The organism is Noviherbaspirillum sp., assembly GCF_035944575.1.
Classification (GTDB): domain Bacteria; phylum Pseudomonadota; class Gammaproteobacteria; order Burkholderiales; family Burkholderiaceae_D; genus Noviherbaspirillum.
This window is the reverse complement of sequence record NZ_DASZBA010000197.1, coordinates 1-57671: the sequence shown is the minus strand read 5'-3', so window position 1 is coordinate 57671 and position 57671 is coordinate 1. Positions and strand designations below refer to the sequence as shown.

The 57671-nt window shown below is 59.8% G+C and carries 50 protein-coding genes and 1 tRNA gene (1 of these 51 running past the window's edge); 28 read left to right on the top strand and 23 right to left on the bottom strand.

The annotated features are described in order from the left end of the window. The 3 genes from VGU61_RS15370 to VGU61_RS15360 form a co-directional block, all read left to right on the top strand. Positions 1-1841, top strand: partial view of an alpha/beta hydrolase fold domain-containing protein gene (locus VGU61_RS15370; protein ID WP_326860072.1) — the 3' portion only. The gene continues 532 nt to the left of window position 1, outside the view; only the last 1841 of its 2373 coding nucleotides appear in the window; the start codon falls outside the window, past its left edge; its stop codon occupies positions 1839-1841. Positions 1842-1864: 23 nt separating this feature from the next. Then, a complete protein-coding gene (locus VGU61_RS15365; RefSeq protein ID WP_326860071.1) occupies positions 1865-2170 on the top strand; it encodes a hypothetical protein in 306 nt (101 codons plus the stop codon). A 367-nt stretch (positions 2171-2537) separates the two neighbouring features. Then, positions 2538-2699 (top strand): hypothetical protein, encoded by a 162-nt coding sequence (locus VGU61_RS15360; RefSeq protein WP_326860070.1) that lies wholly within the window; start codon positions 2538-2540, stop codon positions 2697-2699. A gap of 439 nt (positions 2700-3138) precedes the next feature. Here VGU61_RS15360 and VGU61_RS15355 read toward each other — a convergent pair whose 3' ends face one another. From VGU61_RS15355 to VGU61_RS15330, 6 genes are all read right to left on the bottom strand, one after another. Continuing rightward, positions 3139-3642 (bottom strand): site-specific integrase, encoded by a 504-nt coding sequence (locus tag VGU61_RS15355; RefSeq protein ID WP_326860069.1) that lies wholly within the window; start codon positions 3640-3642, stop codon positions 3139-3141. Next, on the bottom strand, positions 3627-4157 hold the full coding sequence (locus tag VGU61_RS15350; protein ID WP_326860068.1) for a hypothetical protein: 531 nt from the start codon (positions 4155-4157) through the stop codon (positions 3627-3629). Before VGU61_RS15350 ends, VGU61_RS15355 begins: the two co-directional genes overlap by 16 nt. 95 nt (positions 4158-4252) lie before the next feature. Beyond that, a tRNA-Val gene (locus VGU61_RS15345) sits at positions 4253-4327 on the bottom strand. A 37-nt stretch (positions 4328-4364) separates the two neighbouring features. Further along, on the bottom strand, positions 4365-5078 hold the full coding sequence (gene dnaQ, locus VGU61_RS15340) for a DNA polymerase III subunit epsilon (protein WP_326860067.1): 714 nt from the start codon (positions 5076-5078) through the stop codon (positions 4365-4367). A gap of 116 nt (positions 5079-5194) precedes the next feature. After that, positions 5195-5629: a ribonuclease HI gene (gene rnhA, locus VGU61_RS15335; RefSeq protein WP_326860065.1), complete on the bottom strand. Its 435-nt coding sequence runs from the start codon at positions 5627-5629 to the stop codon at positions 5195-5197. Beyond that, positions 5630-6415, bottom strand: coding sequence for a class I SAM-dependent methyltransferase (locus tag VGU61_RS15330; protein WP_326860064.1), 786 nt, complete (start codon positions 6413-6415; stop codon positions 5630-5632). 3 nt (positions 6416-6418) lie between these two features. On the opposite strand from VGU61_RS15330, the gene gloB reads away from it, so the two are divergent. Both gloB and VGU61_RS15320 read left to right on the top strand, forming a co-directional pair. Continuing rightward, positions 6419-7192 carry a hydroxyacylglutathione hydrolase gene (gloB, locus tag VGU61_RS15325; RefSeq protein WP_326860062.1) on the top strand — a complete coding sequence of 258 codons (774 nt, stop codon included), beginning with the start codon at positions 6419-6421 and terminating at the stop codon, positions 7190-7192. Positions 7193-7339: 147 nt separating this feature from the next. Beyond that, complete coding sequence (locus VGU61_RS15320) at positions 7340-8872, top strand: transglycosylase SLT domain-containing protein (RefSeq protein WP_326860061.1); 1533 nt, start codon at positions 7340-7342, stop codon at positions 8870-8872. 145 nt (positions 8873-9017) lie between these two features. Here VGU61_RS15320 and VGU61_RS15315 read toward each other — a convergent pair whose 3' ends face one another. From VGU61_RS15315 to VGU61_RS15300, 4 genes are read right to left on the bottom strand one after another with little or no spacing between them, the layout of a single operon-like run. After that, positions 9018-10604, bottom strand: coding sequence for an ABC transporter ATP-binding protein (locus tag VGU61_RS15315; RefSeq protein ID WP_326860060.1), 1587 nt, complete (start codon positions 10602-10604; stop codon positions 9018-9020). Continuing rightward, on the bottom strand, positions 10601-11638 hold the full coding sequence (locus tag VGU61_RS15310; protein ID WP_326860059.1) for an ABC transporter permease: 1038 nt from the start codon (positions 11636-11638) through the stop codon (positions 10601-10603). The genes VGU61_RS15315 and VGU61_RS15310 overlap by 4 nt, the downstream gene beginning before the upstream one ends. Further along, on the bottom strand, positions 11635-12693 hold the full coding sequence (locus VGU61_RS15305; RefSeq protein ID WP_326860058.1) for a microcin C ABC transporter permease YejB: 1059 nt from the start codon (positions 12691-12693) through the stop codon (positions 11635-11637). Before VGU61_RS15305 ends, VGU61_RS15310 begins: the two co-directional genes overlap by 4 nt. Before the next feature lie 10 nt (positions 12694-12703). Further along, a complete protein-coding gene (locus tag VGU61_RS15300) occupies positions 12704-14500 on the bottom strand; it encodes an extracellular solute-binding protein (protein ID WP_326860057.1) in 1797 nt (598 codons plus the stop codon). 374 nt (positions 14501-14874) lie between these two features. On the opposite strand from VGU61_RS15300, the gene fabI reads away from it, so the two are divergent. Further along, complete coding sequence (gene fabI, locus VGU61_RS15295; protein ID WP_326860056.1) at positions 14875-15666, top strand: enoyl-ACP reductase FabI; 792 nt, start codon at positions 14875-14877, stop codon at positions 15664-15666. Positions 15667-16012: 346 nt separating this feature from the next. After that, on the top strand, positions 16013-17410 hold the full coding sequence (locus VGU61_RS15290; RefSeq protein ID WP_326860055.1) for a DEAD/DEAH box helicase: 1398 nt from the start codon (positions 16013-16015) through the stop codon (positions 17408-17410). Between the two features lie 120 nt (positions 17411-17530). On the opposite strand, the gene senA is transcribed toward VGU61_RS15290, so the two are convergent. Then, positions 17531-18718, bottom strand: coding sequence for a selenoneine synthase SenA (senA, locus tag VGU61_RS15285; protein ID WP_326860054.1), 1188 nt, complete (start codon positions 18716-18718; stop codon positions 17531-17533). 116 nt (positions 18719-18834) lie between these two features. Between senA and VGU61_RS15280 the strand changes: the two genes are divergently transcribed. Both VGU61_RS15280 and VGU61_RS15275 read left to right on the top strand, forming a co-directional pair. Continuing rightward, on the top strand, positions 18835-19284 hold the full coding sequence (locus VGU61_RS15280) for a GNAT family N-acetyltransferase (RefSeq protein WP_326860052.1): 450 nt from the start codon (positions 18835-18837) through the stop codon (positions 19282-19284). A 156-nt stretch (positions 19285-19440) separates the two neighbouring features. Beyond that, positions 19441-20160 carry a PEP-CTERM sorting domain-containing protein gene (locus VGU61_RS15275; protein WP_326860051.1) on the top strand — a complete coding sequence of 240 codons (720 nt, stop codon included), beginning with the start codon at positions 19441-19443 and terminating at the stop codon, positions 20158-20160. 65 nt (positions 20161-20225) lie between these two features. On the opposite strand, the gene egtB is transcribed toward VGU61_RS15275, so the two are convergent. After that, positions 20226-21473, bottom strand: coding sequence for an ergothioneine biosynthesis protein EgtB (egtB, locus tag VGU61_RS15270; RefSeq protein WP_326860049.1), 1248 nt, complete (start codon positions 21471-21473; stop codon positions 20226-20228). An 18-nt stretch (positions 21474-21491) separates the two neighbouring features. Further along, entirely contained in the window at positions 21492-22445 is a 954-nt protein-coding gene (egtD, locus tag VGU61_RS15265; RefSeq protein ID WP_326860048.1) for an L-histidine N(alpha)-methyltransferase, read from the bottom strand. A gap of 236 nt (positions 22446-22681) precedes the next feature. Here egtD and VGU61_RS15260 point away from each other — a divergent pair, with 236 nt between their 5' ends. The 9 genes from VGU61_RS15260 to VGU61_RS15220 all read left to right on the top strand — a co-directional run bounded on the left by VGU61_RS15260 (position 22682) and on the right by VGU61_RS15220 (position 33299). Beyond that, positions 22682-23344: an ABC transporter ATP-binding protein gene (locus tag VGU61_RS15260; protein ID WP_326860047.1), complete on the top strand. Its 663-nt coding sequence runs from the start codon at positions 22682-22684 to the stop codon at positions 23342-23344. Beyond that, positions 23341-25884, top strand: a complete 2544-nt coding sequence (locus tag VGU61_RS15255) for an ABC transporter permease (RefSeq protein WP_326860046.1) — start codon at positions 23341-23343, stop codon at positions 25882-25884. Before VGU61_RS15260 ends, VGU61_RS15255 begins: the two co-directional genes overlap by 4 nt. Then, complete coding sequence (locus VGU61_RS15250; RefSeq protein WP_326860045.1) at positions 25884-26963, top strand: carotenoid 1,2-hydratase; 1080 nt, start codon at positions 25884-25886, stop codon at positions 26961-26963. The genes VGU61_RS15255 and VGU61_RS15250 overlap by 1 nt, the downstream gene beginning before the upstream one ends. Beyond that, positions 26960-28759, top strand: coding sequence for an ABC transporter transmembrane domain-containing protein (locus VGU61_RS15245; protein WP_326860043.1), 1800 nt, complete (start codon positions 26960-26962; stop codon positions 28757-28759). Before VGU61_RS15250 ends, VGU61_RS15245 begins: the two co-directional genes overlap by 4 nt. A gap of 40 nt (positions 28760-28799) precedes the next feature. Further along, positions 28800-29594 (top strand): thymidylate synthase, encoded by a 795-nt coding sequence (locus tag VGU61_RS15240; RefSeq protein ID WP_326860042.1) that lies wholly within the window; start codon positions 28800-28802, stop codon positions 29592-29594. 166 nt (positions 29595-29760) lie between these two features. Next, on the top strand, positions 29761-30087 hold the full coding sequence (locus VGU61_RS15235; protein ID WP_326860041.1) for a GIY-YIG nuclease family protein: 327 nt from the start codon (positions 29761-29763) through the stop codon (positions 30085-30087). Positions 30088-30097: 10 nt separating this feature from the next. Further along, a complete protein-coding gene (locus tag VGU61_RS15230) occupies positions 30098-30586 on the top strand; it encodes a dihydrofolate reductase (RefSeq protein ID WP_326860040.1) in 489 nt (162 codons plus the stop codon). 85 nt (positions 30587-30671) lie between these two features. After that, a complete protein-coding gene (locus tag VGU61_RS15225; protein ID WP_326860039.1) occupies positions 30672-30872 on the top strand; it encodes a DUF2905 domain-containing protein in 201 nt (66 codons plus the stop codon). A 177-nt stretch (positions 30873-31049) separates the two neighbouring features. After that, positions 31050-33299 (top strand): arginine/lysine/ornithine decarboxylase, encoded by a 2250-nt coding sequence (locus tag VGU61_RS15220; protein WP_326860037.1) that lies wholly within the window; start codon positions 31050-31052, stop codon positions 33297-33299. 69 nt (positions 33300-33368) lie between these two features. Here the strand turns inward: VGU61_RS15220 and VGU61_RS15215 are convergent, their stop codons facing one another. Further along, the gene (locus VGU61_RS15215; protein WP_326860035.1) at positions 33369-34271 is read right to left on the bottom strand and encodes a LysR family transcriptional regulator; all 903 of its coding nucleotides are present in this window, start codon (positions 34269-34271) and stop codon (positions 33369-33371) included. A 76-nt stretch (positions 34272-34347) separates the two neighbouring features. Between VGU61_RS15215 and VGU61_RS15210 the strand changes: the two genes are divergently transcribed. The 5 genes from VGU61_RS15210 (at position 34348) to VGU61_RS15190 (ending at position 40336) form a co-directional block, all read left to right on the top strand. Further along, positions 34348-35373 (top strand): sodium-dependent bicarbonate transport family permease, encoded by a 1026-nt coding sequence (locus tag VGU61_RS15210; protein ID WP_326860034.1) that lies wholly within the window; start codon positions 34348-34350, stop codon positions 35371-35373. 170 nt (positions 35374-35543) lie between these two features. Beyond that, positions 35544-35918: an HPF/RaiA family ribosome-associated protein gene (locus VGU61_RS15205; protein ID WP_326860033.1), complete on the top strand. Its 375-nt coding sequence runs from the start codon at positions 35544-35546 to the stop codon at positions 35916-35918. Beyond that, a complete protein-coding gene (locus VGU61_RS15200) occupies positions 35911-36897 on the top strand; it encodes a TerC family protein (protein ID WP_326860032.1) in 987 nt (328 codons plus the stop codon). Before VGU61_RS15205 ends, VGU61_RS15200 begins: the two co-directional genes overlap by 8 nt. Positions 36898-37159: 262 nt before the next feature. Continuing rightward, positions 37160-38884: a DUF1800 domain-containing protein gene (locus VGU61_RS15195; protein ID WP_326860031.1), complete on the top strand. Its 1725-nt coding sequence runs from the start codon at positions 37160-37162 to the stop codon at positions 38882-38884. Positions 38885-38893: 9 nt separating this feature from the next. After that, the gene (locus VGU61_RS15190; protein ID WP_326860030.1) at positions 38894-40336 is read left to right on the top strand and encodes a DUF1501 domain-containing protein; all 1443 of its coding nucleotides are present in this window, start codon (positions 38894-38896) and stop codon (positions 40334-40336) included. A 32-nt stretch (positions 40337-40368) separates the two neighbouring features. On the opposite strand, the gene VGU61_RS15185 is transcribed toward VGU61_RS15190, so the two are convergent. From VGU61_RS15185 to hrpA, 4 genes are all read right to left on the bottom strand, one after another. Then, positions 40369-41040 (bottom strand): hypothetical protein, encoded by a 672-nt coding sequence (locus tag VGU61_RS15185; RefSeq protein WP_326860029.1) that lies wholly within the window; start codon positions 41038-41040, stop codon positions 40369-40371. 89 nt (positions 41041-41129) lie between these two features. Further along, positions 41130-41696 carry a dCTP deaminase gene (dcd, locus tag VGU61_RS15180; protein WP_326860028.1) on the bottom strand — a complete coding sequence of 189 codons (567 nt, stop codon included), beginning with the start codon at positions 41694-41696 and terminating at the stop codon, positions 41130-41132. Positions 41697-41792: 96 nt separating this feature from the next. Continuing rightward, complete coding sequence (locus tag VGU61_RS15175) at positions 41793-43058, bottom strand: NAD(P)/FAD-dependent oxidoreductase (protein ID WP_326860026.1); 1266 nt, start codon at positions 43056-43058, stop codon at positions 41793-41795. 294 nt (positions 43059-43352) lie between these two features. Next, positions 43353-47231 carry an ATP-dependent RNA helicase HrpA gene (hrpA, locus tag VGU61_RS15170; RefSeq protein ID WP_326860025.1) on the bottom strand — a complete coding sequence of 1293 codons (3879 nt, stop codon included), beginning with the start codon at positions 47229-47231 and terminating at the stop codon, positions 43353-43355. Positions 47232-47256: 25 nt separating this feature from the next. Here hrpA and argA point away from each other — a divergent pair, with 25 nt between their 5' ends. Together argA and VGU61_RS15160 are read left to right on the top strand one after the other, a co-directional pair. Beyond that, positions 47257-48567, top strand: a complete 1311-nt coding sequence (argA, locus tag VGU61_RS15165; protein ID WP_326860024.1) for an amino-acid N-acetyltransferase — start codon at positions 47257-47259, stop codon at positions 48565-48567. Between the two features lie 24 nt (positions 48568-48591). Then, positions 48592-48864 (top strand): oxidative damage protection protein, encoded by a 273-nt coding sequence (locus VGU61_RS15160; protein ID WP_326860022.1) that lies wholly within the window; start codon positions 48592-48594, stop codon positions 48862-48864. 272 nt (positions 48865-49136) lie between these two features. Here VGU61_RS15160 and rpiA read toward each other — a convergent pair whose 3' ends face one another. From rpiA to edd, 3 genes are all read right to left on the bottom strand, one after another. Next, positions 49137-49811, bottom strand: a complete 675-nt coding sequence (rpiA, locus tag VGU61_RS15155; RefSeq protein WP_326860021.1) for a ribose-5-phosphate isomerase RpiA — start codon at positions 49809-49811, stop codon at positions 49137-49139. 73 nt (positions 49812-49884) lie between these two features. Beyond that, positions 49885-50520 (bottom strand): bifunctional 4-hydroxy-2-oxoglutarate aldolase/2-dehydro-3-deoxy-phosphogluconate aldolase, encoded by a 636-nt coding sequence (gene eda / locus VGU61_RS15150; RefSeq protein ID WP_326860019.1) that lies wholly within the window; start codon positions 50518-50520, stop codon positions 49885-49887. Beyond that, positions 50517-52391 carry a phosphogluconate dehydratase gene (gene edd, locus VGU61_RS15145; protein ID WP_326860018.1) on the bottom strand — a complete coding sequence of 625 codons (1875 nt, stop codon included), beginning with the start codon at positions 52389-52391 and terminating at the stop codon, positions 50517-50519. Before edd ends, eda begins: the two co-directional genes overlap by 4 nt. A 255-nt stretch (positions 52392-52646) precedes the next feature. Between edd and pgi the strand changes: the two genes are divergently transcribed. From pgi to tal, 3 genes are read left to right on the top strand one after another with little or no spacing between them, the layout of a single operon-like run. Then, positions 52647-54317 (top strand): glucose-6-phosphate isomerase, encoded by a 1671-nt coding sequence (gene pgi / locus VGU61_RS15140; protein ID WP_326860015.1) that lies wholly within the window; start codon positions 52647-52649, stop codon positions 54315-54317. A 23-nt stretch (positions 54318-54340) separates the two neighbouring features. After that, on the top strand, positions 54341-55210 hold the full coding sequence (locus VGU61_RS15135) for an SIS domain-containing protein (protein WP_326860014.1): 870 nt from the start codon (positions 54341-54343) through the stop codon (positions 55208-55210). A 58-nt stretch (positions 55211-55268) separates the two neighbouring features. Beyond that, positions 55269-56204, top strand: a complete 936-nt coding sequence (tal, locus tag VGU61_RS15130; RefSeq protein ID WP_326860013.1) for a transaldolase — start codon at positions 55269-55271, stop codon at positions 56202-56204. Between the two features lie 261 nt (positions 56205-56465). Here tal and VGU61_RS15125 read toward each other — a convergent pair whose 3' ends face one another. Next, positions 56466-57104, bottom strand: a complete 639-nt coding sequence (locus VGU61_RS15125) for an FMN-binding negative transcriptional regulator (protein WP_326860012.1) — start codon at positions 57102-57104, stop codon at positions 56466-56468. 3 nt (positions 57105-57107) lie between these two features. After that, complete coding sequence (locus VGU61_RS15120; protein ID WP_326860009.1) at positions 57108-57575, bottom strand: OsmC family protein; 468 nt, start codon at positions 57573-57575, stop codon at positions 57108-57110. Positions 57576-57671 lie beyond the last annotated feature (96 nt).

Sequence of the window (57671 nt, the reverse complement as noted above, 5' to 3'; positions counted from 1 at the left end):
CAGGGACTGGAGAGTCACTGGTACGGAACGACAAGCGCTGCGCCATGTTTTTCGGCAGCAGGATGGGTATTGCGCCATCGCTCTACCTGGGCGACGCCGATCCGCGCAATCCGCTCGCCTCGCCCCTGTATGCCGACCTGGCAGGTTTGCCGCCGCTGCTGATCCACGTCGGCGAAGACGAAGTATTGCTGGACGATTCGACCCGCTTGGCGGCTCTGGCGCGCGACGCCGGCGTGCCGGTGGAACTGCGCACCTGGCCGGCGGTGCCGCATGTGTGGCAGCTGTTCCATGGCGTGATCCCCGAAGGCGTGGAATCGCTCGCATCGGCCGGTGTCTTTCTCAAGCAGCGGATCCTGGATGGAAGCGTGCCCCTGAGCAGCCCAAACTCGGATCAACCGGATTTCGAGACCATCATCGTCGGCAGCGGATTCTCCGGCCTCGGCATGGCGATGCAGCTCAAAAAGGCCGGTAGACACGCTTTCATCCTGCTGGAGAAGGCGGACGACATCGGGGGCACATGGCGCGACAATACCTATCCGGGCTGTGCCTGCGATGTGCCGTCACACATGTACTCCTTTTCCTTCGAGCGCAAGTCCGACTGGAGCCGCATGTATTCCACGCAGCCTGAGATCTTTGCCTACCTCAAGCACTGCGCGCGCAAGAACGGACTCGGGCCCCACATTCGCCTGCGTTCGGAGATGCGCGACGCCGTCTACGACGAAGCGAAAAACAGTTGGAAAGTGACCATGACGGATGGCCGCTCATTGACGGCGCGCTTCCTTGTTTCCGCGCTCGGCGCTTTAAGCCGCCCTGCCTACCCGCAATTGCCCGGCTTAGAGCGGTTCAAAGGCAAGGCATTTCATTCCGCCGAATGGGACCACAGCTACGACCTGAGCGGCAAACGGGTCGCGGTCATTGGCACCGGCGCAAGCGCAGTCCAGTTCATTCCGAAGATCGCGCCGCAGGTGTCGCACCTTGCCGTATTCCAGCGAACGCCGGTATGGGTGCTGCCGAAGATGGATCGGCCGATTAGTTCGCGCGAGCGCGCCATCTATGAACATGTACCGGGCGCAATGGGCGCATTCCGGAATCTTATTTATTGGCGCCAGGAATTCACCGCACTCGGCTTTTTACATCCGAAACTGATGAAGCGAGCGGAAGAACTGGCACTGCGGCATGTACGCCGGCAGATCAGCGACCCGACGCTACGCAAGAAGGTCACGCCGCGTTATACTTTGGGCTGCAAGCGGGTCCTGATTTCAAACGACTATTTTCCGGCACTTGCGCGCCCTAACGTGCACCTCGTGACTGAGGGTGTTGACGAGATCACGGAACGCGGAGTCCTGGATCGCAGCGGTGTGGAGCATCCGGTGGACACGATCATTTATGGGACGGGCTTCCGTGTCACCGATCTTCTCTCGCCGGTGCGCATCATCGGCCGCAACGGCGTCGACCTGAATGAGGCATGGCGAAACGGCCCGGAAGCATTTCTCGGCCTGATGGCCGCAGGCTACCCGAATCTGTTCATGCTGCTCGGCCCCAATACGGGACTTGGCCATAATTCGGTCGTCTTCATGGCCGAACAGCAGATCCGGCATGCGCTGCGTTGCATGAGCATGATGCGCAGGCAGAAAAAGACCTCGATCGAAGTCAATGCCGGTGCCCAGAATCAGTTCAATCTCGACATCCAGCGCAGGCTGCAAACCACTGTCTGGGCATCAGGGTGCAAGAGCTGGTACCTGAATGAAAACGGAAAAAACGTGACCTTATGGCCCGGGTTCACGTTTGAATACTGGCGACGGATGAAGAAGATCGATATGAAGGATTATCGTCTGGCATAAAAAAGAAACGCGAAGAGCCAGCCATGCGCGGGGCGGATTGCCGCCCCGGCGAGGCAGATAACTTCCGGCCTTTCATCAAGGTGCGCCGAAACCTCTCCCGGCTCACGGGACATGAATGCTCCGGCGCCCAGGCCGACGGTAAAATGCTTCAAACATATGAACGCCTATATCCGCATCACGATTCTTCCGTCGATTTTCCCCTCTTTCATCCTGTCGAAGATGTGATTGATATTGTCGAGGCGGTCCGTGGAAAAATGCGACCGTACCTTTCCTTCTCCTGGCAAGCGCTCACCGATTGTTTTCAAAATCGACCCGACGCTAATCCCTGACGAATAAACCTCGGACGCAATACCTGCGCTGCTCGCCGCCGCGCACAGGGCAATGGCGCCTCTCACCGTCGAGGACGCCTACCAAGGGACGTCGAAGAGGAGACAGGAGAACAACAAAATTGCAATTTAAAAAACAGCACCAATGGGAAACCTGCCATGAGCCGTTTTGGCTTATTTACATGCCGGATGCCGCGCAATCGCTTTGCCTTCAAAGCGCTTTCCTTAACATACTATTTATTCAATTGAAGCCATTTTAAAAAACCATTCACAATTCATATATCATGACATCATGACTTGAAATTGGGAAAGTTGGCTGGCGAGGCCTATATTGTTCTCACCAGCAGCAGACACTACCCAAGGAAAAACCATGACTACCATTGCACTTAACGCCGCCAATCGTTCCTTCTCGATTCTGGGCACTTTCATCGACGCATTGGACAAGGCCATCAAGATGGCGAAGGCCATCCGGCATGATCACCCCAGCGCAGACGACGTGAAACGAATTCGCGCCATCGCGGAAACGATCTGAGAAGAATTCCGACGTCGTCGATCGACGAGCCGCCTAGTTGATGCGATCCGCATTCAGCGGGCGAACGGCAACATGAGCATGACCGGTATTCGAGAAGTCGTTAACCGGAAATGCTCTGTGGAGCCCCGGATCGGAAGAACGCCGGTCGAAGCCCCGTATCCTGGCAGCCAATTCGGGAGCAAACAGCATGAGCAGCAAGCCGGCGCCCACGAGGCCATCTTGCGCAGGTCGTAAGGGTGGAGATGCGCGTTGCAGGCCCAGGCGCGGCGACGCATCGTGGTGAGCCCGGCGCCCCCGTGCTACGGTCAAATCTACTCTGACATGTATTGAACTGTGTTGTAACTACATACAGCGAGCAGCAATCACAATAATGATCAATCGTATTTGTTGTATCTAGTAAATAGCACATACTCGGAATTTGACTGCTTTCTCACGCTTGCTATCCAATCTTGAGTGCTAACTCAGATGCGTTCAAGTGTGTGTACCGTTTCAACATTTGCAAAGTTTTGTGCCCGGTAATTGAAGAAACCTCTATAACGCTCAGCCCCCGTTCAAAGAGGCTGCTTGTCGCTTCATGCCGCAGATCATGAAAGTGCAAATTATGAATATTTGCTCTTGCACAGGCACGCGTAAAGACGCGTTTTAAAGCGTCACGAGTAATCGGCAATACTCGTCCGTCAGTTGTCTTTGACAGTCCAGTCAATACAGCAACAGCCTGCGTTGATAGTGGTACGGTACGCTTCTCGCCATTTTTTGTATCTTGAAGAGTGGCTGTACGGTTAACTAAGTCAATGTCAGCCCATTGCAGTGACAATATCTCTCCCATACGCATAGCCGTTTCCAAAGCAAAAATTACAGCCGGCCTGCACCAGGGATTATGAATTCCACCTTCTATATACGTACCATCAGGGCGGCGAGAAGAAAGCTCTAGTTCAGCGAGCAAACACGCCTTTTCATGCGCGGACAATCGCCGTTCTCTTGCCTTATTGTGCTTCGGCCTGCGTATTCGAGAACTGGGTTATCAACGTGAATGCCCCACTCTGTACGCGCAATGTTGAATGCATGGCTAAGGAGATTCAATTCGCGATTGACAGAGCTACCTGATACTGCAGTCAGCCGCTTGTCTCGCCATTCCGATAACAATTTGCCAGTCAAGGCAGTCACTTTGTAGGCGCAGAGCTTTTCATCCCGAATGAATTTATTAATGCGGATTTCTTCGATGGCTGCCGATTTTTTCTTGGGGCTAATTTCCCGTTTGTACCGTTCAAGAATGTCCCTGAGGGTAGTCTTATCGGCTTCGGTTCGATCCAAAAAGCAACCGCGATCCATTTCAGACTCGATAAGGCGCGCCCAAGCCTCGGCGTCTTTCCGGGTATGAAAGACCTTGGAAACAGTCGGAAAACCCCTGCGGCGAACTTCGGCTTGATAGCCGGTTTTGCGTCTTGTGATGGCTGCCATGTGCAACTCCGTAAGAATTGCGTATTTGGCAGATTTGGCTGGACATGGCGAAGCAGGAGACACCTGCTAAACCAATGATTTGACTAGAAATTCCTTGGTGGACGGTACTGGGATTGAACCAGTGACCCCTGCCGTGTGAAGGCAGTGCTCTACCCCTGAGCTAACCGTCCGAAGCGGCGCGAATTATCTCATAAATCATAATGCGAATCAATTTGCCGGGGCGGGACTGCGCCATACCGATGTGCCCTTGCAGTCCTTGTCCAGCTTGTCCAGAAGCGCTTCGTGTTCGGCGAGTTCGTCCTCCATGGCTTGCAGGACGATAATTTCCGCGAGAGGCGCGTCGGCGATGGCGCTGTCATTTTGCGTGCTCGTTTCTTCGGCGGCCAGGTCGATGGTCAGGCTGTTCTGGCCGCGAGTCATCGCCAGGTAGACTTCCGCCAGCAGTTCGGCGTCCAGCAAGGCGCCGTGCAAGGCACGATGCGCATTCGAAATCCCGTAGCGGTCGCAAAGGGCATCGAGGGAATTGCGTTTGCCTGGATGCATTTCCTTTGCCTGCACCAGCGTATCGGTGATGCTGCCGACATGGTCCTTGAAAGGCGGGAATCCCATGCGGTCGAATTCGGCATCGAGGAAGCCAAGGTCGAACGGCGCATTATGGATAATGATTTCCGCGCCCTTCACATAGTCGCGCAATTCATTGGCGATCTCGGCGAACTTCGGCTTGTCGCTCAGGAATTCGGTCGTCAGGCCGTGCACCGCGAGTGCGCCTTCTTCCGAATCGCGCTCGGGATTGATGTAACTGTGGAAGTTGTTGCCGGTCAGTCGCCGGTTGACGAGTTCGACGCAGCCGATTTCAATGATGCGGTCGCCGGAGCGTGGATTGAGGCCGGTGGTTTCGGTATCGAGGACGATCTGTCGCATAGCTTAATTCTTGTTCAGTGCAAAGGTTGACGCCTGCACAGCAAGCGAAACTGGCTGGGCGAGGCATGAATCGGGGTATTCCGGTCGGATGCAAGGCGGCATCGGTATTTGTGGCACTACGGCACGGACGCCACGCCCATGTTGGCAAGCGCATCCGCCCTTTCATTGCCGTCATGGCCGGCATGGCCTTTGACCCATCGCCACTGGATGGTGTGAATCGCCTGCGCCGCATCGAGCGCCTGCCACAGATCGACATTTTTTACGGGCTCTTTTGATGCAGTTTTCCAGCCACGGGCTTTCCAGCCGTGAATCCATTCGCTGATTCCTTTCTGTACATACTGGCTGTCGGTATGGACGATGACTTCGCATGGCCTTTTCAGTACGGACAATGCCTCGATGACCGCCTGCAATTCCATCCGGTTATTGGTCGTATTCCGCTCGCCGCCGAATAACTCCTTTTTGTGCTCGCCCGCAATCAACAACGCACCCCAGCCGCCACGGCCTGGATTTCCCTTGCAGGCCCCGTCGGTATAAATCTCTATCTTGTCCATCTACTCGCTATCTATGTGTTGATTGATTCGATTGGTAACCGGGACGCCTTGCTGCGCCGTGGCGCGTTTGTGCTTCCAGGCCGGGCCGATCAGCCGCATTCCCCTCACCCGCTTGATCGCCTGCACGACGTAGATTGCGCCCAGGTATGGCCACCAGCGGTCTCCCGCTGCTTCCATGAAGGCAAACCGGTTCAGCCATTTTTCGGTGACGCAGGGCGGCGCGTAGCAGCCGAAATGGCCGCGATTGACTTCCATGTTGAGCAGCTTCAACCAGTCCTTCAACCGCGGCAGGCTGATGAATTCGCCGTTTTGCGGCAGAAAGTGCGCGCCCGTCAACCGCCCCGTCGCCTGGCGCACTCCCCAGAGACTGGCGGGATTGAATCCGCATACGATGACCTGGCCTTCCGGAATCAGCACCCGCTCGACCTCGCGCAGGATCTGATGCGGCTCCTCGGCAAATTCGAGTACATGGGGCAGGATCACCAGGTCCAGGCTCTGGGATGCAAACGGCAGTTCGGCGAAATCATGCACCACCACGATCGGCGTCCGGGTGCCGTCCTCCTCCACCTTGGGCAAATGCGTGTCGGTCAGCCACTTGTTCGGCATCCGGCTGGCCTGAAGCGCATTTACTTCCGGCAAGCCGATTTGCATTGCGTTGAACCCGAAGATATCCGTTGTCAGCATGTCCAGCCGCGCCTGCTGCCATGTGCGCACATAGCTGCCGGCCGGCGTTTCGAGCCAGCGGCCGAGCGATATAATGGCTTTTTGTGTAGACGGATTGGACATCGTATGTTGAACGTGCTGGCGGTTCCCGCATTTCAGGACAACTATCTGTGGCTGATCCACGATGGCACGCATGCAGCCGTCGTCGATCCCGGCGACTCTGCGCCAGTCCTTGCCGCGCTGGCCGCACACCGGTTATCCCTGGTTGCTATTCTACTGACACATCATCATGCTGACCATGTCGGCGGCGTGCCGGAACTGCTCAGGCACTTCGAGGTTCCGGTGTTTGGTCCGCACAATGAGTCCATCGCAGGGATCTCGCGTCATGTCGCCGAAGGCGATGAAGTTGTTCTGCCGGAATTTTCGTTGCGCCTCGATGTGTTGGAAGTCCCAGGCCATACGCTTGATCATATCGCCTATTTTTCACCACAACAGCAATGGCTGTTTTGCGGCGACACATTGTTTGCCGGCGGTTGCGGCCGGCTGTTTGAGGGATCGCCGGCACAGATGGTGGCCTCCCTCGCGAAGCTGGCCGCGTTACCCGATTCGACGCAGGTGTACTGCGCGCATGAATATACGCTGTCGAATCTGCGCTTCGCCCAGGCGGTAGAACCCGGCAATGCCGAACTGGCCGCACGGGTTCCCGCCGAACAGTCCAAACGGGACCGGGGCGTTCCCACCCTTCCCTCGACGATAGCGCTCGAGAAGGCGACAAATCCGTTCCTGCGCCATGAGAAGCATGCCATTTTGACGAGGCTTGCCGACAACGGGTTTGTTGATACAAGGGAACCAATCGCGGCTTTTTCTGCCTTAAGGCAATGGAAAAACACCTTCCGTTGAACCATCGCAAACTAGTTACCATTCTTGCATGCTCTACTTGTAACCCCGAGGTAATAAATATTGACTCGGGTAAACACCATTACGTACACTCCCAACACCTTAATGCCGGCACCCCCGGCCCTTAAAATAAAGAGCAAGTGAGGATCCATGCGTACGCTGAAAATAAAAGCACTTCCATTTACAGCACTCCTCCTTCTAGGCGTACAAGTTACCTCCAGCGCCGCCGATCTCTCTCTCCCGCTTCATAACTGGTCGCAAGTCTCTGCAATCGAGGCGCCATACGATCCCAACGATCCGCTTGCGCAAGTTCTCGGCATGGAGGAGATCGATGTATGGGGCCGCATCCGTAAAGGATTCGGCATTCCCGACCTCGATAATCCGCTGGTGGCGAGCCAGACCCAGTGGTACAGCTCGCGCCCCGACTATATCCAACGCACCACGACCCGCGCGTCGCGCTACCTGTTCCATGTGGTCCAGGAGCTGGAAAAGCGCAATATGCCAATGGAGCTGGCGCTGCTGCCGTTCATCGAGTCGGCGTTCAACCCGCAGGCCTACTCCAGCGCCCACGCGGCAGGCATGTGGCAATTCATTCCGTCGACCGGACGCGATTTCAACCTCAAGCAAAACGTGTTCAAGGACGAGCGGCGCGACGTGCTTGCATCAACCGATGCGGCGCTGACTTACCTGCAGAAGCTCTACGGCATGTTCGGCGACTGGCAGCTTGCGCTCGCCGCGTACAACTGGGGCGAAGGCTCGGTTCAGCGCGCGATCAACAAGAATCGCGCCGCAGGATTGCCTACCGACTTCAACGGCCTGTCCAACATCATGCCGCTGGAGACACGCAATTACGTGCCCAAGCTGCAGGCGGTGAAAAACATCATTGCCTCTCCCGCGCAATATGGAATCACCCTGCCGAAGGTCGATAACCAGCCGTATTTCGTCACCATCGGCAAGACCCGCGACATCGATATCAAGGTCGCCGCCCAGCTGGCGGAATTGTCGATCGACGAATTCAAGGCCCTGAATCCGCAATTCAACCGCCCGGTGATCGTCGGCAGCCCGAGCACCCAGATCCTGCTCCCGCAAAGCAATGCCGAGAAATTCAAGTCCAATCTTGCGAAATGGGGGCGCGCGCTCTCTTCATGGACTGCGCACCGCGTCACCAACGCCCGCGAACGCATCGAAACAATCGCATCGAAATTCGGCACGACTCCGGAAGTCATCCGGGAAGTCAACAATATTCCGCCCAAGATGCGCTTGAAAGAGGGTTCCACGGTGCTGGTGCCGAAGACTGAAACGGCTGCCGGATCCGATATCTCGGCCGAACTTGCCGACAAGGCCATCATCGCCGTCGAGCCGGACCTGCCGGATTCCCGCCGCATCTCGGTCAAGGTAGGCAAGCGGGATACGCTTGCGTCGATTGCCCAGCGCCACCAGGTGAGTGTCCAGCAAATCAAGACCTGGAACAATCTCGACAAGGAAAAGGTCGCGACCGGCCAGCGCCTGCAATTGCATGTGCCTTATAAGGCCGCTTCGAAGGCAGGCAAACGGTATGTCGCAAGCCCGGTGCAAACACGCAAGGTCGCGACGGCTTCCAATAAAGCAACAACAACATCGAAGACAGCGCCAAAGAAATCAGTGGCGAAATCGGACAGCGGCAAGGTAAAGAAGCGGAGCTGAATGCATTGACGGAAAATTTGCCGGAGAGACACGCATCGACAACCCCGGCAAACGATTCCCGTCTCTGCTGCGGCTTAATGGGACGTCCATGCCCTTATTCCCCTGGACGACACCATCACCTATATCCATCCGAGGTTCCGGCGTCCTACACTTCTTCGCTGATTGAATATGTCGATGCCGCCAGCAAACGCCTGGTATAGGGATGGGAAGGATTGGACAACACATCCTCGGTCGCCCCACTCTCCACCACCTTGCCATCCTTCATGACCATCACCCTGTGCGCCATGGCGCGAATCACTGCGAGGTCGTGGCTGATGAAAAGGTAGGCAATGCCGTGCTTTCGCTGCAGTTCCGCCAAGAGCATCAGTACCTGCTTTTGAACCGACACGTCGAGTGATGATGTCGGTTCGTCGAGCAGGATGAGTTCCGGCTTGAGCACGAGCGCCCGCGCAATCGCAATCCGCTGCCGCTGTCCCCCGGAGAACTCGTGCGGATAGCGAGACATCATTTCCGGCGCCAGCCCGACCTCCAGCAGTCCTTGGGCAACCGCGTCCCGCAGCCCGGTCTTGCCGAGTTGCGGCCGATGCAATGCCAGCCCTTCTCCTACAATCTGCTCGATGGTGCGACGGGGCGACAGGGAGGCGAACGGATCCTGGAACACGACCTGCATCCGCGCCCGCAACGGTCTGAGCGCGTCCCGGCTCATGTCGCTCGTCGACTGCCCGGCAAACCCGATACGTCCGTCGACCCTGGCGGGCGAAAGCCGCAGCAAGGCCATGCCGAGCGTCGACTTGCCCGAGCCGGATTCGCCGACGATGCCCAGTGTTTCGTGCGGCCGCAGCTGAAGGTCGACGTTGTCCACGGCAACGAATTCCCTCTTCTTGAACCAGCCTTGCGGGATGGAGAAGGTGCACCGCACATGCTCCCCGCTCAGCAGGGGAGGTGCATCCTGCCTTACGGTATCGATGATGCGTTCGGGATGACTGCCAAGCAGCTTGCGCGTGTAGGCTTCGCGCGGATTGGAAAACAGCTCGGCCGTTTCCGCCGCTTCAATGAGCCGCCCCCGCTCCATCACGCCGACCCGGTCCGCAAAATGCCTCACCAGGTTCAGGTCGTGGGTGATCATCAGCACCGCCATGTTTTCTTCGCGCTGCAACTGGTTCAACAGTTCAAGGATCTGGACCTGGATGGTGACATCCAGGGCGGTGGTGGGCTCATCCGCAATAAGAAGCTTGGGCTTGCACGCCAGCGCCATCGCGATCATTGCGCGCTGCCTCTGTCCGCCCGAGAGCTGGTGAGGATAGGCAAGTGCTCGGCGCGCAGGCTCCGGTATTCCGGTCTTTTCCAGCAATCCGACCGCTCGCTGGGCTGCGGCGCGGCCATTCATGCCTTCATGCAGCATCAGCACTTCCGCGATTTGATTGCCGACGGTAAAGAGCGGATTCAGCGCGGTCATGGGTTCCTGGAAAATCATTGCCATATCCTTGCCACGGACGCCACGCATGGCCGCTTCGGATTTCTTCAGGATGTCCTGGCCTTCGAAGAGAATCTGCCCTTCGTATTGCGCATCCTGGCTCAGTCGCATCATCGACAGAGACGTGACCGTCTTGCCGGACCCCGACTCGCCCACCAAAGCGAATTTCTCACCCGGCGCAATGGAGAAACTGACATCATCGACCACTGTCGCCGCGCCGAAGCGCACGCGCAGATGACAAACGTCCAGCAGGCTCATGCTTTCCTCCTGACGTCGAGTGCGTTGCGCAATGCATCGCCGATATTGGTGAGCAAGAGAAGGGTCATGGTCAGCACGACGAAGGTCGAAACGGCAATCCACCAGGCGTCAAGGTTGTTTTTTCCTTGTGCCAGCAACTCGCCAAGGCTGGGCGTGGTCGGCGGGACACCAAGCCCGAGAAAATCGAGGCTGGTCAGGGCAAGGATTGCTCCGCTCATGCGGAACGGCAAGAAGGTCACGACCGGCGTCAGGCTGTTGGGCAGCACATGGCGCCAGATGATCTGGCCGTTCGACAGGCCAAGCGCCCGTGCAGCCTGCACATATTCGAGATTCCGGTTGCGCAGGAAATCGGCGCGCACATAATCGGAAAGCCCCATCCATCCAAACAGCGACAGCAGGATCAGCAGCAGGCCGATGCTCGGCTCGAAAATGGATGCAAAAATGATCAGCAGATACAGCTCCGGCATGGAGCCCCAGATTTCCATGAAGCGCTGGAAAAACAGGTCGGTTCTGCCTGCGAAATATCCCTGGATGGCACCGGTGACCAGGCCGAGTATGACGCCGGTGATGGTCAGCGCCATGCCGAACAGGACCGAAACCCGGAAGCCATACAGCAGCCGTGCGACGACGTCGCGGCCGCGGTCATCGGTGCCCAGCCAATTATCCGCAGACGGCGGCGCCGGGTTCGGTGATTTGGAAAAATAATTCAGCGTGTCATAGCGGTAGGGAATCAGCGGATAGATGGCCCAGTTGCCGTCCTTGCGGAACTGGTCGCGTATGAACGGGTCGAGGTAGTCGGCCTGGGTATCGAAGTCGCCGCCGAACACCTTTTCAGAATAGGTTTTCACGATCGGGAAGACCAGCTGTCCGTTGTAGCGCGCCACCAGCGGCTTGTCGTTCGCCAGCAGCTCCGCGAAGAGACTGATGACGAAGAGCGTCGTGAAGATCAGCAGGCTCCAGTAGCCACGACGGTTCTGCCGGAAACGCAGCCAAATGCGCCGCCCCGGAGAAAGTGAAGGTGCGGTGCCGCTCATCGGGCGAGACTTTCGAATTGGACGCGGGGATCGGCCCAGACATAACACAGGTCGCCCAGCAGCTTGACCACCAGGCCGATCAGGGTGAAGAGATAAAGGGTGCCCATTACCACCGGATAGTCCCGGCGAACGACCGATTCATAGGACAGCAATCCAAGGCCGTCGAGCGAAAACAGCGTCTCGATCAGCAGGCTGCCGGCGAAGAATGCACCGATGAATGCAGCCGGAAACCCGGTCACCAGCGGAATCAGCGCATTGCGAAACACATGCTTGTACAGCACGGTTCTTTCGCTCAGGCCCTTCGCCCGCGCGGTCAGAACATACTGCTTGCGGATCTCTTCCAGAAAGGTATTTTTAGTCAGCATCGTCATCACCGCGAAGGCACTCGCCACCGAGGCCGTTACCGGCAGCGTGATATGCCAGAGATAGTCGACCACCTTCCCGAACAGGGACAGGCTTTCCCAATCGTCGGAGGTGAGTCCGCGCAACGGGAACCACTGGAGGAAACTGCCGCCCCCGAACAGTACCAGGAGGAACACGCCGAGAACGAAGCCTGGAATGGAGTAGCCGATCAATACCAGCATGCTGGTCGTGACATCGAAGCGGCTGCCTTCACGTACCGCCTTCGCGATGCCGAGCGGCACGGAAATGAAATAGGTAAGAAAGAAGGTCCACAATCCGAGACTGATCGAAACCGGCAGCTTGGATACGACCAGTGCCCATACATCCTTGTGGTGATAAAAGCTTTGCCCGAGATCGAAGGTGGCGAAGCCCTTGAGCATCTGCCAGAAGCGCTCGGCGGGCGGCTTGTCGAATCCATAGAGCGCCTGGATTTCCTTGACGCGGTCCGCATCAATGCCCTGCCTGCCGCGGTATTCGGAGGCCAGCCTGCCGGGCCCCTCGCCGGTGCCCGCCTGCCCTTTCAGTTCCAGCAAAGCCAGTTCCACCGGACCGCCCGGCACGAACTGGATGACGACGAAGGTGATCAGTATGACGCCCAGCAGCGTCGGCAGCATCAGCAGAATCCGCTTGCCTATGTAGGCCCAAATGTTCATCCGGCACTCCTCATTTCGGCGCTTTTACCCACCAGGTGGAGATGATGTACGGGACCGCCTGATAATAAGGCGGCGGCTCCTCGGGCATACCGAAACGGGTCCGGTATGCGACACGATGCGTGGTCGAATACCATTGCGGCACCACGATATGCTTGTGCAGCAGCACCCGGTCAAGCGCCCTGGTGGCGTTGACGAGATCCTTGCGGCTTTTCGCCACGACAATCTTTTCTAGCAGATAATCCACCGCAGGATCCTTCAGCCCCCAGTAATTGCTGGTGCCTTTTACATCGGCCGCTTCCGAACCGAAAATGTCGTAGAAATCCTTGCCGGGACTTTCCACGGCCGGAAAACGGATGACCGTCATGTCGAAATCAAATTCCTCCAGCCGCTTCTGCAGCAAGGCGAAATCGGCGACGCGCTCCCTGACCTGGATGCCGAGTTTTTCCAATGCACGGACGTAGACGGCGATAATGCGGCCGGAAGGTCCCGGGTCTTCAAGTATCTCGAACGTGAACGGCTCACCTTTTTGATTTCGCAACGCGCCATCGCGGTAGGTCCACCCTGCCTCGGCAAGCAACGCCTGCGCCTTGCGCAGATTGTCACGCAACGACGCCGGCGCGTCAGTGGTGGGCGGCTCAGGCGCCTCACCGAAAACCGCCGGGTCCAGCTTGTCTCGGATCGGTTCCAGCAGGGCCAGCTCTTCAGGGGAAGGCTTTCCGTCGGCGCCGAGGTCGCTGTTATTGAAGAAGCTCTTGGTACGCGTGTACTGGTTGTAAAACAGCTGCCGCTTCATCCATTCGAAGTCGAATGCCAGGCCGAGCGCCTTGCGCACCCGCGGATCGGTAAACTGCGGCCGCCGCAAATTCATCACGAAGCCTTGCATTCCTTCCGCATTGGAGTGTTTCAGTTCCTGCTTGATGATTTCACCGTTGCGGAACTTCGGGCCGTTGTAGCTGCGTGCCCAGTTCTTCGCGCTGTATTCGACCACGATGTCGAACTCGCCCGACTTGAACGCTTCCAGGCGCGCCACGTCATCCTTGTAGAAGCGATAATTGATGCGCCCGAAATTGAACATGCCGCGCCGGACCGGCAGATCGGCGCCCCAGTAATCGGGATTGCGCTTGTAACTGATGCTGCGGCCTACGTCGTAGCGATCGATGCGGTAAGGGCCGCTCGAAATCGGCTCCACCAGCTGGATATTGTCAAACGATGTGCCGGCCGCCCATTTGCGCGAGAACACCGGCACGCCGCCAACGATCAGGGGCAGTTCCGGATTATCGTTCTTGAACTCGAAGCGGATGGTGCGGTTATCCACCACGACGGCGCGCTTCACGTCGGAATACAGCGACTTGAATCCCGGCGCGCCCTTCGTCACCAGCGAATCAAACGAGTGCTTGACGTCCGCCGCCTCGACCGGGTCGCCGTTGTTGAAGCGGGCTTTCGGGTTCAGCCGGAAGGTCATCGACAGTCCGTCGGGGGCCAGCGTCATGTCTTCCGCCAGCAGGCCGTACATCGATGCGATCTCATCGGCGGCGCCAGTGGTAAGGGTCTCGAACATCAGGTCCAGCCCTGCGGCCGCCACGCCCTTCATCGAGAAGGGATTGAACTTGTCGAAGCTGGTTCGCCGGTCAGGGTTGGCAAGGAATAATTCGCCGCCCTTGGGCGCGTCGGGATTGACATAGCTGAAGTGGGTAAATCCCTGGGGATATTTCGGCTTGTCGTAGCGGGAAAACGCGTAAGCGCCGAATGCGCTGCCGGCATGGGCAAGAAATCCGGCCAGCAGGAGTGAGGAAATGAATTTATGCATCTGCCTGTTAAGTTGATCCGTCGACGGAACATCGGGGCACTGCAGGATACACAGCCAATTGAACCGCGTCATTTTACTAAAGGAATCCTGCAAGATGCATATTCATGCCTGCATGAAGGTCACCAAGCTTCGCCGCGCTTTCGCCTTGTTTCTATCATGAAATATTCGACCCGCTTTTGACTTCCGGCATAGATGCTGAATTCCGGCAAAAGTTGCCCGCAGTTGCCCTAAGTTCGCCGACACCCTACAATCTTGGCCAGTTTGAAAATATCGCTCGCTCCCCACGCCGTCCGGCATAGTGTTTAAAGCACCCTGGAATAGACCACGCGGTTCTAACGCTGCCGACGAGCGCCGACCAATCCTCTGGAGTCATCATGGCATTCCTGCAAGGCAAAAAAATTCTGATTACCGGCTTATTGTCGAACCGTTCCATCGCCTACGGCATTGCACAAGCGTGCAAACGCGAAGGCGCAGAACTGGCCTTTACCTATGTAGGCGAACGGTTCAAGGACCGCATCAGCGAATTCGCCAAGGAGTTTGATAGCGACCTGGTATTCGACTGCGATGTCGGCAGCGACGAACAGATCGCCGCCGTATTTTCCGAGCTGGGCAAATCATGGAGCCAGTTGGATGGGTTGGTCCATGCGATCGGCTTTGCGCCGCGCGAAGCCATTGCCGGCGACTTTCTCGACGGATTGTCCCGCGAAGGATTCAAGGTGGCGCATGATATCTCCGCCTACAGTTTTCCCGCCATGGCGAAGGCCGCATTGCCGTTGCTGCGTCCAAATTCGGCATTGCTGACCTTGACCTATCTCGGCGCCGTGCGCGTCCTGCCCAACTACAACACCATGGGTTTGGCTAAGGCGTCGCTCGAAGCCAGCGTTCGTTATCTTGCCGAATCCCTTGGTCCGAAAGGCGTGCGGGTGAACGGCATTTCCGCCGGTCCGATCAAGACGCTTGCAGCGAGCGGCATCAAGGACTTTGGCAAGATCCTGAATTTCGTCAAGGCAAACGCGCCGCTGCGCCGCAATGTCACGCAGGAGGATGTCGGCAATGCCGCCGCATTCCTGTTATCCGATCTGGCGGGCGGAATCACTGGCGAGATCACTTATGTGGATGGCGGCTTCTCGCACATCGTCGGTGGCATGACAGCCGACACGGAGTAAACCGTTCCGGGTGGTTCTTGCCGCAAGGAACCACCCTTCTCCGCCTATTGAAAGTCTGAATTAATCGTGACACCGTGTTCGATTAGTCTGTATAATCGTGGTCTGTGCTTAAAGCAAAACCTTGACGCAAGACAGCACACTCGCAGCATCGCGAACCCTCAGCAATAACGACAAAGCCTCCCCGCCTTTTGGTGTTGATTTTTTAAAACACCCTCCCGGCGCAAAGCTTTTGTGCCGAAATCTCTCAGATTATTTTCTCAGCTGTTTCGTTGGTTGGCGTTGCATTTTTACGTACGTACGTTTCTCAATGAGAGAACGCGCGTCGTTGATTCTACGGAAGAACACAATGACATTTGAAGCACTAGGCTTACACACGTCCATTCTCAAAGCACTTACCGAAGCTGGCTACACCGCTCCAACCACGGTTCAGTCGCAGGCGATTCCCGCCGCGCTGCAAGGCCGTGATCTGCTGGTTTCATCACAAACCGGCTCAGGCAAAACTGCGGCGTTCATGCTGCCCGCCCTGCACAAATTTGCATCCGCCGAGCAGCAGGCAGGCGGCAGAACATCCAATCAGGAACGCCAGGGTGCACGTGCCCGCGGCGAGCGTCCCCGTTTCCAGCCGGCGCAGCCGAAGATGCTGGTCCTGACGCCGACGCGCGAATTGGCGCTGCAGGTAACTACCGCAACCGACAAATACGGCTCCCAGCTGCGCCGCGTACGCGCAGTCTCGATCCTCGGCGGCATGCCTTACCCGAAACAGATGCAATTGCTGGCGAAAAATCCGGAGATTCTGGTCGCTACGCCAGGCCGCCTGATCGACCACATGGAGTCGGGGAAGATCAACTTTGACCAGCTGGAAACGCTGGTACTGGACGAAGCGGATCGGATGCTCGACATGGGCTTTATCGATGATATTGAGAAGATCGTTGCCGCAACCCCGGAAAACCGCCAAACCATGCTGTTTTCGGCCACACTCGATGGCGTCGTCGGCAACATGGCCAAGCGCATCACCCGCGATCCGCTGGTGATCCAGATCGCCGGCTCGGCGAGCAAGCATGAGAACATCGAACAGCGCGTGCACTTCGTTGACGATCTGTCGCACAAGAACCGTATCCTCGACCACCTGCTGCGCGATGCATCGATGGACCAGGCTGTGGTATTCACCGCCACCAAACGCGACGCCGACACCATCGCCGACCGCCTGAACATCGCCGGTTTTGCTGCGGCGGCACTGCACGGCGATATGCATCAGGGTGCCCGCAACCGCACCTTGGACGCGCTCCGCCGTGGCCAGGTCCGGGTTCTGGTCGCGACGGATGTGGCCGCGCGCGGCATCGATGTGCCAGGCATCACCCACGTATTCAATTACGATCTGCCGAAATTCCCGGAAGATTATGTGCACCGCATTGGTCGTACCGGCCGCGCGGGCCGTAACGGCCTGGCGATTTCGCTGGCAAATCATGCGGAAAACATGAACGTCAAGCGGATTGAGCGCTTTACCAAGCAATTGATCCCGGTAAATATCATCGAAGGTTTCGAACCGAAGAAAACAGCATCGGCGCCGCGCTCGTCGGCCCGCAAGCCGGGCGGCTGGAAACCGGGCGATAACCGCGGCAATGCAGCCAAGCCGGGCCAGCGCACGTTCAGCAAGCCCGGCGCTCCGCGCAAGGAAGGCGGTTATGGAAAGAGCACGCGCTCGGATGACGGTTATGGTGCCCGCCGTTCTTACGGCGATCGCTGATCTCGCGCCATACACGCGCTCTGCGTGAGAAACAAATAAAAAACGACCGCTTCGGCGGTCGTTTTTTATTGGCCTGCAGATTCCGGCACTTTCAATGTTTGCGCTGCTTTTATAAATCTTCTACATCGCACAGGTACGGAAGCCGGCAAACATATCGTCGCGTTCCGGCAGAAGAAAATACCGGAATTTTGACGAGCGCATGCGCAACCTTGTCATGAACGACGCACCGCGCAGCACCTGGTGCGAACCAAAATACGGCGCCGAATACTCGCGCCAGGGTCCCGGCACGAATCCGGGATACGGTTCGAACGGCGAACAGGTCCACTCCCATAGATCACCCCAGCGCAAAGCCGGATGCGCGGAAAGGGCAGCAAATTCCCACTCCGCCTCGGTCGGCAAGCGCCGCCCTGCCCACATGCAGTAAGCCTGTGCCTCGTACAAACTGACATGACGCACCGGCTCGTTCGCCGCCAGGGCGGCCGGCATGCCGAACCGTTCGCAACGCCAGCGCTTCCCGTCACGGACCCAACCCCGCGGGGCGGACCGATCCTGACTCATCAGCCACGACCTTCCGGCCAGTGTCCAGAATTGCGGATTCTCGTAGCCGCTGTCGTCAATGAAATCAGTATATTGCGCGTTCGACACCAAGGTGGAATCCATCTCGAACGCTGGCACATAACAAGCATGCGCCGGCTGTTCATTGTCGAACGAGAACCCGGTTCCTTCCCGGCTTCCCAACTCGATAGTTCCGCCTGGAAAACGAATTTCTCCTTGCGCCCACGAAGGAATCGCGCGCCCGGCGATGTCCGCCGGCAGACCGGCACCCAGTACCTGCAACATCGCTGCCAGTCTCTCGCCGCAATAATCTTCATACGCCAGCGCGAGCCGATACGGATACAGCGCCTCATCGTTATTCAGCGAGCGGCCGAGCTTGTCGAGTACGCGGTCCAGCACTTCATGGCAATAGGTCTTTAATGCGCCGACGCTCGGCAGATCCAAGGTCCAGCGCTCGCGGTGCGGCACGGTATTCGCGTCGAACCAATCGTCGCCCTTGGTTAGCATCGAGCTGCGTGCCGCCGCCATCGGCGCACTGGAGCCGGACTCCCTAAGGACATACCATTCGGCGAACCAGCCTATGCGCCCGAATTCCCACAAGGGCGGATTCAAAATAGGCAGAACAGGAATGCGTGCGGCGACGTCGAGGCCTTCCTGGACAAAGCTGTCCAGCAACGCCAGCGTATGGTGCCGGGCGTCCTGCAAAGCACCTGCCAATTCGCTGGCGGTAGCGGTTCGAAAAGAAAAATTCATTGATGAGGCCGGAACATGGAAAGAAAGAAATCTTGGCTTTATTATCGGCTTCGCATCGCCGAAAGCCAATAACGGAAACCCGCAGCAGGTGCTGCCCTCACCTTAGGAGAATCGCCATGAGCATCCGGATCAGAGCAGCGGAAATTGCCGACACCGCCCGCATCGCTACGTTGTTCAACGACTATCGTCAGTTCTATGGCCAGGCATCGGATCCCGCCCTTGCCACCATTTTCATTGCCGAGCGACTCGCGGGCGGTGAATCCGTCATCCTTCTGGCAGAAGACGATAATGGAGACGCTCTTGGTTTCACCCAGCTTTACCCCTCCTTTTCATCAGTAAGCGCCTGCAGGATATGGATATTGAATGACCTGTTCGTTGCGCCTTCAGCACGCGGACGAGGTATCGGAAACGCCTTGCTCGACGCAGCGAAATTCCATGCCTCCACTTCCGGAGCCAAGCGCCTGGATCTGTCCACGGCTCGTAGCAATCCTGCACGACGCCTGTATGAAGCAAAGGGATATATGAGGGACGATGAGTTTATCCACTACACCCTGATGATTGATTGATGCACTCAGCACCATATTGCGCCGTCGAAAATTTTTACATTTATTGCAAAATCACAAAAGGAGTGCCTGTACATCCTTGATTTAAAAAGTCTTTTTTCTGGGCACATGTCTTGCTAAGAGGAATCGTCGTATGACTAACCAACTCAAAGGAAAATCATGTCCCTGCTCAAAAGACTTTCCATAATGGCTGCTTTTGCGACAGCAAGCATGTGCGCCAGCTTTACTCAAGCCGCTCCAACTGTCTTCTTTGGTGAAAACCTCAATCCGGGCGGCAATGTGTTCGGTGACCCGGTAGCAGCCCGCAATCTGTTCCTGTCGAATTTGTCCGGTGGTGTCGGCAATCAGACATTCGAAACATTCGCTGCCGGTACAGCATCACCGCTTGCCCTCAGCTTCCCAGGCTCGACTGGCAGTATTACCGCGACATTGAACGGAAACGGCCAGGTGATGGATTTTCCTGGCGCTGGCCGCTTCAATACCACTGCCGGCGGATCTAAATACTGGGAGATGTCGGGCAGCTTCAGCATCGATTTCAGTGATCCGATCGCCGCTTTCGGTTTCTACGGCACCGACATCGGCGACTTCAACGGCCAGGTCACCCTGCAACTTGCTGGTGGCGGCACCACCGCCCTGACCGTCAACAATACTATCAACGCAAATAATGGTTCACTCCTGTTTTTCGGCTTCATCGATCCGACACAGACCTATACGAAGATCACCTTCGGTAACAGCGCGGCCGGCACCGATTTCTTCGGCTTCGACGACATGGTGATCGGCGATCTCCAGCAAGTCCGTCAAGTGCCGATCCCAGGCACTGTTGCCCTTCTGGGCTTGGGACTTGCCGGCCTGTTCGCTGCACGCCGCCGCAAGCAGTAATCTTTGCGCCAGTAGGAACCCCGCTGAGGCGGGGTTTTTTATTTTCCCGTCGTGCACACCTGTTGTCAGGATCTGGCCAACCGGATTCCGGTAAATTGCCAGCAGGCGCCAGTCGGAAAAAAGTTGCGGTAGGTAACCCGTGTATGCCGGGCGGGCGTAGCGCATGATGACCCACGCAGTACGTACTGATTCGCCATGAATTTTCCGTTATATTCACCGATAGCACCCTCTGCGGGCGAATACCCCGGATAAGGCGCATAGCTGCTGGATGTCCATTGCCATGCAGCGCCATACAACTGGCATAACCCGTCCACGGCAGGCGCGGCAACAGGATGGAGGCGGTAAGCGTTTATCGATCCGGCTACCTCACCCATCGTCGCTGCGGCACGTTCCCATTCCGCCTCGGTCGGCAGCCGTGCACCAGCCCAGCGGGCATACGCGTCGGCTTCGAAATAAGACAGGTGGACGGCAGGACGCGCAGCGTCCAGTGGCTGCAGTCCATACAAGGTAAATTCCTGCCACTCTGAATCGGTATTCCGCCAATAGAAAGGATGCGCAAGCTGATTGTTGCGTACCCAGTCCCAACCCTCGGACAGCCACAGCGAGGAGTCAGCGTAACCGCCGGCTTCGATGAACGCTAGATATTCCCCGTTACTGACCAGGCGCGACGCCAGCGAGAACGATTCCGTAAACACGCGATGGCGTGGCGTTTCATTGTCGAAGCAAAAGCCGCCGCCGGAATGACCAATCTCCGTAATACCGGCTTCGAAGTCCTGCCACGACAGGGATGATGCCGCGGCGGACGGTGCTTCAAGGGAGGCGTTGCGGTAAGCCGGATAAAGCGGATTTATGGACAGCATGTGCTTGACGTCGGTCAGCATCAATTCCTGGTGCTGCTTTTCATGCTGCAACCCAAGCTCGGTCAACGCCGCCACCTCACCGGCGGGCTTACCCTTGGAGAGAAGCCGGACAATCCGCTCGTCCACGTTGCGCCGATAGGCAAGCACTTCCTGCATGGATGGCCGGGTCACCAGTCCGCGCTGCGGGCGCGGATGTTTCTCTCCAATTCCGTTGTAATAGGAGTTGAAGAGCACGCGAAATGCCGGATGGTGAGGCTGAAAATCCGACTCGAAACGTTCGAGGATGAAGGTTTCGAAGAACCAGGTGGTATGCGCCATATGCCACTTGATGGGACTGGCATCCGGCATCGACTGTACACAGCAGTCCTCGTCCGACAGCGGCTCGGCCAAGGACAGGGTGTGCCGGCGCACTTCACCGAAATCGGCGAGCAGGTTGTCAGGCGTATGATTCATTTTTCCCTTCCCGATGCGTCACACTGCGCGCGCATGGCATACCAGGAACCAGCCGCGTTCATCCGTCCAGGTGCGCGTTGTCCCGAACCCTGCCCTTTCCAGCAGCCGCAGGAAATTGTCAGCGGTGTACTTGTAAGAACACTCGGTATGGATGCGTTCGCCTTCGTTGAATCGGCGCCGGCCCTCAGGCCAGCGGACCTCGACGTCGCGGCATGCCTCAAGATGCATTTCGATGCGGCTTTCGTGTTGATTGAAGAATGCGCGATGGCGCCAGTCGCGCGGATCAAAATCGGCGCCGAGCAGCGTATTCAGATGCAACAACAGATTCAGGTTAAACGCGCTGGTCACGCCGAGCGCGTCGTCATATGCCGCATCGAGCGTGGCCATGTCCTTCACCAGGTCAACGCCGATCAGCAGGCCGCCGTCGCTGCGACATGCTTCTCTGATCCGCGCAAGGAAGGTGGCCGCTTCATCCGGATTGAAGTTGCCGATTGACGACCCGGGATAGAAAAAGAGGCGTTTTTCCTTCCGTACGGCCTGCGGTAAATCCAGCGATAACGAAAAATCCATACCGATACCCGTCATCTTGATATGCGGATAGCGTTGGCGAAGGGTAGTGACGGCATCGCGGAGAAAGTCGACCGAAATGTCCACGGGGACGTATTCAACCGGCTGCAGCGCTGAAAACAAGCGCGCCGCCTTGTCGCAATTCCCGGCGCCAAGATCGATCAACGTGCTGCCGCGGCCGATGGACCGCGCTATGTCGGATAAGCAATTGTCAAAAATCGCCGCTTCGGTACGGGTCGGGTAGTACTCCGGCAGCTTGCAAATCGCCTCGAACAGTGTCGAACCAAGCGCGTCATAGAGATATTTGGGCGACGTATGGGCATGTTGCGCAAGCAAACCTTCGCTCAGTTCGGCACGAATGGCGTCCGCGTCCGGGAAGTAAAGCTGAATAAAGCCGTTATGCAATTTCTGCGTTCCGGTTGTTGTCGCGCTCCAGGCTTGCCTGATCCCTGCGGACGGTGGTTGGAAGGGATTTTCGTTATGATAGCCAGTGATCGATGCATTCAATTGATGCAACACAAGTATTACCACCCAAGGAGTGAATTACTACGGTTTGCCTTGGACAAATTACATTCCTTTTCTATACGCTGCCAATATTACCCCAAACTCCCAACTAAGGCTCCACGCCAAAGGTCAAGCACATGCTGGAATTACGGCACCTGAGCAAGTCGTATGCGAACGGACGACAAGTATTGCACAACCTGTCTTATACATTCCATGCCGGCGAGTACGTCGCAATCATGGGTGATTCCGGTGTCGGCAAATCAACGCTGCTGAACCTGATTGCCGGACTGGATACGCCCGACAGCGGCGATATCGTGGTCGACGGCACGCCGATGGCATCGCTCGATGACGACGCGGCCACCCGGATGCGACGGGAAAAGTTCGGCTTCATTTTCCAGGCGTTCCATGTGCTGCCGCATCTGACGCTGGAACAGAATGTCGCTCTGCCTCTGCTCCTGAACCGCAGCCCCATGAAACGCGCCGTGCAGATGCTTGATGCCGTCGGACTGGGCGGCAGGCGCCGGGACTTTCCCCGCCAGTTGTCCGGCGGAGAGCTGCAACGGGTAGCGATCGCGCGTGCGCTCGTACACCGACCCAGGCTGATTCTCGCCGATGAACCGACCGGCAATCTCGATCCGGATACCGCGCACGAGGTGCTGACGCTGCTGCGCAGCGAGATCAAGGCGAATGGCGCGTCCTGCCTGATCGTGACGCACTCGCATGCCGCCGCCGCTACCGCTGACCGGGTTTTGTCCCTGACCAAGTCCGGACTGCATGCAGCAACCGCAAAGGCTGCATGAACGGCGACATCCTTCCCGGCTGGCGCATCAGCAACTGGCTGCTCGGCGGCGAATGGCGCGCGCACCCAGTCCGCGCCTTGGTGGCGATCGCCGCCATTGCGCTCGGCATCGCCCTGGGATTCGCCATTCATCTGATCAACGCCGCCGCGTTCAACGAGTTCTCCGCGGCCGTGAAGAGCCTGTCCGGGCAGGCGGACCTGCAGGTACGCGGCGCGGCCCCCTATTTCGATGAAGCGCTGTTTCCCCGCCTGGCGCAACGGAAGGAAATAGCGTTGGCGAGTCCGGTGCTTGAAGTGGATGCGGCGGTGCCGGGCCAGAACCAGGCATTGAAGTTGGTCGGGATCGATGTTTTCCGGGCTGCGGCGATCGCCCCCGCTTTGACCGGCGTGCCGGACGAAGACCGGGTATTCGATACGCTTGCCGACGATGCTGTCTTTCTGTCTCCCGCCGCCATGGAGTGGTTGAAGCTGAAAACCGGCGACACACTCAATCTGCAGTCCGGCACGGGCACGGTGTCCCTGCGCGTGGCCGGCGGCATCGTGCGGGCGCAGGCCGGCCAGCGGATTGCAGTCATGGATATCGGCGCATTGCAATGGCGGTTCGACCGCCTCGGCCGTCTTTCCCGTGTCGATCTGCGGCTGACGGAAGGCGTCGACCGCGCCGCATTCAAGAACACGCTGACGCGGGAATTGGGCGGCGGCTTCGCGGTCACGGAAACGAGCGATCAGGAGGCGCGGACCGCCAGCATGTCGCGCGCTTATCGCGTAAATCTCAATGTGCTGGCGCTGGTTGCCTTGTTCACCGGCGCCTTCCTGGTCTTTTCGACGCAGGCGCTGTCGGTGATCCGACGCCGCAGCCAGCTTGCCCTGCTGCGCGTGGTCGGCCTCGGCCGCCGCGCCTTGCTGACCCAGATCCTCCTGGAAGGCGCGGTGCTCGGCGTGATCGGCTCGCTGCTCGGCCTGGCGCTGGGCTATGCGATTGCGGCAACGGCGCTGCATTTTTTCGGCGGCGACCTGGGCGGCGGATACTTCCCCGGCGTGCGGCCGTCGGTACGGTTCACGCCGGTGGCAGCGGGCTTGTTCTTCGTTCTCGGCATCGCAGTCGCATTGCTTGGCTGCGCCAGCCCGGCATGGGAAGCGGCGCGTGCCAAGCCGGCACAGGCACTCAAGTCGGGCAGCGAAGATGTGATGCTGTCGCGTCTTTCCTCGCCCTGGCCTGCAATCACCTGCCTGGCCGCAGGAGCGTTGCTGACCCAAATGCCGCCGGTATTTTCGTTGCCGATATTTGGTTACCTGGCAGTCATGCTGCTGCTGATCGGCGGCATTGCCTTGATGCCCCGGCTGGCCGCCCTCGTCTTCGCAGCGCTATCGGGCGTGGCGCAGCGTGGGTCGAATGTAGTCGCGACCCTGGCGCTGGCCCGGCTGGCGAACGCACCTAATCAGGCATCGATCGCACTGGGCGGGGTGCTGTCGAGTTTCAGCCTGATGGTCGCAATGGCGATCATGGTGGCCAGCTTTCGCGTGTCGGTCGATGACTGGCTTTCGCAGGTGCTGTCGGCGGATTTGTACGTACAGTCCGCGACCAGCGGCAGCACCGGCGCCCTGAATAGCACCGAACAGCAGGCAATAGAACGCACGCCGGGCATTGCCCGCGTGGATTTCCTGCGCATCCAGCAGCTGACGCTCGATCCTGCACGGCCGAGCGTGGCGCTGATCGCGCGCACGATCGATGTGCTGAATCCCGATCGCACCCTGCCGATCATGGGCGAACCCATGACGACATCGCTGGCGCCGTCCGCGATGCCGGTGTGGGTATCGGAGGCCATGGTCGACCTGTACGGTTACACCGTCGGCCGCGAGGTGACGCTTCCGCTGGGAGGCCGGGAGCATACCTTCACCGTGGCCGGCATCTGGCGCGACTATGCACGGCAATCCGGAGCGATACAGATGCGGCTGACGGACTACCAAAAACTCACCGGGGACACCGACATCAACGACGCCGGCTTGTGGCTGCAACCAGGCGTAAGCCCCGAGAAGGCGATCGCCGCGCTGAAGCAACTACCGTTTGCGGGCGCACTGAAATTTTCCGAGCCGGGCGAGATCCGTGCGATCAGCCTGAAAATTTTCGACCGCAGCTTCGCGGTGACTTACCTGCTTGAACTGGTGGCGATCGTCATCGGCCTGTTCGGCGTGGCGGCGACCTTCTCCGCACAGACACTGGCCCGTGCCAAGGAATTCGGCATGCTGCGCCATGTCGGCGTCACCCGGCGGCAGATCCTGGCGGTACTGGCGTCGGAAGGCTGCCTGCTGACTGCGCTGGGAATCATCGTCGGCTTCGTGCTCGGGTGGAGCATCAGCCTGATCCTGGTATTTGTGGTGAATCCGCAATCTTTCCATTGGACCATGCAGCTGCACATGCCATGGGCGGGTCTGATTGCAGTCGCGGCGGTGCTGCTGGCGGCGGCGGGCGCCACGGCGCTGGCGTCCGGACGCTATGCGGTATCCGGAGATGCGGTACGTGCGGTGAGAGAGGATTGGTAATGCATATAGTGAAATCATGCCGGCTGGCGGCGCTGATCATGTTGCTGTCGGCCTGGGCGATTGCCGCCCCGCCGCAGCTGTCGCCGGTCGTTCCCGGCCAACCGCTCTCCTTCCCGCAGGACTTCGGCGCCCATCCCGACTTCCGCACCGAATGGTGGTATGTCACCGGATGGCTGGAAACGCCGGACAGAAAGCCTCTCGGCTTCCAGGTCACGTTCTTCCGCTCCGCGACGGACCACGATGCAGCCAACCCGAGCAGCTTCGCCCCCAAGCAACTCATCATCGCCCATGCGGCGCTGTCCGATCCCGCCGTCGGCAAGCTGCAGCATGACCAGAAAAGCGCCCGCGAAGGATTCGGGCTCGCCTATGCAAAACAAGGTGATACCGATGTCAGGCTCGACGACTGGCGCTTTGTCCGTTCAGCCGACGGAAAGTACCGTGCCGAGATCAGGGCGCGCGAATTCACTTTCGACCTGACTCTGGCGCCGTCACAGCCTGTCATGCTGCAGGGACAGAACGGCTTTTCCCGCAAGGGGCCGCAAGCGCAGCAGGCAAGCTATTACTACAGCGAGCCGCAGTTGCAGGTCGCCGGCACCGTCGTCCGCGAGGGCAAGGCGGTGAACGTCAGCGGAACGGCATGGCTCGATCATGAATGGTCCACCAGCGTGCTCGATCCAGAGGCATCAGGCTGGGACTGGATCGGCGTCAATCTTGACGACGGCTCCGCCCTGATGGCCTTCCAGATACGCAGCAAGACCGGCGAAAAACTCTGGGCGCATGCCGCTATGCGCAGCCGCTCGGGACAGATCACCCACTTTGCCCCGGAACAGGTTACCTTCACGCCGCTGCGCCGCTGGCAGTCGCCGCGTACCAATGCCTCCTACCCTGTCGCCATGAAAATCGATACAGGCGCCCTGACCTGGGAGCTGGCGCCGCTGCAGGACGACCAGGAACTGGATTCGCGCCTGTCCACCGGCGCGGTCTACTGGGAAGGCACGGTGACCGTCTCACGGGACGGCAAACCGGCAGGCCGCGGATATCTCGAACTGACCGGCTATGTGAAGCCGATGAAATTATGACAACGACCTCTTCCCGGCAGACGGAGAAAGGCAGTCTCGCCGTGCTCAGGCGCCTGCTGCCCTTTCTCCTGCCCTACAAGCGCCAGTTTTTACTTGCCGGCATTGCGCTGGTGATGGCTGCCGGCGCGACGCTCGCCATTCCTTATGCATTCAAGCAGATGATCGATCTGGGATTCGGGGGCGCGGGTACCAGCAGCCGGGACCATATCGACCTCTACTTCATTGCCCTGTTCGGTGTGGCCTGCGTGCTGGCGCTGGCAACCGCCGCCCGCTTCTACATGGTCTCCTGGCTGGGCGAACGGGTGACCGCAGACCTGCGCAGCGCGGTGTACCGGCATGTGGTGATGCAGAGCCCGCAATTCTTCGAAACCACGCAAACCGGCGAGGTACTGTCTCGGCTGACCACCGACACGACACTGATCCAATCATTGGTCGGCACGTCGATCTCGATGGCGCTGCGCAATGCGTTGTTGTTCGCCGGTGGCCTGACAATGCTGTTCGTCACCAGCATCAAGCTGTCGTCCATCATCCTGGTGCTGCTCGCCGTCGTGGTGCTGCCGATCGTGTTTTTCGGTCGCCGCGTACGCAGGCTGTCGCGCGATTCGCAGGACCGGGTCGCCGATGCCTCGGCGATGGCCGGCGAAATACTGAATGCGATGCCGACGGTGCAGGCCTTCACCCATGAAGCCGAGGAATCGCGCCGCTTCGGCGCATCGGTGGAGCAAGCGTTCAGAACGGCCATGCAGCGCATCCGGGCGCGATCGCTGCTCACGGTGGTGGCGATCCTGCTTGTCTTCGGCGCCATCGTGTTCGTCCTCTGGCTCGGCGCGCACGCGGTGATCCGGGGCAGCATGACGGGCGGGGAACTGGGACAGTTCATTCTCTATGCCGCGATCGTGGCGGGCGCCATCGGCGCGCTGTCCGAAGTGCTGGGCGAGGCGCAGCGGGCGGCCGGCGCAGCGGAACGGCTGCTGGAACTGCTGTCGGTCGAGTCGCCCATCCAGTCGGCGGCCAATCCGCGTCCTTTGCCTCCACGCGCCGCCAATGGCGCAGCCGTCAGCCTGAAGAATGTGACCTTCCATTACCCTTCCCGACCGCAATATGCCTCGCTGTCCGGCTTGTCGCTGGACATCCAGCCAGGAGAAACGGTCGCTATTGTCGGCCCGTCCGGCGCGGGAAAGACAACGCTCTTTCAGCTGCTGCTGCGTTTCTACGATCCGCAGCAGGGCGCCATCCTGCTCGACGGCGTCGACATCCGGCAGCTCGATCTCGGCACGCTGCGCAACGCCATCGGCGTGGTGCCCCAGGAAACGGTGATCTTCTCCGCCAATGCGATTGACAATATCCGCTATGGCCGCGCGGATGCGAGCGACGAGGAAGTCATTGCCGCGGCGAAGATGGCAGCGGCCCACGAGTTCATCGAACGCCTGCCGGAAGGCTACCGCTCCTTCCTCGGCGAGCGGGGCGTACGCCTCTCCGGCGGCCAGCGGCAGCGCATCGCCATCGCCCGGGCCTTGCTGAAGAATCCGCCCCTGCTGCTGCTCGACGAAGCCACCAGCGCGCTCGACGCGGAATCGGAGCGCCTCGTGCAAGGTGCCCTGGAAGCGGCGATGATGGGACGAACCACGCTGGTCATCGCGCACCGGCTGGCGACGGTGCAAAGCGCCGACCGCATCATCGTGATGGAACATGGCCATATCGTCGAAACCGGCACCCACGCGTCGCTCGTGGCGCGCGGCGGGCTGTATGCGAGCCTCGCCGCCCTGCAATTCTCACCCGGCATGGCCACCGGTTAACACGGGTAAAATACCCGACGACGCGACTACAGGAAAAAACATGCGCCAATACCTCGACTTCATGCGCCATGTCTATGAACATGGCGTCGAAAAAACCGACCGCACTGGCACCGGCACCCGCTCGGTTTTCGGCTACCAGATGCGGTTCGACCTGCAGGAAGGCTTCCCGCTGCTGACGACGAAGAAGCTGCACACCAAGTCCATCATTCATGAACTGATCTGGTTTCTCGCCGGATCGACCAACACCAAATATTTAAAAGATAACGGCGTCTCGATCTGGGACGAATGGGCCGACCCCGACGGCAATCTCGGCCCGATCTATGGCTATCAGTGGCGGTCCTGGCCGACGCCGGACGGCCGCCACGTCGACCAGATCGCGCAGGTGCTGGAGCAGATCCGCACCAATCCCGATTCCCGCCGGATGATCGTCTCCGCATGGAACGTCGCCGACATCCCGCAGATGAAGCTGCCGCCCTGCCATGCGTTTTTCCAGTTCTATGTGGCTGAGGGCAAGCTGTCCTGCCAGTTGTACCAGCGCAGCGCCGACATTTTCCTCGGCGTGCCGTTCAATATTGCGTCATATGCGCTGCTGACGCACATGATGGCCGAGCAGGCCGGGCTGGACGTCGGCGATTTCGTCTGGACCGGCGGCGATTGCCATCTGTATTCCAACCACATGGACCAGGTACGGGAGCAGTTGTCACGAACCACCTTTCCGTTGCCGAAGCTGGTGATCAAGCGCAAGCCTGAGTCGATCTTCGATTACCGGTTCGAGGATTTTGAAATCGAGGGGTATCAGTCGCATCCGCATATCAAGGCGCCGGTGGCGGTTTGATTGCATGGCATGCACCAGGGGAATCGCGTTGAAGTGCAACGTTGCTGTCTCCGTATCACCTCAGCCTGTCGTTCCTGCGAAGGCGGGAACCCAGAGATGCCTCACCGCTGTGAATTGTTGTAGGTGGAGCATCCCTGGATTCCCGCCTTCGCGGGAATGACAAGTATTGAAGGACAGTTGGTTATTCGGCCAGGTGCGCCAAGCAATGCAATACTACGTCTACATCCTCGCCAGCCAGCGAAACGGAACGCTTTACATAGGTGTCACCCGCGATCTTGTCAAGCGGACCTGGCAGCACAAATCAGACATCGTCGAAAGCTTCACATCAAGATACGCCGTTCACCTGCTCGTATGGTATGAGGTTCACGCCTCGATCGGCGCCGCCATCACCCGTGAGAAGCAACTCAAGAAGTGGAACCGTGACTGGAAGCTGCGCCTGATCGAAGAAACCAATCCAACCTGGCAAGACCGCTATTACGAATTCACCGCATAACCAAACCGATATGACCTCCCCCAACCTCACCATCGTCGTCGCCACCGACGCCCAACGCGGCATCGGCATCAACAACACCCTCCCTTGGCGCCTGCCGGAAGACCTCGCGCATTTCAAAAGGGTGACCATCGACCATCCGATCATCATGGGCCGCAAGACCTTCGATTCCATCGGCCGGCCGTTGCCGAATCGCCGTAATATCGTCATCACCCGCAATCCCGGCTGGAAGCATGACGGCGTCGAGGCGGTTGCTTCGCTGCAGGCGGCACTGGACCTGGTGGGCAGCACCCTCACCCATGTGATCGGCGGTGCGCAGATCTACGCGGAGGCGCTGCCCCATACCAGCCGGCTGATCGTCACCGAAATCGACCGGAAGTTTGATTGCGATACCTTCTTCCCCGCCATCGATCCGAATGTATGGAAGGAAGTCGCGCGCGACAAGCACCATTCTGCCGAACAGGGCTTCGACTACGCCTTCGTCACCTACGACCGGATATAGAACCGGTCCGGGAATCTTCGACCGCGCTGACCGTCCAATGGCGGACATATCGATGCAGCACTGCCTCCCACGCGTAGCCTGACCAATGCAACGACTTTTGATCATCGCCGGATTTGCACTGCTGGTCATTGGACTGGCATGGCCATGGGTGTCACGGCTGCCGTTCGGCCGGTTGCCGGGCGACATTCATGTGGTGAGGGAAGGCTTCAGTTTCCATTTCCCGGTCGTGACCTGCATCGTCATCTCGGTCGTCATATCGCTTGTGCTCTGGATATTCCGCCGATAGGGGCAGATTTCGAGTAAATGGCGCCACCAGCGCTCCCGAATGGGAAGTTTCACGCAAAAATCGCCTGTTTTTCCAGCACAGCCGCCGCATATCTGCGAAAATCCGCTTTTCTTTTTTCGACGCCCAAACGGATCGGCGACGATCTGCTCCAGCGCCTCTGCTTCCACAGGAAACCTGATGAAATTTCGCTTCCCTATTGTCATCATCGACGAAGATTTCCGTTCCGAGAACACCTCGGGCCTCGGCATCCGCGCACTCGCGGACGCGATCACCAAGGAAGGCATGGAAGTGCTCGGCGTAACCAGCTACGGCGACCTGTCCCAGTTCGCCCAGCAGCAATCCCGCGCGTCCGCTTTCATCCTGTCGATCGACGACGAGGAATTCGGGGCCGGTTCCTTCGAGGAAACGGACCATGCGCTGAAATCGCTGCGCGCCTTCGTTGAAGAGATCCGCTACAAGAACGCGGACATCCCGATCTACATCTATGGCGAAACCCGCACCTCGCGCCATATCCCGAACGACATCCTTCGCGAACTGCACGGCTTCATCCACATGTTCGAAGACACGCCGGAATTCGTTGCCCGCCACATCATCCGCGAGGCGAAATCCTACCTCGACGGACTGGCGCCGCCGTTCTTCCGCGCCCTGGTGCATTACGCGCAGGATGGCTCCTATTCCTGGCACTGCCCCGGCCATTCCGGCGGCGTGGCATTCCTGAAGTCCCCGGTGGGCCAGATGTTCCACCAGTTCTTCGGCGAAAACATGCTGCGCGCCGACGTCTGCAACGCGGTGGAAGAACTCGGCCAGCTGCTTGACCATACCGGCCCGGTCGCCGCATCGGAACGCAACGCGGCCCGCATCTTCAACGCCGATCATTGCTATTTCGTCACCAACGGCACCTCGACCTCGAACAAGATGGTATGGCATTCGACTGTCGGTCCCGGCGACATCGTGGTCGTCGACCGCAACTGCCACAAGTCGATCCTGCATTCGATCATCATGACTGGCGCGATTCCCGTCTTCCTGATGCCGACGCGCAATCATCTCGGCATCATCGGCCCGATCCCGCTTGAAGAATTCAAGATGGAAAACATCCGGAAGAAGATCGAGGCCAACCCGTTCGCCCGCGAAGCCGTCAACAAGAAGCCGCGCATCCTGACGATCACGCAGTCCACCTACGACGGTGTGCTGTACAACGTCGAAACGCTGAAGGAAATGCTGGACGGCGAGATTGATACCTTGCATTTCGACGAGGCATGGCTGCCGCATGCGACCTTCCACGATTTCTATAAGAATATGCACGCCATTGGCAAGGACAGGCCGCGGGCGAAGCAATCGATGATTTTCTCGACGCAATCGACCCACAAGCTGCTGGCCGGTTTGTCGCAGGCATCGCAGATCCTGGTGCGCGAATCGGAGACAGTGAAGCTCGACCAGGATATGTTCAACGAAGCCTACCTGATGCATACCTCCACGTCGCCCCAGTACGCAATCATGGCCTCGCTCGATGTTGCTGCGGCGATGATGGAACCGCCGGGTGGCACCGCGCTGGTTGAGGAAAGCATCCTCGAAGCCCTCGATTTCCGTCGCGCAATGAAGAAGGTGGACGAGGAATATGGCCAGGACTGGTGGTTTAAGGTCTGGGGGCCGGACGTCGCCTCCGAAAACGGCATCGGCATTCAGGAAGACTGGATGATTCGCGCCGAGGATGACTGGCACGGCTTCGGCAATCTGTCCCCGGGCTTCAACATGCTGGACCCGATCAAGGCTACCGTCGTTACGCCCGGCCTATCGCTTGACGGCAAGTTCGGCGACACCGGCATCCCGGCGTCGATCGTTACACGTTACCTCGCGGAGCACGGCGTCATCGTCGAAAAGGCGGGCCTGTATTCGTTCTTCATCATGTTCACCATCGGCATCACCAAAGGCCGCTGGAATACGCTGCTGACGGCGCTGCAGCAGTTCAAGGACGACTTCGACAAGAACCAGCCGATCTGGCGCATCCTGCCGGAATTCGCGGCGTCCAATCCGCGCTATGAGCGGGTCGGCCTGCGCGATCTGTGCCAGCAGATCCATGACATGTACAAGTCCTACGACGTCGCCCGCCTGACGACGGAAATGTACCTGTCCGACATGCAGCCGGCGATGAAACCGTCGGACGCCTTTGCGAAAATGGCGCATCGGGAGATCGAACGCGTGGCCATCGATGAATTGGAAGGGCGTGTCACCGCCATCCTGCTGACGCCCTACCCGCCGGGCATCCCGCTTTTGATCCCGGGTGAGCGCTTCAACAGGACGATTGTCGATTATCTGAAGTTCGCCCGTGACTTCAACGAGAAATTTCCCGGTTTCCAGACCGACGTGCACGGGCTGGTGACGCAGGAAGTGAATGGCCGGCGCGGGTATTACGTCGACTGCGTGAAGTAACCTGCGTGTTATCAGAGCAGCGCCGCCGCATTGCGGACCGGCGCTGCAGTCCTCTCCGGCGGTCTCTTCCTACGTGACCGCCAGTTTCTTCGCCATCGCCGCGAGATGCTCCAGGAATACATTGGCAATCGGCGACAGGCGCTTGCCTCGCGGGTAGACAACCCACCAATTGGAATGCACCGGGAACTCCGCCACCCGCAGTACGACGAGCGTCCCTCCATCCGTCGTCGGGTTGAGCGCATGCCGTGAAAGAACGGTCAGGCCGAGGCCGACTGCGACCGCCTGCTTGATTGCTTCATTGCTCCCAAGCTCGAGACGGATCTTGGGCTTGAAGCCGAGGCCGGCGAAATGCGCATCTCCCGCCAGCCGCGTGCCTGATCCGGGCTCGCGCAAAATAAACGATTCGCCTTCCAGCTCGGACAGCGCGAGCTTCCGCTTCCTTGCCAGGCGATGCGTCGCCGGCGCAACCACGACCAGCGGATTGGCGACGAAAGCCTGCTTCACCAGGTCAATTTCCTCGGGCGGCATCGACATGATGTACAGATCGTCGGCATTCACGCTCAGGCGCTGGACGATCTGGTCGCGGTTGAGGATTTCGAGGGCGATATCGACTTCGGGGTAGCGCCCGCAAAAGCTGCCGAGGATACGCGGCACAAAGTACTTCGCCGTACTCGCCACCGTGACCCGCAGCTTTCCCTTCGTATGCCCCTTCATCGCGGCGATGCCTTGTTCGAACCGTTCCCACTCCTCCGTCATCGCACGCGCGGTTTCCACCAGCGCCTTGCCCGCAGCGGTGAGATAGAGCCGCTTGCCGATCTGCTCGTAAAGCGGAAGGCCGATGGCATCGGAGAGTTCTCTCATCTGCATCGACACCGTCGGCTGGGTGATGTGACAGGCCTGCGCAGCGGCCGTGATGCTGCCATGCTCCGCAACGGCGAGGAAAACAGTCAATTGGCGGAAAGTTGGATTCATAGATGAATGTCGATGATTTATATCAAGATTATTGATTTTACTTTATGCATGGCCACCGCTACGATGGCGACCGTTCATGAAAGGTGCCAACGATATGTCCAGCTTCTCCAGTTTTCTTGATCCCGCCATCCTGTTTTTCTTCCTCGGCGCCCTGGCCGGCATGTTGAAATCGAATCTCGAAATTCCACCGCAGATTTCCCGCTTCCTGTCCTTGTATCTGCTGATGTCGCTCGGATTGAAAGGCGGCTTCGCGCTGGCGGACTCCGGTCTTGGCGGCGACGTGGCAACCAGTCTGGCGTGCGCCGTCGCACTCGCCATTATCCTGCCTCTTCTCGGCTACCAACTGCTCAAGCGTTTCGCGGGCCCCTTTGACGCGGCAGCCCTCGCCGCTGCTTACGGTTCGGTGAGCGCAGTGACATTCATCGCCGCCACACAATTCCTGGAAACCCGCGGAATCCCGTTCGGCGGCCATATGGCTGCCGCAATGGCTCTGATGGAATCACCGGCGATCATCATGGCGGTCGTGACGGCGAGTTCGCTGCGCCATGCACAAAGCGGAATGGTCAACGGGAACGGCACTGCGGCCCTGACGATCGGCGCACCGTCTCATACCGGGTTTGGCAAAATCCTGCATGAGTCGCTTACCGACGGCGCCCAGATGCTTCTGCTAGGTGCGCTGGCAATCGGCTACCTCACGGGTGACACGGGCAAGGCCGCCATGCAGCCGTTCTCCGGGGACTTGTTCAAGGGCATTCTTGCCTTCTTCCTGCTGGATATGGGATTGGTGGCGGCGCGAAGCATGTCCGGCCTCAAGCAGGCATCGAAATGGCTTCTGTCCTATGCGCTGCTTGCACCCGTGGTTCATGCCGGCGCAGCACTCCTTCTTTGCATGGCATGCGGGATAGGACCCGGTGATGGCGCCCTGCTGATGGCGCTGGCCGCGAGCGCCTCGTATATCGCCGTTCCGGCAGCACTGCGATATGCCATTCCGGAAGCGAACCTCTCGCTGCTGATCGGCATGTCTCTCGGATTGACGTTTCCGTTCAATATCCTGGTCGGCATTCCGGCCTACACCCATATTGCGTCGCTCGTTCTGGGGTGACGAACATGAAATGATGACATCCGGTTTTGCGGCACGGAAAAGGGGAAACGGAATACCAGCAAATATAATCATCAGTTTTTACAGGACTCTCTTTCCAGTTTTATCAGGTTATTCAGGATGGATTTTGGGGCAACAATGCACCTGCTGTTTAACCACGAAAGGAGAATCACATGGAATTGCAATTGGTTGCCCAGGAGTTTTCCCTCAGCCCGTCACTCCGTGAACATCTCGAACGGCGCGTGCGCTTTGCATTTGCCCGGGCCCGCAGCAAGGCAGTCCGTATCGTCGTGCGCCTGCGTGATCTGAACGGCCCGCGAGGCGGACGCGACAAGGTCTGCCAGGTAAGCGTGACCATGCCCGGCCGGCCGGAAGTCGTGATCCGCGAAGTACAGGAGGACATGTACAACGCAATTGACGGCGCGGTAAAGCGCGCTGCCTACCGGGCGATGCGCATGGTCATGCGAAAGCGCCCATCTTCCCGCCCTCAATTCCCGGATAGTCACACCGCTGACTCCGATAGTCTGAAGGATGACGGCCATGGTTGAGAGCATCGGTGCATGGTGGATGTGGGCCGGCTTTTTTGCACTGGTGCTGGCCATGATCGCAGTCGACCTATTGCTTCTGGGCGGAAAAACCGCGCATAAGGTGACCCTCCGTGAAGCGGCGGGATGGTCGGTGGTGTGGGTGGTGATGGCGCTGCTCTTCAATGCCGCCCTCTGGTGGCATCTTGACGGCACCGCCGGCCGGGAGATCGCCAACGAGAAATCGCTGGAATTCCTGACCGGCTACGTGATCGAAAAGTCCCTGGCAGTCGACAACATCTTCGTCTGGCTGGTGATCTTCAGCTACTTCGCGGTGCCCGCCGAATTCCAGCGCCGTGTGCTGCTGTACGGTGTGCTGGGCGCCATCGTGATGCGTACCGTGATGGTGTTCGCGGGTGCATGGCTGATCAGCGAGTTTCACTGGATCCTGTACTTCTTCGGACTGCTGTTGCTGGCTACAGGCGTCAAGATGCTGATCTTCGCGGACAAGCAACCCGACCTCGAAGCCAATCCGGCACTGCGCTGGATGCGCAAACACATGAAAGTGACCGACAACTTTCATGGCGAGCGCTTCTTCATCATCAGCAAGGGAGTGCGCTATGCGACACCGTTGTTCCTGGTGCTGGTGCTGGTGGAAATCACTGACCTGATTTTCGCTGTCGACAGCATTCCGGCGATCTTCGCGATCACCAGCGATCCGTTCATCGTGCTGACATCGAATGTATTTGCAATCCTCGGCCTGCGCGCCATGTACTTCCTGCTGAAGGATGTGGCGGACCGTTTCCATCTGCTGAAGTATGGCCTTGCGTTCGTATTGATGTTCGTCGGCACCAAGATGCTGATCGTCGACTTCTACAAGATCCCGGTGCTGCTGTCGCTCGCGGTGGTGGGCACGATCATCGGGTTGTCCGTCGTCGCCAGCCTGATATGGACAAAGCCCCGGTCGACGCCGTCGCTTCAGTTATCTGCGAACAAGGAGTAAATATGCCGCTATGTCGTTGTAGTTTTGCCATCTGATCTGCCCCACCTGTTGTAAATCAGTCTTGAGCCGGCCGGATTTTTCCCGACCGGCCAAGCTGCCCCACCGCTCGGTTCGCCGCCGATTCGCTTTTCGGGACGCACAAGCCGCTTACATCCTGTTACGGTTTTCGCCTCTCTGAAACATTCCTTCGAAAAATTTCCTTTCATCATCGGTGAGCGCCGAGGCAAGCCATGCTTGCCGTTCCAACAACAAGGAGAATCGCATGCGGCAATCGATATTACGTTCGGGGCTGGCCAGCGCCCTATTTGTGCTGCTCACCGCTTGTGGAGGTGGTGGCAGCGGCGAGAGCGACGCGGCGGGAGGCGGCAGCCCCGGTGGCGGAAATACCAATGGCGGCAGTGGCTCGCAGCCGACCGTCAACGATATTCCGACCCGTACCCAGGCAGCACGCATGCTGGTCCAGGCATCCTTCGGCCCTACGAGCGCCGAGATCGAGCATTTGGCGTCCAGCGGCTACGGCGCGTGGCTGGATGAACAATTCGCCAAGCCCCAGGTTCTGCACCGCGACTATATGAACAACATCGCGGCCAGCACCGGACAGAGCTTCAACCAGAACAACTTCTTCGAATCCTTCTGGCAGCAGGCAGCCACCGGCGAGGACCAGCTGCGCCAGCGGGTCGCTTATGCGTTGTCGCAGATTTTCGTCGTCTCCTTCCAGGACAGTACGGTGGCCAATTACCCGCGCGGCGTGGCGTCGTACTACGACACGTTGGCAACGCATGCTTTCGGCAATTACCGAAGCCTCCTGGAAGCGGTATCGCTGCATCCGATGATGGGCATTTACCTGACCTCGATGCGCAACCAGAAGGAAGCCGGCGCCCGGGTGCCGGATGAAAACTATGCGCGCGAAGTCATGCAGCTGCTCACCATCGGCCTGCATGAGCTCAACCAGGACGGTTCATTGAAAATGTCGGATAACCGGCCAATGGAAACCTATACCAATGCCGATATCACCGGCTTGGCCAAGGTATTTACCGGCTGGAGCTGGGCCGGTCCGGACAAAAGCGACTCGCGCTTTTTCGGCGGCAATGCCGACCCGAACCGCGACTGGCTGCCGATGCAGGCCTATCCGAAGTTTCATTCGGTCTCCGAAAAGCGCTTCCTCGGCGCAGTCGTGCCATCCGGCGCGACGCCGGAAGTCAGTTTGAAGATTGCGCTCGATACCTTGTTCAATCATCCGAACGTCGGTCCGTTCATCGGTCGCCAACTCATCCAGCGGCTGGTGACGAGCAATCCGAGCCCGCAATACGTGGCGCGGGTCGCCGCCGCCTTTGCCAATAACGGCGCCGGTGTGCGCGGCGACATGAAGGCGGTGATACGGGCCATCCTGCTCGACCCGGAGGCGCGCTCGGACAATGTCGCGGCCGGTCCGGGCAGCGGCAAGCTGCGTGAGCCGGTGGTCAGGTTGGCAAACTGGATGCGCGCGTTCAATGCCAAGTCGGCCTCGGGACGTTTCCTGCTCGGCAACCTTGACGACCCGCTCAATTCACTGGGACAGACGCCGATGCGCTCTCCTTCCGTGTTCAACTTTTATCGGCCGGGCTACGTGCCGCCGAACACCGGGATCGCCGGCGCCGGGCTGGTCTCGCCGGAAATGCAGATTACCGGCGAGACATCAGTGGTCGGCTACCTGAATTTCATGCGCAACGTGATCCCCAACGGCACCGGCAACTCGCGCGATATCAAGTCCGACTATACCGAGGAGCTGGCCCTGGCGGATACGCCGGACAAGCTGATCGACCGCGTCAATCTGCTGCTGACGGCGAACCAGATGTCGCCCACCCTGCGCAGTCAGATCCTGGCCGCGGTCAATTCAGTCACGATACCGACGAATAACGCCGCCAACGCCGCCACCGCCCGCAGGAACCGCGTCATGCTCGCCATCTTCCTGACCATGGCATCGCCCGAATACATCGCGCAGAAATAGGAGCCCAAGATGACCCGCACAATCAATGCATCACGCCGCCGGTTCCTGCGCGCCGCATCCGCCATGTCGGTGGTCGGCACCGCCGGCGCACCGTTCGCGCTCAACCTGCTGACGATGGGCGCGGCGGCGGCGCAGACGGCCGACGACTACAAGGCCATCGTCTGCCTGTTTCTTTCCGGCGGCAATGACCACGCGAATACCGTGTTGGCCACCGACCCGACGTCCTGGAACGACTATCTCAGCGTGCGCACCACCACGGAAGCTGGATCGATCGCCTTGCCGGCAGTGGGCACCCCCGGCGGCGTACTGCCGATCAGTCCTGCGGCAGGCCACGCGGGCCGAAGCTTCGCCCTGCATCCCAGCCTCGGTCCGCTGAAAGACCTGTTCGATGCCGGCCGGGCAGCGATCGTTGCCAACGTCGGCCCGCTGATCGCGCCTACCACCAAAGACCAGTACAGGGCGAGAAGCGTGCCCCTGCCTCCGAAGCTGTTTTCTCATAACGACCAGCAGTCGCTCTGGCAGGCATACCAGCCGGAAGGCGCAAAGTTCGGCTGGGGCGGGCGCATGGGCGACCTGCTGGCATCGATGAACGCCAACACTACGTTCACCTCGATTTCCGCTTCCGGCAATGCGGTGTTCCTGGCCGGCCAGACGATCAACCAGTACCAGGTTAATCCGTCCGGCGCTGTGCCGATCGGCGGACTGACCGGGTCCCTGTTCGGTTCAAGCGCCGGCGCCAATCCGCTGCAGGCCATCATCAGCGGAGGCGGCAATCATCTGCTGGAGAAGGATCATGCGGCGATCGTCAGGCGCTCGATCAGTGCGCAGGGCGTCCTCAGCGCGGCCATGCTGCCGGCCGGCGCGACAGGTATCCCAAACCCGTCGCAATACACCAATCCCAACACCGGTGCGCTCGCCAATAACCCGTTGGCGACACAGTTGCAGACAGTGGCGCGGGTCATCGGCGGGCGCAGCGGACTCGGCGCGCGGCGGCAGGTGTTCTTCGTCAGCATGGGCGGCTTCGACACCCATGATTTCCAGCGCACGTCGCAGGCCGACCTGATGGCGAAACTCGCGCATGCGCTGTCCTATTTCGACTCGACGCTATCCGCCCTCGGTGGCAGCGACCTGCGCAATCAGGTTACGCTGTTCACCGCATCCGACTTCGGCCGCACCTTCACCAGCAATGGCGACGGTACCGACCATGGATGGGGATCGCACCATTTCGTGGTGGGCGGCGCGGTCAAGGGAAGGAATATCTACGGCGACTTCCCGGTCACCGGACTCGGGCATGCGCTGGACGTGGGATCGGGAAGCTTATTGCCGTCGATCTCGGTGGACCAGTACGGCGGCACGCTGGCGGGATGGTTCGGGTTGAATCCAACGCAGGTTGCCGAGGTGTTTCCGAATATTGCAAACTTTTCGAACCGGAACCTCGGCTTCATGGCCTGATAACGACGATGTGTGCGGCCCGGATGGGGCTGTCAATCGCCGCCGTCGCCGCCACCGTCGCCGCCATTGCCGTCGCCCTCGACGTCTCCGCCCCCGCCGTCATTACGGCGATCCGGGGATCTGCCGGAAAAACCGCCGCAGCCGATATCGGCTGCGCAATACTGGTTCGATCCTGGCGTGCAGTAAAGCGCATAGTTGTACCCGCCGGGAATGGCGAGCATCGCATCGATTGCAAACAGGAGAGGAAGCCGCTGCGGTGAGGACGGGCTGATATTCTCGCGCAGGCAAGACAACTGCCATGCGCGCTTGATGCCGTCCTGGGCAACGGTAGGCGTCAGCATCGCTTCCGCCGGCGTGTGGTGAAGAAATCTGCCGAGGACCTTGCGGCAGAAGTCCTGATAGCCACGGGTAAATACGATGAACTCATGCCAGGCCGCATCCACCGCTTTGCTGGGCATGGAAACCATCCTGCCGTTCGCCATCAGCGCAACGGCAAAGTATTCACGCAGCCCCATCATGACCACACCGACCTGTTCATCGCTGAGATGCGGGTAGATTTCCTTCAGCCTGCGCGATATCCCGGCCGGGAAAACATACTGTTCGAGCCGCCTGCGGCGGCGCCTCCGTGCGCCGCGCCGCCACACATCCAGCGCAATGACCGACGCAACGGCCAATGCGAAGATGCCAAAAATGAGTTCCGACATTCAGACCTCCCTTTTGCTCATCGCGATTCACGGAAAGGGCAGCAATCGGCGCCATTCCCCGGGTCCTGACCGGAAGCGAAACCGGCGCCTCAGGTCTTTGGCAGTGTCACGCCACGCTGCCCCTGATACTTCCCGCCCCTATCCTTATAGGACGTCTCGCAAACCTCATCGCTCTCGAAGAACAGCACCTGCGCGCACCCCTCCCCGGCATAAATTTTGGCCGGCAGCGGCGTGGTATTGGAGAACTCCAGCGTCACATAGCCTTCCCATTCCGGCTCGAAGGGCGTGACGTTGACGATGATGCCGCAGCGGGCGTAGGTGGATTTGCCGAGGCAGATGGTGAGCACGCTGCGGGGAATGCGGAAATACTCGACCGTGCGGGCCAGCGCGAAGGAGTTCGGCGGGATGATGCAGACGTCGCCCTTGAAATCCACGAAGGATTTTTCATCGAAGTTCTTCGGGTCGACGATGGTGCTGTTGATGTTCGTGAAAATCTTGAATTCATCGGCGCAGCGGATGTCGTAGCCGTAGGACGAGGTGCCGTAGCTGACGATCTTGTGGCCGTTGGCGCTGCGCACCTGGCCCGGCTCGAACGGCTCGATCATGCCGGTTTCCTCTGCCATGCGGCGGATCCACTTGTCGGATTTGATGCTCATTGTTGTCGCGCTTCCCGGGGTTGCTGGTCGCAGGATTTTACGCGAAAACAGGCGTGCGGCCACCATCGGCGGCCATCGAAGTGGTTGCCCGATTGTCTACATGTGCCCGGCGCAGGCGGTGTAGGCCTCCCTCAGGAGCGTCGGGTTCTGCAGCAGCCGGTCCTTCCATTCGCCGAGTTCGATGCGGTGCCGGATCAGGTCGCGCAGCACGCTCGCATGTTCGGTCAGGCCGATGGCATTGGAGCCGACCAGCACATCCTTGTTGAATTCCAGCCGCAGGTAGCGAAAATTGCGGTCGTCGCTCATTTCCACCCACTCGCCGCCGGACACGCCGCGCCATTGGCCGAAGGATGCCGAGACCAGACCGAGCGTATCGATCACATCGATCTGGCGCGCCTCGTGCTGGAAAGCGCGTTGGCCGGTCATGTTGAGTGCCGCGCAATAGGCCTGGTCGGCTGCGTTCGGCTGCACGCCGGAGATCATGGTGCGGCCGGAATCGTTGTCGAACGACTCGGCGCAATCGCCGGCGGCATAAATGCCGTGCAAATTCGTCTGCATCGATGCGTCGACCAGGATACCCTGCGAGCATTTGATGCCGCTGCCGCCGAGGAAGCCGACGTTCGGCTTGACGCCGGTGGCGCAGACGATCAGGTCGGCATGCAGCTGGCGACCGTCGGACAGGCGCGCCACCAGCGGCGTGCCGGCCAGCGAGCCGTCCTGACGGCGGACGGTGTCGATCGCCTCCACCCGCGTCGACGTATGCACGCGGATGCCCTTCTTCTCGCACCATTGCTTGATCATGCGGCCGGCGCCCTCGCCCATCATGTTGGGCACCATGCGGTCGCGTTTTTCCACCACTGTCAGTCGCACACTGCGGGCTGCCAGGGCTTCCATTACGATGCAGCCGATGAAGCCCGCGCCGATCAGCACCACGCGGGCGCCTGGCCGGGCAAGCTGGATGATCTTGCGGGCATCGTGCATCGTCCAGCAGGAATGCACCCCGGGCGCGTCGATGCCGGGAATGAGCGGCATGACGGGACTGGCGCCGGTGGCAATCAGCAGCCGGTCGAAATCGAATACAGAGCCATCCTCGGTCGCGACCTTATGCAGCTGCGGGTCAATGCGGCGCACCCTGCCGAATCGCTGCTCGATGCGCATTTCCTTGAAATGCTCGGGATTTTTGCGCAGATGCGTACCCTGCTCCTTGATGTCGCCCATCAGCAGGTAGGGAAGTGCCATCCGGGAATACGGTGGCTCCGGCTCGTTGCCGATAAGGAGAATTTCGTCGTCCGGAGCATTCTTGCGAATGGTTTCGGCGGCGATCACGCCCGCAGGGCCATTGCCGATGATGAGATGCTTCATGCCGGCCTCCCGCATGCCGGATTGACATGTAACGGATACCGGTGATTCGCTGGATGTTTTTGCACGACCTCCTCCTTATGGATCAGGTGTTCCAAAAACAACTATATCGGCGAAATGCTCATGGGAATTGCATTTTGTCAAGAACTGCCGACAAATAGCGCATTGCTTGCGCAATATCAATATTTACGCTGTAGCAATGGCTCAATTTCTCCGCCGCCACCTCGACGAACCAGCCCCTTCCGCCGGCGGGGAGAGGGGACGCCAGAGAGAAAGGCGAGGATGCAGCATTCGTCCCTACCGCTGCATCGATTCCCATACCTTCTGCAACCGCTTCACCGACACCGGCATCGGCGTGCGCAATTCCTGCGCAAACAGCGACACCCGCAGCTCCTCCAGCAGCCACCGGTACTCCGTCATCTTCGGATCGGCGCTTTTCGGCCCCTGCTTTTGGGCGCGCTGCCAGTGTGCGGCCGCCTGCGCCCATTCCGCCATCAGCCGCGTGTCGCGCGCCGGATCGGCACGCAGTTTTTCCAGGCGCACGTTGATCGCCTTGAGATAGCGAGGAAAATGGGCCAACTGCCCATAGTCGTTGTCGGCGATGAACCGCTTGCCGATCAGCGCCTGCAACTGCGCCTGCATGTCGGCCACGTTCTGTGGATACGCCTTGGCGGCTGCCTGCAGTTTCTTTGGCAGCGACGCATACTCGGCGAGGATGCTGGCGGCCAGGCGCGCGATCTCGTTTACCAGCAGGTTGAGTCGTGCCTTGCCCTCCTCCTTGCGCCGATTGAACTCCTCCGCATCGGCCGGCAGCGGCTCCTGCATGCACGCCCGCTCCAGTCCGGCCTGGATGATCTGTTCGCGCAGCTCCTCCTGCGAACCGAGCGACAGGAATTGCATGCCCATCTGCTGCAGGCCGGGGACGTTCTTTTCCAGGTACTTCAGCTGCTCCTTCAACTGCAGCGCAAACAGCCGCCGAAGGCCGAGCCGGTGGACTCTTGCCGCTTCGGCCGGATCGTCGAAGACTTCGATATCGCAATGCGTCGTCCGGTCCACCAGCGCCGGAAAGCCGATCAGCGTCTGCTTGCCCTGCTGGATTTCCAGCAGTTCCGGCAGTACGCCGAAGGACCAGCCGGTCAGGTTCTGGTGTTCGCTGACGGCGCCGGAAGAGCTCTTTTTCTGCTGCGGTTTCTGCTGACCGCCGTCGCCATCGACCGGTACCACCGCCGTGTTCTCGGCCAGCTTCTGGAACCGTTCGCGCGCCTGTCCGCCGAGCTCCGCCTGCAGCGCCGCGAGGTTGCGACCCATGTCCAGCTGGCGGCCATGCTCGTCGATCACCTTGAAATTCATGAAGTGGTGCGCCGGCAGGGTTTCCAGCTTGAAGTCGGCAGTCTTGATGGCGATGCCGGTCTGCTCCCGCACATCGGCGATCAGCGCATCCAGCAGGCTGCCCTTGCCGAAGGTTACGCGCTCGACGAACCCGGCCGCATAGTCGGGAAGCGGCACGCAATGCCTGCGCAGCTTCTGCGGGAGCGACTTCAGCAGCAAGTGCGTCTTTTCCTTCAGCATTCCGGGCACCAGCCATTCGCTGCGCTCGGCGGACACCTGGTTCAGCGCGTAGAGCGGAACGGTCAGCGTCACGCCGTCGCGCGCACTGCCGGGCTCGAAATGATAGGACAGCGTCATCGCGATGCCGGCTACTAACATCGACTTCGGGAACAGGTCCGTGGTCACGCCCGCCGCTTCGTGCCGCATCAGGTCGTCGCGGTTCAGGTAGAGCAGCTTCGGGTTCTTGGCCGTCGCATCCTTGTGCCACTTCTCGAAGGCCGCGCCGTTCCAGATGTTATGCGGAACGTGCTTGTCATAGAACGCGGCAATCAATTCCTCGTCCACCAGCACATCGAGGCGGCGTGACTTATGTTCCAGGTTTTCGATTTCCCGGATCAGCTTCTGGTTATGTGCGAGGAATGGCGCACGGGTGTCGAACTCACCGGCGACAAGCGCCTCGCGAATGAAGATGTCGCGCGCCTCCTTCGGATGAATCAGACCGTAATTGATGCGCCGCTGGCTGTAGACCACCAGCCCGTAGAGCGTCGCACGTTCGGACGCCACCACCTGCGCCGCCCGTTTCTCCCAACGCGGTTCCCCGTAGGATTTTTTCAGCAGGTGGCCGCCCACCCGCTCCAGCCATTCGGGCTGCAACTGCGCCACGGTGCGCGCATAGAGACGCGTGGTATCGACCAGCTCCGCCGCCATCATCCATCGTCCGGCCTTCTTGCCGAGGTAGGAGCCGGGCCAGATATAGAACTTGATGCCGCGCGCGCCGAGGTAGACCGGCTCATCCTCCGCCTTGAAACCGATATTGCCCAGCAGGCCGGTGAGCAGCGCGGTATGCAGTTGCTCGTAGGTCGCCGGCGATTCGTTCAAGCGCCAGCCCTGTTCGCGCACGATGGTGAGCAACTGCGAATGCACATCCCGCCATTCGCGCAGCCGCAGCTGCGACAGGAAGTTGGCGCGGCAGTTTTCCATCAGTTGCCGGTTCGATTTCTTGTGCTCGATCGCGTCTTCGAACCATTTCCAGATCTTCAGGTAACTCAGGAATTCCGATTTCTCATCGGCGAACTTCTTGTGCGCCTGATCGGCGGCATTCTGCGCCTCCAGCGGCCGGTCGCGCGGGTCTTGCACCGACAGCGCCGCCGCAATGATCAACACTTCGGACAGGCAGGCATTGTCGCGCGCGGCGAGGATCATGCGTCCGACGCGCGGGTCGAGCGGCAGCTTGGCGAGCTGGCGGCCAAGCGGGGTGAGTTGGTTGTTATCGTCGACCGCGCCGAGCTCCTGCAGAAGCTGGTAGCCGTCGGCGATCGCCCTGCCCGGAGGCGGTTCGATGAAGGGAAAGGTTTCCACATCGGTCAGCCGCAGCGATTTCATGCGCAGGATGACGGACGCCAGCGATGACCGCAGAATTTCCGGATCGGTGAACTTCGGCCGCTTCAGGAAATCCTCTTCGTCGTACAACCGGATACAGACACCGGCCGCGACCCGCCCGCAGCGGCCCGCGCGCTGGTTGGCGGCTGATTGCGCCACCGGCTCGATCTGCAGCTGCTCGACCTTGTTCCGGTAGCTGTACCGCTTCACGCGCGCCATGCCGGCGTCGACCACGTACCGGATGCCGGGCACCGTCAGGGAAGTTTCCGCGACATTGGTCGCCAATACGATGCGGCGCGCATTCGAAATCTTGAACACCCGCTCCTGCTCTTCGACCGACAGACGGGCGAAGAGCGGCAAAATTTCGACATGCGGCGGATGATGCTTGCGCAGCGCCTCCGCCGCGTCGCGGATCTCGCGTTCGCCGGGAAGGAATACCAGCACATCGCCGGAGCCGATGCGGGCCAGCTCGTCGACGGCATCGACCATCGCATCCATCAGGTCGCGCTGTTCCTTCTGCGCGCCGCCGACCGGCTTCGCTTCGGCTTTCTCCGACGGCTCCACCGGCCGGTATCGCACCTCGACCGGATATAACCTGCCCGACACCTCGATCACCGGCACTTCCCGCCCTTCGCTTCCGAAGTGGCGGGCGAAGCGCTCGGCATCGATGGTGGCGGAGGTGATGATCACCTTCAGGTCGGGGCGCTTCGGCAGCAACTGCTTCAGGTAGCCGAGCAGGAAGTCGATGTTCAGGCTGCGTTCATGCGCTTCGTCGATGATGATGGTGTCGTACTGCTTCAGCAGCGGATCGGTCTGCGTTTCCGCGAGCAGGATACCGTCGGTCATCAGCTTTACCGATGCGCCCTTCGACAGGGTATCCGTAAAGCGGACCTTGAAGCCGACATGCTCGCCCAGCGGCGAGCCGAGTTCGTGCGCGATCCGTTTCGCCGTGGCGGAAGCGGCGATACGACGCGGCTGTGTATGGCCGATCAGGCCCTTCTGCCCGCGTCCGAGCGCAAGGCAGATTTTCGGCAGTTGGGTCGTCTTGCCGGAGCCGGTCTCGCCGGAAACGATGACCACCTGATGCGCGCGCAAGGCTTCCGCGATCTCCTGGCGCCGGCCGGATACCGGCAACTCCTCGGGGAAGACAATGGCTGGAAGCGGATTGCGGACCAGTTCAAGGACCGGCGCCTCCTTGGCCGGGCGACGCTGGGGCGTTGATTTTTTGGTAGGTTGGGGTGCAGACATAGCGGGGCGAATTATAATGCCCTCCATGGAAAATTCAGTTCAATTCGTTCAGTGGCTGCGCTCGGTAGCGCCCTATATTCACGCTTTCCGGGGCAAGACCTTCGTAGTTGCATTCCCAGGCGAGCTGGTGAAGGCAGGCGCTCTGCCCGTGCTGGCACACGACCTGTCGCTGCTGCATGCGCTCGGCATCAAGGTGGTCATCGTCCACGGCTCCCGCCCGCAGGTGGAAGAGCAGTTGGCATTGCGCAATGTCGAGCCGCGCTATCACAACGGCCTACGGATCACCGATGCGGCGGCAATGGAATGCGCAAAGGAAGCCGCCGGCGAATTGCGGCTCGATATCGAAGCGGCGTTCAGCCAGGGTTTGCCCAACACGCCGATGGCCCATTCCGCGATCCGCATCATTTCCGGCAACTTCATCACCGCGCGGCCGCTCGGCGTCATCGATGGTGTTGACCTGGAATTCACCGGCGTCGCACGCAGGATTGCTTATGAGACCATTCATCCGATATTAAGTGCCGGAGGATTGGTCCTGCTATCGCCGCTCGGCTTTTCGCCGACGGGCGAAGCGTTCAACCTGACGATGGAAGATGTGGCCGTTGCGGCGTCGACCGCGTTGCGTGCGGACAAGCTGATTTTCATCACCGAAACGCCGATGATCACCGATGCCGCCGGCACCGAGCTGCGCGAACTGTCGTCACACCAGGCGCGCGCCATCCTGACCGCCGATGTCCTGCCTGCAGACGCCGCCTTCTACCTTCGTCACGCGGTGCAGGCTTGCAACAATGGCATTGCCCGCGCGCACATCGTGCCGTTTGCGACAGACGGCTCCGCATTGCTTGAACTGTTCACGCATGACGGCATCGGCACCATGGTCACCTACCAGAACCTGGAAAGCCTGCGCGAAGCCACGATCGAAGATGTGGGCGGCATTTTGAAACTGATTGAACCGCTGGAAGCCGACGGGACGCTGGTCAAACGCGGACGCGAGCTGATCGAGCGCGAGATCAACTACTTTTCGGTCATCGAGCATGACGGCGTGATTTTCGGCTGCGCGGCGCTGTATCCGTTCCCATCGGAAAAAATGGCGGAGATGGCCTGCCTGACGGTCAGCCCGGATGCGCAGACACAGGGCGACGGCGAACGCCTGCTGAAACACATCGAGAACCGCGCCCGCGCTTCCGGCTTCAGCAAGCTCTTCGTGCTGACGACACGCACCTCCCACTGGTTCCTGAAACGCGGCTTCGTCCTCGCGACCGTCGACGACCTGCCCAAGGACCGCCAGCACATGTATAACTGGCAACGAAAGTCCCAGGTACTGATCAAACAGCTTTAATTCATTTCATCAAGGAGCAACACTATGGCCCGCACGGTCCAATGCATCAAACTCAACCGGGAAGCCGAAGGCCTGGATTTCCCGCCGTACCCGGGCGAACTCGGCAAGCGGATCTATGAAAACGTGTCGAAGGAAGCCTGGGCCGGCTGGCTCAAGCACCAGACGATGCTGGTGAATGAAAACAGGCTGAATCTTGCCGATGTGCGTGCACGCAAGTACCTGGCGACGCAGATGGAACGGCATTTCTTCGGCGAGGGGGCGGATGCGGCGTCGGGGTATGTGCCGCCGACGGAGTGAGTTGATGCTGGAATAGATGTTGGCAAACTTTGCCTGGCGCCGAACCACCGCCGTCGAGCTCCTTCCTCCTCTTAGGAGATGAAGCCGGGGTGCCGCAACGCATGCGTTGCGCCGGCTGAATCCGAGTCGCTTGCAAGCGACGAGGTGGAAAGGTTGTAAGCGGATCTGCTCCTTCCCCCTTGTAGGGGGAAGGAACTCTACAGAGGCTTATCAACCTACAGGAGAGTTTTTCAAGCATCGGAGGCATTCTCAGCCAAATACCCGTTCAGCCCTCACGCAAACGCCATCCGCTTCACCCCTTCTGCAGTACCCAGCAACGCAACATCCGCCCCCCGCAACGCAAACAACCCCACCGTCACCACTCCGACGATATTGTTGATCCGCGCCTCCATCGCACCCGGATCGGCGATCTGCAAGCCGCTCACGTCGATGATCACGCAGCCGTTATCCGTCATCAGCGGCTTGCCGTCCTTCATGCGCAGCCGCGCTTCTCCGCCGAGTGCGGACAATTGGCGCGCAACGGCCGCATGCGCCATCGGTATCACTTCTACCGGCAGCGGAAACTTGCCGAGCATGTTCACCAGTTTCGAACCGTCGGCGATGCAGACAAACCTCTCCGCCACCGAGGCGACAATCTTTTCCCGCGTCAACGCCGCGCCGCCGCCCTTGATCATCGCACCCTGGGCAGTGATCTCGTCCGCACCGTCGATATACACCGGCATGCTGTCCACGTCATTCAGGTCGAAGACCGCGATGCCATGTGACTTCAGGCGAGCCGCCGTTGCTTCCGACGAGGCAACCGCGCCCTTGATGCGCTGCTTGATCTTGCCGAGCTCGTCGATGAAAAAATTGGCGGTGGAACCGGTGCCGACACCGATGATGGTGCCGTCAACCACGTAATCGATGGCCGCGCGGGCAACCGCTTGCTTGAGTTCGTCTTGGGTCATGATGAATTGCGGAAAAAGAAAGCGCCTATTTTAAGCGAGCAGGCGATCCCGGCCGACTTTTCTGTGCGTGCGGTCAGGATGCACGCAGACCCGCGGCTGCCGTTGCCAGCGCCGTGATCCGCGCCCAGTCTCCCGCTTGCAGCGCATCCTTCGGCGTCAGCCACGAACCACCGACGCAGGCGACGTTTTTACACGCCAGAAATTGCGCCGCCGTTTCCTGCGATACGCCGCCGGTAGGACAGAAGACGACATCCGGCAAAGGCCCGGCGATCGCATTCAGCATGCCGATGCCGCCTGCCGGAACGGCCGGGAACAGCTTCAGCTGCCGGAAGCCGGCTTCGCGCGCGGCCATCACTTCGGACGGTGTCATCACGCCGGGCAGCAACGGCAGGCCGCTTGCCTTCGCGGCGGAGATCAGGCTGGGCGTCAATCCGGGCGACACGCCAAATACCGCGCCGGCCTCGCGTGCCGCCGCGAACTCGTCACCCTGGGTCAGCGTGCCGACGCCGATGATCGCCTCCGGCACCTGCTGCGCGATGAGCCCGATCGCCGGCAGGCCGTGCTCGGTACGCAATGTGACTTCCAGCACGCGGATGCCGCCGGCGACCAGCGCTCGCGCCAGGGGCACTGCATGATTGATGTTGTCAATGGCGATCACCGGGATCACCGGCGACGCGTGCATGATGTCCAGCAGGCTGTTCGTGTTCATACCGTCACTTGCTCCTTGCGTTCCTGGTTTTCGTTGACCGGCGCCATCGCCGGCGGCAGACCGAATGTCGCTGCGCCCTCTTCCGCGGTGCTGATCGTCGCGCGGAATACGCCGAACAGCTCGCGCCCCATGCCGGTATGGTTACCGGAAAGGTCGGCTGTCGCCGGCTGCCGCTGCGCCCATTCGGCGGCCGGCACCAGCGCCTGCAGGACACCCGCTTCCGCATCGAGGCGAATCATGTCGCCGTCGCGCACAAGGCCCAGCGCGCCGCCGGCCAGCACTTCCGGCGACACATGGATCGCGGCGGGCACCTTGCCCGATGCACCCGACATGCGGCCGTCGGTCACCAGCGCCACATGCCGTCCCGCATCCTGCAGGCTGCCGAGCGCGGGCGTCAGGGAATGGAGTTCAGGCATGCCATTGGCGCGCGGCCCCTGGAACCGAACCACCGCGACGAAATCCCGGTTCAGTTCCCCGTTCTTGAACGCCAGCATGAACGCATCCTGCGAGTCGAAAACGATGGCCGGCGCTTCCACCAGCCGGTGCTGCGGCTTGACTGCCGAGATCTTGATCACGGCGCGCCCGAGATTGCCCGACAGGAGCTTGAGGCCGCCGTCGGCTGCAAACGGCGCCGACGCCGTGCGCAGGACATTGTCGTCGCCGCTGATTTCCGTCGCCGGCTTCCATATTGCCCTGCCCTCCTCGAGAAAGGGTTCCACGCAATGCGCCCGCAAGCCGTGTCCGAGTATGGTGGTGACATCGTCGTGCATCAGGCCCGCGTCCAGCAGTTCGCGCAGGACGAACGCTGGTCCGCCGGCGGCCTGGAAGTGGTTCACATCGGCTTCGCCGTTGGGATAGATGCGCGTGAGCAGCGGCACGACCGAGGAAAGCTGGTTGAAGTCATCCCAGTCGATGACGATGCCGGCGGCGCGTGCGATGGCTACCAGGTGCAGGGTATGGTTGGTGGAGCCGCCGGTGGCCAGCAGTACGACGAGCGCATTCACGATCGCCTTTTCGTCCACCACGCGGCCGACCGGAATAGGGTTGCCGGCCTGCGCGCTGATCTCGACCGCGCGCCGTGCGGCCGCGCGGGTCAGCGCATCGCGCAGCGGTGTGTTCGGCGTGATGAAGGCGCTGCTCGGCATATGCAGGCCCATCGCTTCCATGAGCATCTGGTTGCTATTGGCCGTGCCGTAAAAGGTGCAGGTGCCGGCGCCGTGATAGGACTGGGATTCCGCTTCGAGCAATTCCTCGCGGCCAATTTTGCCTTGTGCGTAAAGCTGGCGGATACGCGATTTTTCGGAGTTCGACATGCCGCTGGTCATCGGGCCCGCCGGGATGAACACCGCGGGAAGATGCCCGAAGTGCAGTGCGCCGATGAGCAGGCCGGGGACGATCTTGTCGCATACGCCGAGATAGACAGCGGAGTCGAACATGTTGTGCGACAGCGCAATCGCCGTCGCCATCGCGATCGCATCCCGCGAAAACAGGGACAGTTCCATGCCGGGCTGGCCCTGGGTGACGCCATCGCACATTGCCGGAACGCCGCCGGCGAACTGGGCGACGCCGCCCGCTTCGCGCACCGCTTCCCGAATGATCTTCGGGAAGCCTTCGAAGGGTTGATGCGCCGACAGCATGTCGTTATAGGAAGACACGATGGCAACCGACGGCTGTTTCTGTTGCCGCAATATCAGTTTGTCATTGGCCGGGAAGGCGGCGAAACCGTGCGCAAGGTTGGTGCAGGACAGTACGCTGCGCTGGACGCCCTGGCGGCGGGACGCATCGAGGCGGGCAAGATAGGCGAAACGGTACGGCTGGCTGCGGGAAATGATGCGTTCGGTAACCGCGGCGACGGTGGAATGGACGGGCATAAAGGAATCCTTGACTTGAAATCTTCTGAAATTTTACTACACGTTCGGAGCACGACAGGACGACCGCAGCGCAAATCAGGCGAACTGCATTACATCATTCGCGTATCTTTCTATTGCGCAATATCATACTGAACGCAGACACTGCGCGACTTCCTGCGCTATCTCAAACATTGCTTAAACCGCCTGGAACGGTTTGTAGTGAAATTACCAAATACTGATGTATAGTTATTTCCCATTTCTTCAACCGAATTGGCCATGTCACCATCAGCGAACCCGCAGCTTGCTCCCTTGCCCCCCTTATCCACCCTGCCGTCCTTCACCGCTCTGCAGTCGCACTATGCGGAAGCGAAGAACTGGCGGTTGCGCGACCTGTTCGCGGCCGACTCGGGCCGCTTCGATCGCTTTTCGCTTGAAGCGGCGGGTCTTCTTCTCGATTACTCGAAAAACAGGATCAGCGATCTGACAATGGACCTGCTGGCGCAGCTTGCGCACGAGCGCAACGTCGAAGCAAGACGCGACGCGATGTTTGCCGGCGACAAGATCAACACGACCGAAGGACGCGCGGTGCTGCATACCGCCTTGCGCACGCCGAAGGGCAACACCTTGACCGTGGATGGACAGGATGTGCTGCCGGAGGTTCATGCGGTGCTGGAACATATGCGGGCATTTACCGACCGGGTCCGCAGCGGCGAGTGGCTTGGCCGCAGCGGAGAGGCCATCACCGACATCGTCAACATCGGCATCGGCGGCTCCGACCTCGGGCCGGCGATGGCATGCCGGGCACTGCGCCCTTTCGTACATCCACGGCTGTCGATGCATTTCGTTTCCAATGTCGACGGCCACGATCTCGATGCGGTCTTGTCCCGCGTCAATCCGGACACCACGCTCTTTATCATCGCTTCAAAGACCTTCACCACCCGTGAGACCATGATGAATGCGCAATCCGCGCGCGCATGGTTTCTCAATGGAAGACAGGAAGCTGACCTGCCGAAACATTTCGTCGCCGTATCGACCAACACCTCGGCGGTAAGAGATTTCGGCATCGATCCGGAGAACATGTTTCCCTTTTGGGACTGGGTCGGCGGGCGTTATTCGATCTGGTCCGCGATCGGCCTGCCGGTCGCACTCGCCATCGGCTTTGACGGCTTCAGCGAATTCCTCGCCGGCGCCCATGCGATGGACCAGCATTTCCGTACTGCGCCGCTGAAGCGCAACATGCCGGTCGTGATGGCCTTGATCGGCATCTGGTACCGCAATTTCTTCGGCTACGGCTCGCTGTCGATTGCGCCGTATCATCAGGATCTTGGCCGCTTCCCCGCTTACCTGCAGCAGCTCGACATGGAAAGCAATGGCAAGCGGGTGATGGCGGACGGCACGCCTGTCGACCTGGCGACGGGCCCGCTGATCTGGGGCGATGTGGGCACGAACGGACAGCACGCCTACTTCCAGTTGCTGCACCAGGGCACCGACATCACGCCGGTCGACTTCATCGCGGCGCTCAAACCGGCCCACGGATTGCCCGGCCATCATCAGGTACTGCTGGCGAATTGCTTTGCCCAATCGGAAGCGTTCATGAAGGGCAAGTCGGCCGACGAAGTACGCGCGGAGATGAAGACGGCCAATGCGACGGACGAGCAGATCGAAGCACTGCTTCCACACCGCACTTTCCCCGGCAACCGGCCGAGCAATACCATCCTGATGGAGACACTTGCGCCGTCCACCTTGGGCGCATTGATCGCACTGTACGAGCACAAGGTATTTGTTCAGGGCGTGCTGTGGGGAGTGAACAGCTTCGATCAATGGGGCGTGGAGCTGGGCAAGGTTCTGGCCAAGAACATCGAATCGGAACTGGCAGGCGAAACGCGTCCGGAGACCCACGACGCCTCGACCAATGCGTTGATCGCCCGCGCCAGGGCAGCGCAATAAGCGACAGCATACCGCGGGACGCCATGCTGCTCGACGCCATACGCACCCGATTCGATTCGCTGTCGAAGTCGGAGCAGAAAGTTGCGCAGGCGGTGCTGAAAAGCCCGCAGCTCGCGCTCGCCGAAAACATTACCGCACTGGCAAAAAGCGCCCAGGTATCGGAGCCGACGGTGGTGCGCTTCTGCCGTGCGCTTGGTTACGACGGCTGGCAGGACTTCAAGCTCAAGCTGGCGCAAGGACTTGCAGTTGCGGTGCCGCAGGCGGACGAACCGCCGTTGCAAGGCGATCTCGCGGCCGACCTCGTCGGAAAGATATGCAGCCGGTCGATCAACACCTTGCTCGACCTGCGCAATCACCTGAACCCGGCCGCTATCGAGAAGGCGCTCGACCTGTTGTCCAAGGCAAACAAGATCGAGTTCTACGGCCAGGGAACGTCCGGCATCGTCGCCGCCGATGCGCAGCACAAATTCTTTCGTTCCGGCGTGCCGACGGTGGCGTATTCCGACCCGCATATTCACAGCATTGCAGCCTCATTGCTGCGCAAAGGCGATGCCGTGGTGGCAATTTCCCAGCGCGGCAACAGTAACGCCCTGCTGCGCAGCGCTGGACTGGCGCGCAAGGCCGGCGCCGACGTCATCGCCCTGGCCCCGAGCGGTACGCCGCTGGCGGAAGTGGCAACATTACTGGTGCCGATTGACCTCGGCGCCGATACCGATCCCTACACGCCGATCTCCGCCCGCCTTGCGCACCTGGTGGTGATCGACATTCTTGCGGTCGGCCTGGCGCTGAAGCGCGGCCCGGAATTCCGCAAGAAAATGCAAAATGCGCAAAAAACCCTGCAGAAGCTTGATCTGCAATTCGATTCCTTTCTCCGGCAGACGCCGAAAAGCTGACCAATCCGGCTATCATTTGCACTCGTTTGCATTTTGATGCCCACACCGGGACCATTTCATGAACCAGCTCGAACAACTGAAGCAATACACCACCATCGTTGCCGATACCGGCGATTTCCAGGCGATCCAGGCCTTCGCTCCCCAGGACGCCACCACCAACCCGTCGTTGATCCTGAAGGCGGTGCAAAAGGACGAATACAAGCCGCTGCTTGAAAAAGCGGTGCGTGACCATGGCGGCAAAACCCGCGATGAAGTCATCGACCAGTTGCTGGTGGCGTTCGGCGTCGAGATCCTGAAGATCATTCCCGGCCGCGTATCGACCGAAACCGATGCCCGGCTGTCTTTCGACACCAAAGCCACGATTGAAAAGGGCCGCAGCCTGATCGCGCTGTATGAAGCCGCCGGCATCGCGCGCGAACGCATCCTGATCAAGATCGCCTCCACCTGGGAAGGCATCCGCGCCGCCGAAGTACTGGAGAAGGACGGCATCCGCTGCAACATGACGCTGCTGTTTTCATTGCCCCAGGCAGTGGCCTGCGCCGAGGCAAAAGTCCAGCTCATCTCGCCGTTCGTCGGCCGCATCTACGACTGGTACAAGAAATCCACCGGCCAGGAATACACCGGTGCCGACGATCCGGGCGTACAGTCGGTCAAGCGCATCTACGATTACTACCGCAAATTCGACTACGACACCGAAGTCATGGGAGCGAGCTTCCGCAACACGTCGCAGATCGTGGAACTGGCCGGTTGCGACCTCCTGACGATCAGCCCCGAACTGTTGCAGAAACTGGCGGAAAGCGATGCGCCGGTGACCAGGAAACTGAACGTCGAGGAAGCGCGCGCGACGGACCTGCAAAAACTGACGCTGGACGAAAACCGGTTCCGGCTGATGTTGAATGACGATGCGATGGGTACGGAGAAGCTGGCCGAGGGGATACGGCAGTTCTGCGCGGATGCGGTCAAGCTGGAGAAGATTGTGGATGGGTTGCGGTGACTATTTGAAGTGGCATAAATATCTTCAGGCATCGCGACCGAAATGACTTGTCATTGTCAGATACTTGCCAACCGGCCATTCCCCCTTTTCAGGGCGCCCGACCAGGGAATAGGTTGGGATAGGGCGGCCCGACAGAGGTGTGAAAGTTGATCCATTGCATGCAGTCGAACAACCTCACCACCCCCACCCTAGCCCTCCCCCTGAAAGGGGGAGGGAACCTTATGGAGCAGTTCTAGTGATTTTAAATCTGCCGTCATTCTTTTATCTCCCGGACCAACTCGCAACCACCGCTGCCATCCCCGCCGCATCTTCCCCGCCAAGCTCCGCCAACCCCCGCGCAACCCCCGCCCTGTCCGCATCCGACCGGTTCTGGCTCACCTTCCACTTCCCCGTCAGTTTAGCCACCGGTATCTCCAGCCCCACAATCGCGCCAAGCAATTTGGCGATGTAACCCTCGGGTGCATCACCGATCTTCCACGGCATCTGCCGACGGGATTCATGCTGCTCGGTCAACTGCCCGAGCAGGTCCTGCAGCCATACCGCATCGTCGATGACCCGCAGCGGCCCGGTGGCTTGCACCACCATGTAGTTCCATGTCGGCACAACCTTGCCGTGTTCCTGCTTGCTCGCATACCACGACGGCGATATGTAAGCCTGAGGCCCCTGAAACAACACCAGCGCATCGACGTCGGGCGAGAAGGTTTTCCAGACGGGATTGCTGCGCGCGACGTGGGCGCGCAAGGTTCCGAACGGTGTCGGCGCGGGATCGTACAGGAAGGGAATCGGGTTCGCGTTCAAGCCGCCCGGATCCAGCGTGATCAGCATGCCGAGCGGATGCTCGCGCATCAGCTTCCGTAATGCATCCGGGCGCTGCTCTTCAAAGTACGGCGGCATGTACATGGTTTATTCTCCTGGAGGCTCGACGACGATCTCGGACTTGAGCGAATTGGCGATGAAGCAGTTTTCATGGGCATCGTGATGCAGCCCTTCAAGTTCCTGCGCGGACGGCCTCCGCTCGCCGGAAAAGCCAACCTGCGGCTTCAGCGTGATGCGGGTCATCACGACTTTTCCGCCGCCATTCTTTTCCATCACGCCAACTGCATGGTCGACATAGGAGTCCACGACGAATCCGCGCTTTCCGGCGAAATGCAGGAAGAACAGCATATGGCAGCTCGATGCCGATGCCACCAGGGCTTCTTCCGGATCGACCGCCGCCGCATCCGACATTGGAAGCGGGACGATGGACGGCGATGACGATGCCGGCACACGGGCGCCGCCGTCAAATACCCATTCATGGGCGCGGCTGTAGCGATTATCGGTAAATGCCTGCTCACCGCGCCGCCATGCGATAGTTGCTTCGTACTGATGCATAGATCCTCCGTTGAAAATTATGCCGAGCGCTTGATCATCCAGCCATTGGCGACCGGCTCAAAACCTGTTTTCGGGTAGTAGTCCATCGCCTCCGGC

Excerpts from the sequence above, each read along its gene's own strand:
- VGU61_RS15365 (WP_326860071.1), top strand. The coding sequence starts at position 1,865 with ATGCGCGGGGCGGATTGCCGCCCCGGCGAGGCAGATAACTTCCGGCCT.
- VGU61_RS15360 (WP_326860070.1), top strand. The coding sequence starts at position 2,538 with ATGACTACCATTGCACTTAACGCCGCCAATCGTTCCTTCTCGATTCTG.
- VGU61_RS15350 (WP_326860068.1), bottom strand. The coding sequence starts at position 4,157 with ATGGCAGCCATCACAAGACGCAAAACCGGCTATCAAGCCGAAGTTCGC.
- dnaQ (WP_326860067.1), bottom strand. The coding sequence starts at position 5,078 with ATGCGACAGATCGTCCTCGATACCGAAACCACCGGCCTCAATCCACGC.
- rnhA (WP_326860065.1), bottom strand. The coding sequence starts at position 5,629 with ATGGACAAGATAGAGATTTATACCGACGGGGCCTGCAAGGGAAATCCA.
- VGU61_RS15330 (WP_326860064.1), bottom strand. The coding sequence starts at position 6,415 with ATGTCCAATCCGTCTACACAAAAAGCCATTATATCGCTCGGCCGCTGG.
- gloB (WP_326860062.1), top strand. The coding sequence starts at position 6,419 with ATGTTGAACGTGCTGGCGGTTCCCGCATTTCAGGACAACTATCTGTGG.
- VGU61_RS15320 (WP_326860061.1), top strand. The coding sequence starts at position 7,340 with ATGCGTACGCTGAAAATAAAAGCACTTCCATTTACAGCACTCCTCCTT.
- VGU61_RS15315 (WP_326860060.1), bottom strand. The coding sequence starts at position 10,604 with ATGAGCCTGCTGGACGTTTGTCATCTGCGCGTGCGCTTCGGCGCGGCG.
- VGU61_RS15310 (WP_326860059.1), bottom strand. The coding sequence starts at position 11,638 with ATGAGCGGCACCGCACCTTCACTTTCTCCGGGGCGGCGCATTTGGCTG.
- VGU61_RS15305 (WP_326860058.1), bottom strand. The coding sequence starts at position 12,693 with ATGAACATTTGGGCCTACATAGGCAAGCGGATTCTGCTGATGCTGCCG.
- VGU61_RS15300 (WP_326860057.1), bottom strand. The coding sequence starts at position 14,500 with ATGCATAAATTCATTTCCTCACTCCTGCTGGCCGGATTTCTTGCCCAT.
- fabI (WP_326860056.1), top strand. The coding sequence starts at position 14,875 with ATGGCATTCCTGCAAGGCAAAAAAATTCTGATTACCGGCTTATTGTCG.
- VGU61_RS15290 (WP_326860055.1), top strand. The coding sequence starts at position 16,013 with ATGACATTTGAAGCACTAGGCTTACACACGTCCATTCTCAAAGCACTT.
- senA (WP_326860054.1), bottom strand. The coding sequence starts at position 18,718 with ATGAATTTTTCTTTTCGAACCGCTACCGCCAGCGAATTGGCAGGTGCT.
- VGU61_RS15280 (WP_326860052.1), top strand. The coding sequence starts at position 18,835 with ATGAGCATCCGGATCAGAGCAGCGGAAATTGCCGACACCGCCCGCATC.
- VGU61_RS15275 (WP_326860051.1), top strand. The coding sequence starts at position 19,441 with ATGTCCCTGCTCAAAAGACTTTCCATAATGGCTGCTTTTGCGACAGCA.
- egtB (WP_326860049.1), bottom strand. The coding sequence starts at position 21,473 with ATGAATCATACGCCTGACAACCTGCTCGCCGATTTCGGTGAAGTGCGC.
- VGU61_RS15260 (WP_326860047.1), top strand. The coding sequence starts at position 22,682 with ATGCTGGAATTACGGCACCTGAGCAAGTCGTATGCGAACGGACGACAA.
- VGU61_RS15255 (WP_326860046.1), top strand. The coding sequence starts at position 23,341 with ATGAACGGCGACATCCTTCCCGGCTGGCGCATCAGCAACTGGCTGCTC.
- VGU61_RS15250 (WP_326860045.1), top strand. The coding sequence starts at position 25,884 with ATGCATATAGTGAAATCATGCCGGCTGGCGGCGCTGATCATGTTGCTG.
- VGU61_RS15245 (WP_326860043.1), top strand. The coding sequence starts at position 26,960 with ATGACAACGACCTCTTCCCGGCAGACGGAGAAAGGCAGTCTCGCCGTG.
- VGU61_RS15240 (WP_326860042.1), top strand. The coding sequence starts at position 28,800 with ATGCGCCAATACCTCGACTTCATGCGCCATGTCTATGAACATGGCGTC.
- VGU61_RS15230 (WP_326860040.1), top strand. The coding sequence starts at position 30,098 with ATGACCTCCCCCAACCTCACCATCGTCGTCGCCACCGACGCCCAACGC.
- VGU61_RS15225 (WP_326860039.1), top strand. The coding sequence starts at position 30,672 with ATGCAACGACTTTTGATCATCGCCGGATTTGCACTGCTGGTCATTGGA.
- VGU61_RS15220 (WP_326860037.1), top strand. The coding sequence starts at position 31,050 with ATGAAATTTCGCTTCCCTATTGTCATCATCGACGAAGATTTCCGTTCC.
- VGU61_RS15215 (WP_326860035.1), bottom strand. The coding sequence starts at position 34,271 with ATGAATCCAACTTTCCGCCAATTGACTGTTTTCCTCGCCGTTGCGGAG.
- VGU61_RS15210 (WP_326860034.1), top strand. The coding sequence starts at position 34,348 with ATGAAAGGTGCCAACGATATGTCCAGCTTCTCCAGTTTTCTTGATCCC.
- VGU61_RS15205 (WP_326860033.1), top strand. The coding sequence starts at position 35,544 with ATGGAATTGCAATTGGTTGCCCAGGAGTTTTCCCTCAGCCCGTCACTC.
- VGU61_RS15200 (WP_326860032.1), top strand. The coding sequence starts at position 35,911 with ATGGTTGAGAGCATCGGTGCATGGTGGATGTGGGCCGGCTTTTTTGCA.
- VGU61_RS15195 (WP_326860031.1), top strand. The coding sequence starts at position 37,160 with ATGCGGCAATCGATATTACGTTCGGGGCTGGCCAGCGCCCTATTTGTG.
- VGU61_RS15190 (WP_326860030.1), top strand. The coding sequence starts at position 38,894 with ATGACCCGCACAATCAATGCATCACGCCGCCGGTTCCTGCGCGCCGCA.
- VGU61_RS15185 (WP_326860029.1), bottom strand. The coding sequence starts at position 41,040 with ATGTCGGAACTCATTTTTGGCATCTTCGCATTGGCCGTTGCGTCGGTC.
- dcd (WP_326860028.1), bottom strand. The coding sequence starts at position 41,696 with ATGAGCATCAAATCCGACAAGTGGATCCGCCGCATGGCAGAGGAAACC.
- VGU61_RS15175 (WP_326860026.1), bottom strand. The coding sequence starts at position 43,058 with ATGAAGCATCTCATCATCGGCAATGGCCCTGCGGGCGTGATCGCCGCC.
- hrpA (WP_326860025.1), bottom strand. The coding sequence starts at position 47,231 with ATGTCTGCACCCCAACCTACCAAAAAATCAACGCCCCAGCGTCGCCCG.
- argA (WP_326860024.1), top strand. The coding sequence starts at position 47,257 with ATGGAAAATTCAGTTCAATTCGTTCAGTGGCTGCGCTCGGTAGCGCCC.
- VGU61_RS15160 (WP_326860022.1), top strand. The coding sequence starts at position 48,592 with ATGGCCCGCACGGTCCAATGCATCAAACTCAACCGGGAAGCCGAAGGC.
- rpiA (WP_326860021.1), bottom strand. The coding sequence starts at position 49,811 with ATGACCCAAGACGAACTCAAGCAAGCGGTTGCCCGCGCGGCCATCGAT.
- eda (WP_326860019.1), bottom strand. The coding sequence starts at position 50,520 with ATGAACACGAACAGCCTGCTGGACATCATGCACGCGTCGCCGGTGATC.
- edd (WP_326860018.1), bottom strand. The coding sequence starts at position 52,391 with ATGCCCGTCCATTCCACCGTCGCCGCGGTTACCGAACGCATCATTTCC.
- pgi (WP_326860015.1), top strand. The coding sequence starts at position 52,647 with ATGTCACCATCAGCGAACCCGCAGCTTGCTCCCTTGCCCCCCTTATCC.
- VGU61_RS15135 (WP_326860014.1), top strand. The coding sequence starts at position 54,341 with ATGCTGCTCGACGCCATACGCACCCGATTCGATTCGCTGTCGAAGTCG.
- tal (WP_326860013.1), top strand. The coding sequence starts at position 55,269 with ATGAACCAGCTCGAACAACTGAAGCAATACACCACCATCGTTGCCGAT.
- VGU61_RS15125 (WP_326860012.1), bottom strand. The coding sequence starts at position 57,104 with ATGTACATGCCGCCGTACTTTGAAGAGCAGCGCCCGGATGCATTACGG.
- VGU61_RS15120 (WP_326860009.1), bottom strand. The coding sequence starts at position 57,575 with ATGCATCAGTACGAAGCAACTATCGCATGGCGGCGCGGTGAGCAGGCA.